Annotated in this window: 49 protein-coding genes and 2 pseudogenes (1 of these 51 cut by a window edge); 26 read left to right on the forward strand and 25 right to left on the reverse strand. The window is 73.4% G+C overall.

Going from position 1 to position 56,654, the window contains the following annotated elements; all coding sequences use genetic code 11:
- The first annotated feature begins 77 nt into the window (after nt 1-77).
- Entirely contained in the window at nt 78-965 is an 888-nt protein-coding gene (locus IE241_RS26190) for a DMT family transporter (protein ID WP_229899817.1), read from the forward strand.
- Between the two features lie 103 nt (nt 966-1,068).
- Nucleotides 1,069-1,590 (forward strand): NUDIX domain-containing protein, encoded by a 522-nt coding sequence (locus tag IE241_RS26195; protein WP_190024283.1) that lies wholly within the window; start codon nt 1,069-1,071, stop codon nt 1,588-1,590.
- A 645-nt stretch (nt 1,591-2,235) separates the two neighbouring features.
- Here IE241_RS26195 and IE241_RS26200 read toward each other — a convergent pair.
- The gene (locus IE241_RS26200; RefSeq protein ID WP_190024284.1) at nt 2,236-3,162 is read right to left on the reverse strand and encodes an NADP-dependent oxidoreductase; all 927 of its coding nucleotides are present in this window, start codon (nt 3,160-3,162) and stop codon (nt 2,236-2,238) included.
- A gap of 20 nt (nt 3,163-3,182) precedes the next feature.
- Nucleotides 3,183-4,676, reverse strand: coding sequence for an MFS transporter (locus tag IE241_RS26205; RefSeq protein WP_190024285.1), 1,494 nt, complete (start codon nt 4,674-4,676; stop codon nt 3,183-3,185).
- Between the two features lie 160 nt (nt 4,677-4,836).
- Between IE241_RS26205 and IE241_RS26210 the strand changes: the two genes are divergently transcribed.
- From IE241_RS26210 to IE241_RS26230, 5 genes are all read left to right on the forward strand, one after another.
- Nucleotides 4,837-5,277, forward strand: a complete 441-nt coding sequence (locus tag IE241_RS26210; protein ID WP_190024286.1) for a MarR family winged helix-turn-helix transcriptional regulator — start codon at nt 4,837-4,839, stop codon at nt 5,275-5,277.
- A gap of 120 nt (nt 5,278-5,397) precedes the next feature.
- Nucleotides 5,398-6,345 carry an MBL fold metallo-hydrolase gene (locus IE241_RS26215; RefSeq protein WP_190024287.1) on the forward strand — a complete coding sequence of 316 codons (948 nt, stop codon included), beginning with the start codon at nt 5,398-5,400 and terminating at the stop codon, nt 6,343-6,345.
- 156 nt (nt 6,346-6,501) lie between these two features.
- Nucleotides 6,502-7,533 (forward strand): phosphotransferase family protein, encoded by a 1,032-nt coding sequence (locus IE241_RS26220; protein WP_190024288.1) that lies wholly within the window; start codon nt 6,502-6,504, stop codon nt 7,531-7,533.
- A gap of 5 nt (nt 7,534-7,538) precedes the next feature.
- Nucleotides 7,539-8,771, forward strand: coding sequence for an acyl-CoA dehydrogenase family protein (locus IE241_RS26225; protein WP_190024289.1), 1,233 nt, complete (start codon nt 7,539-7,541; stop codon nt 8,769-8,771).
- Nucleotides 8,772-8,872: 101 nt separating this feature from the next.
- Nucleotides 8,873-9,421, forward strand: a complete 549-nt coding sequence (locus tag IE241_RS26230; protein WP_190024290.1) for a DUF2165 domain-containing protein — start codon at nt 8,873-8,875, stop codon at nt 9,419-9,421.
- A 57-nt stretch (nt 9,422-9,478) separates the two neighbouring features.
- Here the strand turns inward: IE241_RS26230 and IE241_RS26235 are convergent, their stop codons facing one another.
- Both IE241_RS26235 and IE241_RS26240 read right to left on the reverse strand, forming a co-directional pair.
- The gene (locus IE241_RS26235; protein WP_190024291.1) at nt 9,479-10,573 is read right to left on the reverse strand and encodes a zinc-binding dehydrogenase; all 1,095 of its coding nucleotides are present in this window, start codon (nt 10,571-10,573) and stop codon (nt 9,479-9,481) included.
- 65 nt (nt 10,574-10,638) lie between these two features.
- Nucleotides 10,639-12,057, reverse strand: coding sequence for an aldehyde dehydrogenase family protein (locus IE241_RS26240; protein ID WP_190024292.1), 1,419 nt, complete (start codon nt 12,055-12,057; stop codon nt 10,639-10,641).
- Nucleotides 12,058-12,253: 196 nt separating this feature from the next.
- On the opposite strand from IE241_RS26240, the gene soxR reads away from it, so the two are divergent.
- A complete protein-coding gene (gene soxR, locus IE241_RS26245) occupies nt 12,254-12,709 on the forward strand; it encodes a redox-sensitive transcriptional activator SoxR (RefSeq protein WP_190024293.1) in 456 nt (151 codons plus the stop codon).
- A gap of 73 nt (nt 12,710-12,782) precedes the next feature.
- Here soxR and IE241_RS26250 read toward each other — a convergent pair whose 3' ends face one another.
- The 4 genes from IE241_RS26250 to IE241_RS26265 form a co-directional block, all read right to left on the reverse strand.
- Nucleotides 12,783-14,225, reverse strand: coding sequence for an amidase (locus tag IE241_RS26250; protein WP_190024361.1), 1,443 nt, complete (start codon nt 14,223-14,225; stop codon nt 12,783-12,785).
- Between the two features lie 202 nt (nt 14,226-14,427).
- Nucleotides 14,428-15,039: a hypothetical protein gene (locus tag IE241_RS26255; RefSeq protein WP_190024294.1), complete on the reverse strand. Its 612-nt coding sequence runs from the start codon at nt 15,037-15,039 to the stop codon at nt 14,428-14,430.
- A gap of 174 nt (nt 15,040-15,213) precedes the next feature.
- On the reverse strand, nt 15,214-16,518 hold the full coding sequence (locus IE241_RS26260; RefSeq protein WP_190024295.1) for a serine-threonine protein kinase: 1,305 nt from the start codon (nt 16,516-16,518) through the stop codon (nt 15,214-15,216).
- 138 nt (nt 16,519-16,656) lie between these two features.
- The gene (locus IE241_RS26265; protein WP_190024296.1) at nt 16,657-17,943 is read right to left on the reverse strand and encodes an exo-beta-N-acetylmuramidase NamZ family protein; all 1,287 of its coding nucleotides are present in this window, start codon (nt 17,941-17,943) and stop codon (nt 16,657-16,659) included.
- Nucleotides 17,944-18,080: 137 nt separating this feature from the next.
- Between IE241_RS26265 and IE241_RS26270 the strand changes: the two genes are divergently transcribed.
- From IE241_RS26270 to IE241_RS26290, 5 genes are all read left to right on the forward strand, one after another.
- Nucleotides 18,081-18,842 carry an SDR family oxidoreductase gene (locus IE241_RS26270; RefSeq protein ID WP_190024297.1) on the forward strand — a complete coding sequence of 254 codons (762 nt, stop codon included), beginning with the start codon at nt 18,081-18,083 and terminating at the stop codon, nt 18,840-18,842.
- 88 nt (nt 18,843-18,930) lie between these two features.
- Entirely contained in the window at nt 18,931-19,527 is a 597-nt protein-coding gene (locus IE241_RS26275) for a TetR/AcrR family transcriptional regulator (RefSeq protein WP_190024298.1), read from the forward strand.
- Nucleotides 19,528-19,632: 105 nt separating this feature from the next.
- Nucleotides 19,633-20,250 (forward strand): TetR/AcrR family transcriptional regulator, encoded by a 618-nt coding sequence (locus IE241_RS26280; protein ID WP_190024299.1) that lies wholly within the window; start codon nt 19,633-19,635, stop codon nt 20,248-20,250.
- A 124-nt stretch (nt 20,251-20,374) separates the two neighbouring features.
- A complete protein-coding gene (hmgA, locus tag IE241_RS26285) occupies nt 20,375-21,715 on the forward strand; it encodes a homogentisate 1,2-dioxygenase (protein WP_190024300.1) in 1,341 nt (446 codons plus the stop codon).
- A 22-nt stretch (nt 21,716-21,737) separates the two neighbouring features.
- Nucleotides 21,738-22,493 (forward strand): GntR family transcriptional regulator, encoded by a 756-nt coding sequence (locus IE241_RS26290; protein ID WP_190024301.1) that lies wholly within the window; start codon nt 21,738-21,740, stop codon nt 22,491-22,493.
- Nucleotides 22,494-22,689: 196 nt separating this feature from the next.
- On the opposite strand, the gene IE241_RS26295 is transcribed toward IE241_RS26290, so the two are convergent.
- The gene (locus IE241_RS26295; protein WP_058045109.1) at nt 22,690-22,953 is read right to left on the reverse strand and encodes a hypothetical protein; all 264 of its coding nucleotides are present in this window, start codon (nt 22,951-22,953) and stop codon (nt 22,690-22,692) included.
- 240 nt (nt 22,954-23,193) lie between these two features.
- Here IE241_RS26295 and IE241_RS26300 point away from each other — a divergent pair, with 240 nt between their 5' ends.
- Nucleotides 23,194-24,915 (forward strand): serine/threonine-protein kinase, encoded by a 1,722-nt coding sequence (locus IE241_RS26300; protein ID WP_229899819.1) that lies wholly within the window; start codon nt 23,194-23,196, stop codon nt 24,913-24,915.
- Here IE241_RS26300 and IE241_RS26305 read toward each other — a convergent pair.
- Nucleotides 24,904-25,707, reverse strand: a complete 804-nt coding sequence (locus tag IE241_RS26305) for an SGNH/GDSL hydrolase family protein (RefSeq protein ID WP_190024302.1) — start codon at nt 25,705-25,707, stop codon at nt 24,904-24,906. The genes IE241_RS26300 and IE241_RS26305 overlap by 12 nt on opposite strands.
- 288 nt (nt 25,708-25,995) lie before the next feature.
- Here IE241_RS26305 and IE241_RS26310 point away from each other — a divergent pair, with 288 nt between their 5' ends.
- From IE241_RS26310 to IE241_RS26335, 6 genes are all read left to right on the forward strand, one after another.
- Nucleotides 25,996-26,526 carry a DUF1616 domain-containing protein gene (locus tag IE241_RS26310; protein ID WP_229899821.1) on the forward strand — a complete coding sequence of 177 codons (531 nt, stop codon included), beginning with the start codon at nt 25,996-25,998 and terminating at the stop codon, nt 26,524-26,526.
- Between the two features lies 1 nt (nt 26,527).
- Nucleotides 26,528-27,622: a GNAT family N-acetyltransferase gene (locus IE241_RS26315; RefSeq protein WP_190024303.1), complete on the forward strand. Its 1,095-nt coding sequence runs from the start codon at nt 26,528-26,530 to the stop codon at nt 27,620-27,622.
- A gap of 409 nt (nt 27,623-28,031) precedes the next feature.
- Nucleotides 28,032-28,844 carry a glycosyltransferase family 2 protein gene (locus IE241_RS26320; RefSeq protein ID WP_190024304.1) on the forward strand — a complete coding sequence of 271 codons (813 nt, stop codon included), beginning with the start codon at nt 28,032-28,034 and terminating at the stop codon, nt 28,842-28,844.
- Between the two features lie 2 nt (nt 28,845-28,846).
- Nucleotides 28,847-29,917, forward strand: a complete 1,071-nt coding sequence (locus IE241_RS26325) for a glycosyltransferase family 2 protein (RefSeq protein WP_190024364.1) — start codon at nt 28,847-28,849, stop codon at nt 29,915-29,917.
- Nucleotides 29,914-30,714: a polysaccharide deacetylase family protein gene (locus IE241_RS26330; RefSeq protein ID WP_190024305.1), complete on the forward strand. Its 801-nt coding sequence runs from the start codon at nt 29,914-29,916 to the stop codon at nt 30,712-30,714. The genes IE241_RS26325 and IE241_RS26330 overlap by 4 nt, the downstream gene beginning before the upstream one ends.
- Entirely contained in the window at nt 30,707-34,528 is a 3,822-nt protein-coding gene (locus IE241_RS26335) for a lipopolysaccharide biosynthesis protein (RefSeq protein WP_190024306.1), read from the forward strand. Before IE241_RS26330 ends, IE241_RS26335 begins: the two co-directional genes overlap by 8 nt.
- Before the next feature lie 71 nt (nt 34,529-34,599).
- Here IE241_RS26335 and IE241_RS26340 read toward each other — a convergent pair whose 3' ends face one another.
- Nucleotides 34,600-35,994: a glycoside hydrolase family protein gene (locus tag IE241_RS26340; RefSeq protein ID WP_190024307.1), complete on the reverse strand. Its 1,395-nt coding sequence runs from the start codon at nt 35,992-35,994 to the stop codon at nt 34,600-34,602.
- 126 nt (nt 35,995-36,120) lie between these two features.
- Here IE241_RS26340 and IE241_RS26345 point away from each other — a divergent pair, with 126 nt between their 5' ends.
- Nucleotides 36,121-37,278: a DUF5925 domain-containing protein gene (locus IE241_RS26345; RefSeq protein WP_229899838.1), complete on the forward strand. Its 1,158-nt coding sequence runs from the start codon at nt 36,121-36,123 to the stop codon at nt 37,276-37,278.
- A 259-nt stretch (nt 37,279-37,537) separates the two neighbouring features.
- On the opposite strand, the gene IE241_RS26350 is transcribed toward IE241_RS26345, so the two are convergent.
- From IE241_RS26350 to IE241_RS26385, 8 genes are all read right to left on the reverse strand, one after another.
- Nucleotides 37,538-37,909 carry a GntR family transcriptional regulator gene (locus IE241_RS26350; RefSeq protein WP_190024308.1) on the reverse strand — a complete coding sequence of 124 codons (372 nt, stop codon included), beginning with the start codon at nt 37,907-37,909 and terminating at the stop codon, nt 37,538-37,540.
- Between the two features lie 27 nt (nt 37,910-37,936).
- Nucleotides 37,937-39,793, reverse strand: a complete 1,857-nt coding sequence (gene asnB, locus IE241_RS26355; protein ID WP_190024309.1) for an asparagine synthase (glutamine-hydrolyzing) — start codon at nt 39,791-39,793, stop codon at nt 37,937-37,939.
- Nucleotides 39,794-39,982: 189 nt separating this feature from the next.
- On the reverse strand, nt 39,983-41,212 hold the full coding sequence (locus IE241_RS26360; protein WP_190024310.1) for a type III PLP-dependent enzyme domain-containing protein: 1,230 nt from the start codon (nt 41,210-41,212) through the stop codon (nt 39,983-39,985).
- Nucleotides 41,209-43,044, reverse strand: a complete 1,836-nt coding sequence (locus IE241_RS26365) for an IucA/IucC family protein (RefSeq protein ID WP_190024311.1) — start codon at nt 43,042-43,044, stop codon at nt 41,209-41,211. The genes IE241_RS26360 and IE241_RS26365 overlap by 4 nt, the downstream gene beginning before the upstream one ends.
- Before the next feature lie 106 nt (nt 43,045-43,150).
- The gene (locus tag IE241_RS26370; RefSeq protein ID WP_190024312.1) at nt 43,151-44,986 is read right to left on the reverse strand and encodes an IucA/IucC family protein; all 1,836 of its coding nucleotides are present in this window, start codon (nt 44,984-44,986) and stop codon (nt 43,151-43,153) included.
- On the reverse strand, nt 44,983-46,212 hold the full coding sequence (locus tag IE241_RS26375; RefSeq protein ID WP_190024366.1) for an ATP-grasp domain-containing protein: 1,230 nt from the start codon (nt 46,210-46,212) through the stop codon (nt 44,983-44,985). The genes IE241_RS26370 and IE241_RS26375 overlap by 4 nt, the downstream gene beginning before the upstream one ends.
- A 140-nt stretch (nt 46,213-46,352) precedes the next feature.
- On the reverse strand, nt 46,353-48,008 hold the full coding sequence (locus tag IE241_RS26380; RefSeq protein ID WP_190024313.1) for a carboxyl transferase domain-containing protein: 1,656 nt from the start codon (nt 48,006-48,008) through the stop codon (nt 46,353-46,355).
- 4 nt (nt 48,009-48,012) lie between these two features.
- Nucleotides 48,013-48,474 (reverse strand): Lrp/AsnC family transcriptional regulator, encoded by a 462-nt coding sequence (locus IE241_RS26385; protein ID WP_190024314.1) that lies wholly within the window; start codon nt 48,472-48,474, stop codon nt 48,013-48,015.
- An 81-nt stretch (nt 48,475-48,555) separates the two neighbouring features.
- Here IE241_RS26385 and IE241_RS26390 point away from each other — a divergent pair, with 81 nt between their 5' ends.
- The 3 genes and pseudogenes from IE241_RS26390 (at nt 48,556) to IE241_RS26400 (ending at nt 50,595) form a co-directional block, all read left to right on the forward strand.
- Nucleotides 48,556-49,848, forward strand: a complete 1,293-nt coding sequence (locus tag IE241_RS26390) for an APC family permease (protein WP_190024315.1) — start codon at nt 48,556-48,558, stop codon at nt 49,846-49,848.
- Between the two features lie 22 nt (nt 49,849-49,870).
- Nucleotides 49,871-50,377 (forward strand): annotated as a pseudogene (locus tag IE241_RS26395) (DUF5753 domain-containing protein); the annotation flags it as partial.
- On the forward strand, nt 50,374-50,595 hold the full coding sequence (locus IE241_RS26400; RefSeq protein ID WP_190024317.1) for a DUF397 domain-containing protein: 222 nt from the start codon (nt 50,374-50,376) through the stop codon (nt 50,593-50,595). The pseudogene IE241_RS26395 and the gene IE241_RS26400, both read left to right, overlap by 4 nt.
- A 74-nt stretch (nt 50,596-50,669) precedes the next feature.
- Here the strand turns inward: IE241_RS26400 and IE241_RS26405 are convergent, their stop codons facing one another.
- The 5 genes from IE241_RS26405 to IE241_RS26425 form a co-directional block, all read right to left on the reverse strand.
- A complete protein-coding gene (locus IE241_RS26405; protein WP_373300762.1) occupies nt 50,670-50,990 on the reverse strand; it encodes a hypothetical protein in 321 nt (106 codons plus the stop codon).
- A 250-nt stretch (nt 50,991-51,240) separates the two neighbouring features.
- On the reverse strand, nt 51,241-51,465 hold the full coding sequence (locus IE241_RS26410; RefSeq protein ID WP_190024319.1) for a DUF397 domain-containing protein: 225 nt from the start codon (nt 51,463-51,465) through the stop codon (nt 51,241-51,243).
- Nucleotides 51,466-51,564: 99 nt separating this feature from the next.
- Complete coding sequence (locus IE241_RS26415; RefSeq protein ID WP_229899823.1) at nt 51,565-52,422, reverse strand: helix-turn-helix domain-containing protein; 858 nt, start codon at nt 52,420-52,422, stop codon at nt 51,565-51,567.
- Nucleotides 52,406-52,936: a DUF6879 family protein gene (locus IE241_RS26420; protein WP_373300763.1), complete on the reverse strand. Its 531-nt coding sequence runs from the start codon at nt 52,934-52,936 to the stop codon at nt 52,406-52,408. Before IE241_RS26420 ends, IE241_RS26415 begins: the two co-directional genes overlap by 17 nt.
- Nucleotides 52,923-53,135 (reverse strand): hypothetical protein, encoded by a 213-nt coding sequence (locus IE241_RS26425; protein ID WP_373300765.1) that lies wholly within the window; start codon nt 53,133-53,135, stop codon nt 52,923-52,925. Before IE241_RS26425 ends, IE241_RS26420 begins: the two co-directional genes overlap by 14 nt.
- A gap of 515 nt (nt 53,136-53,650) precedes the next feature.
- Here IE241_RS26425 and IE241_RS35100 point away from each other — a divergent pair.
- Nucleotides 53,651-53,959, forward strand: a pseudogene (locus IE241_RS35100) (MFS transporter); the annotation flags it as partial.
- Between the two features lie 116 nt (nt 53,960-54,075).
- On the opposite strand, the gene IE241_RS26430 reads toward IE241_RS35100, so the two are convergent.
- The gene (locus IE241_RS26430) at nt 54,076-55,092 is read right to left on the reverse strand and encodes a YhgE/Pip domain-containing protein (RefSeq protein ID WP_190024320.1); all 1,017 of its coding nucleotides are present in this window, start codon (nt 55,090-55,092) and stop codon (nt 54,076-54,078) included.
- Nucleotides 55,093-55,327: 235 nt separating this feature from the next.
- Here IE241_RS26430 and IE241_RS26435 point away from each other — a divergent pair, with 235 nt between their 5' ends.
- Nucleotides 55,328-56,654, forward strand: the start of a protein-coding gene (locus IE241_RS26435; protein WP_229899840.1) for a DNA polymerase III subunit alpha. 2,114 nt of this gene lie beyond the right edge of the window; only the first 1,327 of its 3,441 coding nucleotides appear in the window; the start codon lies at nt 55,328-55,330; its stop codon lies off the right edge, out of view.

Consider the following 56,654-nt stretch of genomic DNA (forward strand, 5'->3'; position numbering starts at 1 on the left):
GCCGTCACACCGCCCACAAGGCGGCTATCGTTTTTCTGTCAAGTCCCCGACGACCGAGTGGTCTTGAGGTGCGCGACGTGTTGGTCTTCGCCTTCGCCGTGAGCGCGGCCTGCTGCCTGGGCATCGGCTTCGTCCTCCAGCAGAACGCCGCGCAGCGGGCCCCGATGAGCGACTTCCTCTCCCTGCGGCTGCTGGTCGACCTCGTGCGGATGCCGCGCTGGCTGGCCGGCATCGGGATGATGGTGTGCGGCATGGGGCTCGGCGCGATCGCGCTGGGCCAGGGCGAGGTCTCGCTGGTCGAGCCCCTGCTCGCGACGAACCTGCTGTTCGCCATGGCCCTCTCCCGGTGGCAGACCCGCCAGCCCCTGGGCCGTACGGGCTGGGGCGGGCTGTGGCTGCTGGCCGGCGGTGTCGCGGCGTTCATCGTCGCGGGCCGGCCGCACGGCGGCGACACCGTCACCGATCCCCTGCGGCACTGGCTGATCATCGGGGTGATGGTGGGCGGCGCGCTCGCGATGGCGGCGGTCTCCAAGCGCGTACGGATGAGTGTCGAGGCGCCGCTCCTGGGGGTGGCCGCCGGGCTGCTCTACGGGGTCCAGGACGCCCTTACGCGCGTCAGCGGCGAACGGCTGTCCGAGGGCGGCTGGACGACGTTCTTCCTGAGCTGGCAACCGTACGGGGTGCTCGTCCTCGGCGTGACGGCGCTCGTGTTCGTCCAGAGCGCCTTCGAGACGGCGCCGCTGCGGCTGTCCCTGCCCGCGCTGACCGCCGCGCAGCCGCTGGCGGGGATCGCCTGCGGCGTGGGCTTCCTGGGCGACCGGCTGGACACCTCGCCCGGGGCGCTGGCCTGGGAGGCCGCCGGCCTGGTCGCCATCGTGATCGGCATCGTGCTGATCGGGCGGCACCCGGCGATGCCGTCGGGGAGCTCGGAGTTCGATCGCGTGCGCGACTTGCAGCCGCACTGACCGGTCGGCCCGGGGCGCGCCCTTCTCATGGGGGCGCTGCGTTCATGGGGGCGCCGCTTCCATGGGGGCGCTGCTTTCATGGAGGCGCTGCTTTCATGGGGGCATGAGCGATCAGACACCGCCGCCGGCGCCGGCGGACGAGCTGCTGGACATCGTCGACGAGCAGGACCGCGTGGTGGGGCAGGCCGCGCGCGGCGAGTCGTACGCCCTGGGGCTGCGCCACCGCTGCGTGTTCGTCCTCGCCCGGGACGCCCGGGGGCGGATCTTCGTCCACCGGCGCACGCCCGGAAAGCTGGTCTTCCCCTCGCGCTACGACATGTTCGTGGGCGGGGTCGTGGGGGCGGGCGAGTCGTACGACGAGGCGGCGCTGCGGGAGGCCGAGGAGGAACTGGGCGTCTCGGGCCTGCCGGCCCCGGCCCCGCTGTTCCGGTTCCTGTACGAGGGGCCGGGGGGCTCGTGGTGGTCGGCGGTGTACGAGGTCCGGTGCGAGCTTCCGGTGAGGCCACAGGTGTCGGAAGTGGCCTGGCACGCGTTCCTCTCCGAGGAGGAGCTGGAAGGGCGCCTCGGGGAGTGGGAGTGGGTACCGGACGGCTTGGAGGCGTACCGGCGCTTGCGGGATCGCTGACGCGGGTCGCCTGGCGGCGGGGCCCGTCCCTGACGTGGCCGGGACCACCCACCGCTCCGGCGGGGCGCCCCGCCCGCGGGGGTCGCTTGCCGCTGCGGCGGAGGCACGGTGCCCGGCAGTGCCGGTCGCCCCGAGCCGCCTCAGGAGCGGCACCGCCGGACCCGGACCACCGGCCGGGACGGCACCGCCGGACCCCGCCGCGGGGGTTGCTCGCCGCCGCGGCGGAAGCATGGCGCCCGGCAGGGCCAGACGCCCCGAGCCACGTCAGGAACGACACCGCCAGGCCCGGACCACCGGCCGGAGCGGCACCGACCCGCACCACCGGCCGGGACGGCACCGCCGGACCCCGCCGCGGGGGTTGCCCCCCGCCGCGGCGGGGGGCATGGTGCCCGGCAGTGCCGGACGCCCCGGGCCGCGTCAGGGGCGGCACCGCCAGGCCCGGACCACCGGCCGGTTCGGCACCGCCTAGCCCGGACCACCGGCCGGAGCGACACCGACCCGCACCACCGGCCGGGACGGCACCGCCGGACTGCGCCGCGGGGGTTGCTCGCCGCTGCGGCGGAGGCATGGTGAGCCGCGTCAGGAGCTGTGCCGCCCGGCCCGGGCGGCGCCGTCGGGTGCCTCTCCCTGGAGACGCCCCCGGGGCTAGTCCATCGTGACGATGATCTTGCCGCGGGTGTGGCCCGCCGCGCTCAGGCGCTGGGCGTCCGCCGTGCGTTCCAGGGGGAAGACTTCCGCCACCTCCACCGTGAGCGCGCCGCTCTCGGCCAGGTCCGACAGGGCCGTGAGGTCGGAGGCGTCGGGGCGGACGAAGACGTAGCGGCCGCCGTGGCCGAGGACGGCCGGGTCCGCGATGGAGGCGAGCCGGCCGCCGTGGGCGAGCAGCGCGGGCGAGGCCGTGAGGGCCTCCCCGCCCGCGAGGTCGAGGACGGCGTCGACGCCGTGCGGCGCGAGCGCCCGGACCCGCTCGGCGAGCCCCTCGCCGTAGGTGACGGGCTCCGCGCCGAGCGAGCGCAGGTAGTCGTGGTTGCGCTCGCTGGCGGTGCCGATGACGCGCGCGCCGAAGTGCCGCGCGATCTGGACGGCCATGCCGCCGACGCCGCCGGACGCCGCGTGGATCAGCACGGTCTCGCCCTCCCACACCCGCAGCGCCTTGACCAGCGCCTGGTAGGCGGTGAGCCCGGCCAGCGGCAGGCCGGCGGCCTGCTCGAAGGTGAGGTTCTTGGGCTTGCGCGCAAGGGTCCGCACGGGTGCGGCGACGTATTCGGCGAAGGTGCCGCGGGAGAGGAAGTCCTCGCGGACGTAGCCGATGACCTCGTCGCCCTCGGCGAATTCGGGGGCGTCGGCGCCGGGCCGGACCACGACGCCGGCCATGTCCCAGCCGGGGATGACGGGGAAGACCGCGTCGAGGGCGGGCTCGAGGTAGCCGGCCTGGGCCTTCCAGTCGACGGGGTTGACCGCGGCGGCCTTGACCTTGACCAGGACGGAGTCGGGGCCGGTCTTGGGGTCGGGCATCTCGCCGTACTCCAGGACCTCGGGCCCTCCGTAGCTGCGGTAGCTGATGGCCTTCATGGGTGGTGCTCCTAGCAGGGTCAGGCGGAGGCGGGTGCGGTCTCAGCGTCCGTCGCGGGGACGTGGCCCGCCACTTCGGTGCGCCGGGCGCGGATCGTGCGCAGGCCGAGCCCGGCGACGAGCGCGACCAGCATGAACGCCGTCCCGGCGATGACGAACGTCAGGGTGAACTGGCTCTCGGCGGGCAGCTTGGGCGCACCCGGCGGCAGGTGCTCAAGGCTCTTCGAGGCCAGCACCGTGGTGATCATGGCGCTGCCGATGGCGCTGCCGGTCGAGCGGGAGATGGAGTTGATGCCGTTGGCGATGCCGGTCTGGTGGTGCGGGACGCTCGCGACGATCACGGCGGGCATGGCGGCGTACCCGAAGCTGATGGCGGCGCCGACGAACATCCCGGCGGCGATCACGGAGAGCGTGTGCTCGTGGTCGAGCGCGATCCACACGAAGCCGGCGGTGCCGATGAGGGAGGCGAGCAGCAGGACCAGGCGGGGGCCCTTGTGGCGCACGAGCTGGCCGCCGATGGGCGCGGCGAGCAGCGAGACGATGGTGCTGGGCAGCAGGTATTCGACGGAGGCGCGCAGCACGCTGGCCGAGAAGCCGTATCCGGCGATCTTCTCCGGCATCTGGACGAGGTAGGAGACGCCGATGAAGAGGGCGAAGGAGCCGAAGCCGACGAGCAGGCCCGCGATGTTGGCGAAGAGCACGGGGCGGTGGGAGAACATCTTCATGTCGACCAGCGGCTCGCGCACCTTGCGCTCGACGAGGGTCCACGCCGCGGCCATCACGACGGCACCCGCGAAGCAGCCGATCGTACGGCCGGAGGACCAGCCCCACTCGTGACCCTGGGTGATGGGCAGCAGGAGCAGGACGAGGGTGGCGGCCAGGGTGAGTGCGCCGAGGACGTCGGTGCGGCCGCCGGTGGTCTCGCGGGTGGCGGGGACGAGGGTGACGACCGCGATCAGGGCGAGCGCGGCGAGGCCGGTGGCCAGCCAGAAGGCGCTGCGGTAGTCGGGGTTGTCACCGGAGGTGAGCAGGCCGGTGGCGACGAGCGCGAGGCCGCTGCCGAAGGCGAGGGTGCCGCTGACCATGGCCATCGCGCCGGGCAGCTTGGCGGGGCGCACCTCCTCGCGCAGGACGGAGAGGGCGAGCGGGAAGATCGCGGTGGCGGCGCCCTGGAGCACCCGGCCGACGATCAGCCACAGCAGGGAGTGGGTGACGGCGGCGAGGACGGACCCGGCGACCATGACGACCAGCACGCCGACCAGGGTCTTCTTCTTGCCGTGCTGATCGCCGAAGCGGCCGAGCAGCGGGGTGAAGACGGCGGCGGAGAGCAGGGTCGCGGTGGTGACCCAGCTGACGTTCGCGGAGGTGGTGTGCAGGTCGTTCTGGATGAGGCCGAGGATCGGCACGACCAGGGTCTGCATCATCGAGACGACCATGGCGGCGAGGCTCAGGGCGAAGACGATGACCGTCTCGTTGCGCTGCGTACCCCGCTCGGCGGGCGCTGGGGAGGACATGGGTGGGGGTGTTCCTTCGAGTGGCTCGGCGTTGCTTGGGGGCATTGCTTCAGGACATGGATGCTTGAGGCAATCAAGCAACTGCTCCACCGTAGGCCGAGATATTTAAGGTAGTCAAGTTAATGATTTACGTCATGAAGCTCTTGAGTACACTCGAACCATGACCGGCACCGCATTCCCGCCCCCGACCAAGGCCCAGCTCCTGGAGCTCGTCGCCGCGCTCGGCACCGCCCAGTGGCAGGACTTCGCCGCCGCCGCGGCCCGGCACGGCCTCACCTCCGTCCAGGCCAAGCTCCTCGCCCAGCTCAAGGGGCCCGTCCCGATGCGCGGCCTCGCCACCCTGCTGGTGTGCGACGCCTCCAACGTCACCGGCATCGTGGACCGCCTGGAGGCCCGCGGCCTGGTGCGCCGCGAGCCCGACCCGGGCGACCGGCGGGTGAAGAACGTCGTCGCCACCGACGAGGGCCGCGAGACCATCCGCCGGGTGCGCGCCGAGATGCAGGCCACCCACAGCGCGCTCGACACCCTCGACGAGGAGGAGCGCAACACCCTGTACGGGCTGCTGGAGCGGCTGCGCCCGGGCCTGGAGCACCGCGGCTGACGAGCCCGGACGCCGGCGGCCGGCGCCCTCCGCACCCCTCCCGCACCCCTCCCCCGGCGCCCGTATTCTGACGGGCAGTCCGATCCGCGCACCCCGCGCGGAGCCAAGGGGAGGTCATCCATGTCCAGCACGAGCCCGGTCGCGCCCGTCGGCGCCGCGGAGCCGGCCGAGCCCTACACCGTCGGCCTCGCCCCCGGGGTCACGGCGTTCGTCCAGCCCGACGGGGGCTGGTGCCTGAACAACGCGGGGATCGTGACCGGCGGCGGCCGGACGGCGCTGATCGACACCGCCGCGACCGAACGCCGCGCGCGGCTGCTGCGCGACGCCGTCACCGACGGCGGCGCGCCCCTGCCCTCGACCATCGTCAACACCCACCACCACGGCGACCACACCTACGGCAACTGCGTCTTCCCGGAGGCGACGGTCGTCGGCCACCGCGAGTGCCGCCGCGAGACCCTCGCCGCAGGCCTGCAGCTGCACGGCATCTGGCCGTGGGTCGAGTACGGCGACGTCCGGATCACCCCCGCCGAGGTCACCTACACCGACACCCTCTCGCTGCACGTGGGCGACACCGAGGTCGAGCTGATCCACCCGGGCCCCGCGCACACCACCGGCGACACCATCGCCTGGCTGCCGCAGCACCGCATCGTCTTCACCGGCGACCTCGTCTTCAACGGCGGCACCCCCTTCCTCCTGATGGGCTCCCTCGCGGGCTCGCTGCACTCCCTGGAGGTGCTGCGCGGCCTCGGCGCCGAGACCGTCGTGCCCGGCCACGGACCGGTCACCGACCCCGGCGCCTACGACGTCATCGAGCGCTACTTCCGCTGGCTGCAGGGGCTGGCCCGCACCGAGCACGCCGCCGGCCGCACCCCGCTGGAGGCCGCCCGCCGCGCCGACCTCGGCGAGTTCGCGCAGCTGCGCGAGAGCGAGCGCCTCGTGGCCAACCTGCACCGCGCCTACGCCGAACTGGAGGGCGACCGCCCCCTGGCCGCACCGCTCGACATGCCGGCCGTCATCGCCGACATGACGACGATGAACGGCGGACGCCCGATGTCCTGCCACGCGTAGGGAGTTGCCACGCGCAGGGGGTTGCCACACGCAGGGGGTTGCCACGCGCAGGAAGTCCGCGCCCGGCGCACCCTGGACGCCATACCGACTGGTCGGCATGATGATCCGGGACAGTCGCCCGGCGGCGGGTTCCCACGACGCGTGGAGGAGCACTCGATGAGCTCGACCGGCAGGAGCAACCCCCCGGGACTCGACCCGGAGCGGCTGCGCGCCCATCTGGAGCGGGAGCGGCCCGGGCTCATGAAGGGGCCGCTGGCGGCCGAGTTGATCGAAGGCGGCCGCTCCAACCTCACCTACTCCGTCACCGACGGCACCGGCCGCTGGGTGGTGCGGCGCCCGCCGCTCGGGCACGTGCTCGCCACCGCCCACGACATGCGGCGCGAACACCGGGTCATCAGCGCCCTGCAGCGGACGGCGGTGCCGGTGCCGGAGACGGTGCTGATGTGCGAGGACGAGAGCGTCCTCGGATCGCCCTTCTACGTCATGGAGTTCGTGGAGGGCACGCCGTACCGCACGGCCGCGCAGCTCGCCGCGATCGGGCCCGGGCGCACCCGGCAGGTCGTGCTCGGCCTCGCCGACACGCTCGTCCGCCTGCACGCCGTCGACCCGGAGGCGGCCGGGCTCGCGGACTTCGGGCGCCCGGACGGCTTCCTGGAGCGGCAGTTGCGGCGCTGGGGCAAGCAGCTGGAGGCCTCCCGCAACCGCGAGCTGCCCGGCATCGACGCGCTGCACTCCGCCCTGGCCGGGGCCCTGCCCACTTCCCCCGCGGCCACCGTCGTGCACGGCGACTTCCGGCTCGACAACGTCCTCGTGGGCGCCGACGACGAAGTGAAGGCCGTCCTCGACTGGGAGATGTCCACCCTCGGCGACCCGCTGACCGACCTGGGCCTGCTGGTGATGTACAGCGAGCAGGAGCCCGTCCCCGGCTCCCCCGTCAGCACCACGCGCGACGCACCCGGGCATCCCGACCCCGCCGAGATCGTCGAACGCTACGCGGCCGGCTCCGGCCGGGACGTCTCCGCGCTGCCCTGGTACACGGCCTTCGCCTACTTCAAGCTCGCCGTGATCCTGGAGGGCATCCACTACCGCTACACCCTCGGGCAGACCGTCGGCGCAGGCTTCGACCGCATCGGGCAGCTCGTCCCGCTCTTCATCGACAACGGACTCACCACCCTGCGGAAGGGCTGACGGGCATGGACTTCGCTTTCGACGCGCGCACCGAGGAACTGCGCGGGCGCCTGCTCGCGTTCATGGACGAGCACGTGCACCCGGCCGAGGCCGTCGCCGAGGAGCAGCGGGCCGCGCTCGCCGACCCGTGGACGGCGCCGCCGGTCGTCGCGGAACTCCAGGCGGAGGCGCGGCGGCGGGGGCTGTGGAACCTGTTTCTTGCAAACCAGCACGGCCTGCCTGACGGCGAGTACGGCGCCGGGCTGACCAACCTCCAGTACGCGCCGCTCGCCGAGATCACCGGCCGCAGCCCGCAGCTGGCCCCCACCGCCCTCAACTGCGCGGCCCCCGACACCGGGAACATGGAGCTGCTCGCCCAGTTCGGCACCGAGGAGCAGCGCAAGCGCTGGCTGGAACCGCTGCTCGAGGCCCGGATCCGGTCGGCGTTCGCGATGACCGAGCCGGAGGTCGCCTCCTCGGACGCCACGAACATCGAGACCCGCATCGTGCGCGACGGCGACGACTACGTCATCGACGGCCGCAAGTGGTACATCTCCGGTGCCATGAACCCCGCCTGCGAGATCTTCATCGTCATGGGGAAGACCGATCCGGACGGCGAAGATCCGCGGCGGCAGCAGTCGATGGTGCTGGTCCCCCGGGACACGCCGGGCCTGCAGGTCCGCCGCGCCATGCGGGTCTACGGCTACGAGGACCACTACCACGGCGGCCACGCCGAGGTCCTCTTCGACGGCGTACGGGTGCCCGCGGCGAACCTCGTCGGCGAGGAGGGCGGCGGTTTCGCCATCGCCCAGGCGCGCCTCGGCCCGGGCCGCATCCACCACTGCATGCGGCTGATCGGGATGGCCGAGCGGGCGATCGAGCTGATGTGCCGGCGCGCCCTGGACCGTACGGCCTTCGGCAAGCCGCTGGCCGCGCAGGGCGTCGTGCAGGAGTGGATCGCCGACTCGCGGGTGGCGGTGGAGCAGCTGCGGCTGCTGGTGCTCAAGACGGCGTGGCTGATGGACACCGTCGGCAACCGCGGCGCCCACACCGAGATCCAGGCCATCAAGATCGCCACCCCGCGGACGGTCGCCGGCATCATCGACCGGGCCGTCCAGCTGCACGGGGCGGGCGGCGTGGGCCAGGACTTCCCGCTGGCCGAGCTGTGGGCGGCGGCGCGGACGCTGCGCTTGGCGGACGGGCCGGACGAGGTGCATCAGCGGTCACTGGCGCGACGGGAGTTGCGGCGGTACCGCTAGCACGGAGGGCGGTTCCCCGCGTACCGGCCGCGCAGGCGGGCAGACATATATCCAGTGGGCAGACATATGTCTATACGCGCGGAGGAACCGGGGGGTATCGCATGGCTGCCAGGTGGAAGGGCCCGAGGGACTCCGTGGGGCTGGGAGGGCTGCCGTTCGCGGCGGCCGCCCTGACCGCCACCGTGGCGCTCTACATGGCGCTGGTGGCCTTCGGCAACATCACCGACTTCGGTACGAACCGGGAGTTCGTCCGCCACGTCCTGGCAATGGACACGACCTTCGAGGACGACGACCTGATGTGGCGGGCCGTCACGGACCGCACTCTGCAGGACATCGCCTACGTCGCGATCATCATCTGGGAGACGCTGGCCGCCGTGGTGCTGGTGGCCGCGACGGTCCTGTGGACGCGCGGCCTCACGAGGCGGGGCGCCGGCTACCGGCGCGCGCGGCGGGTGAGCACGCTGGGGCTGGTGATGGTTCTGCTGCTGTTCGGGGCGGGCTTCATCGGCATCGGCGGCGAGTGGTTCGCCATGTGGCAGTCCCAGAAGTGGAACGGCCTGGAGGCCGCCGGGCGGAACTTCCTGCTGGCCGGCTTCGTCCTCGTGCTGATCCAGCTGCCCTCGCCGCAGTGGCATTCTCCGGACGGCTGAGCGCAGCCGCCCGCCTACGCCTCCTCTGCGCTCCTCTACTCCGCCTCTACGCCCCCTCTACGCCTCCTCGGAGAACACCACCAGCGACCGCCCTCCCCGCCCCGCGAGCATCGCCTCGAAGGCGCCGGCGATGCCGTCCAGGCCGATCCGCGCCGTCACCAGGGCGGACAGATCGAAGCGGCCGGCGCGCACGTGCCCGGCGATGACGGGCAGGTCCTTCGCGGGATCGCTGTTGCCGTAGACGCAGCCCGAGAGCGTCCGCCCGAAGTAGAACAGCTCCAGCGCGGAGAACGTCACCTGCTGGTCCATGCCGCCGATGCCGACGACGGTGGTACGGCCGCCCTTGCGCGTCGACGACCAGGCCGTACGGATCGCATCGGCCCGCCCGGCGCACTCGATGGCGACGTCCGCGCCCTGGCCGCCGGTGAGCCCCCGGACGGCCTTGGCCGTCTCCGCGCTCGCGACGACGAACTCGGTGGCGCCGGCGGCCCGGGCCAGCTCCTCCTTCTCCGGGGAGACGTCCACGGCGACGATCGTGCCCGCTCCGGCGATCCGCGCGGACTGCAGGGTGGCCAGGCCGACCCCGCCCACGCCGTACACCGCGACCGACTCGCCCGCGCGCACCCGCGCGGAGTGGTGCACCGCGCCGTATCCGGTGAGCACCGCGCAACCCAGCAGGGCCGCCTCCACGGGCGGGATCCCCTCGGGGAGCGGGATGGCCGCGTCCGCCCGGACGACGGTCTCCTCGGCGAAGACGGCCGTGCCGAGGCCCGGGTAGAGCGCGCTGCCGTCGGCGGCGAGGCTCGCGTACGGGAGCGTGGCGGCGGCTGCGGAGCCCGCGCACAGCCAGGGCTCTCCGAGCCCGCAGAAGTGGCATCCGCCGCAGGAGGGGGCCCAGTTGAGGACGACCAGGTCGCCCGGCGCCACATGGGTCACCCCCTCGCCCACCGCGATGATGCGGCCCGCGCCCTCGTGACCGAGGACGGCGGGCACGGGCTGGCGCAGCGTCCCGTTGGAGAGCGAGAGGTCGGAGTGGCAGACCCCGGCCGCGGCGAGGCGGATCCGCACCTGGCCGGGTCCGGGCGCGGGCAGGTCGATCTCGGCTAGCTGCAGCGGTGCACCCACGGCGGGCAGTACGGCGGCGCGGACCATGCCATTCCTCTTTCTGCGGCGCGAGAGGGTCGGGGTTGCGGAACCGGTCGGAATCAGAATCGGAATCAGAACTGGAGCGACTTCGTCTGGAGGTACTCCCCCAGGCCGTGGACGCCCATCTCGCGGCCGACGCCCGACTCCTTGTAGCCGCCGAAGGGCGCCAGGATGTTGAACCGGCCGCCGTTGACCTCCACCTGTCCCGCCTCCAGGCGCCGCGCGAAGGCGGCGGCCCGCTCCTCGTCGGCGGCCCAGACCGCGGCGGCGAGCCCGTAGACGGTGCCGTTGGCGATCCGGAGGGCCTCCTCCTCGTCCTCGTACTTGATGAAGGAGAGGACCGGCCCGAAGATCTCCTCCCGGGCGATGGTCATCTCCGGGGTGACGTCGGCGAAGACCGTCGGGGCGACGTAGTAGCCCTTGTCCCGGCCCTCCGGGACGGCCGGGCCGCCCGCCACGAGGCGCGCGCCCTCCTCGATGCCCTTGTCGATGTAGCCGCGCACGCGCGCGTGCTGCTTGGCGTTGACGACGGGGCCGACCCGGACCGCGGGATCCGTGGGGTCGCCCGGCACGAACTCCGCGACCGCCGCCGCCGCGAGGGCGACGGCCTCCTCGTACTGGTCGGCGTGGACGAGCGTACGGGTGAGGGCGTTGCAGGACTGGCCGGTGTTGCGGCACACGTCGGCGACGTTGGCGGCGATCGCCTTCGCGAGGTCCGCCCCCGGCAGGATGACGTTGGCGGACTTGCCGCCCAGTTCGAGGGCGACGCGCTTGACGGCCGCACCGGCGATCGCGCCGATGCGCTTGCCCACGGCCGTCGAGCCGGTGAAGGAGACGAGGTCGACGCCGGGGTGCTCGGCGAGCGCCTGGCCGGCGACCGGGCCGAGCCCGGTGACGAGGTTGAAGACGCCCGCGGGGATCCCGGCCTCATGGACGCACGCGGCGAAGAGCCGGGCGGTCAGCGGCGTGTCCTCGGCGGGCTTGACGACGACCGTGCAGCCCGCGGCGAGCGCCGGGGCGACCTTGGCCACGATCTGGTGGAGCGGATAGTTCCAGGGCGTGATGGCGCCGACGACGCCCACCGGCTCGTGCAGCACCGTGGAGGTGCCGATCCGCTCCTCGAAGGGGTGGCTCGCGGCGATCTCGGCGTACGAGCCGGCGACGGCGATCGGCAGCCCCGTGTGCACCCGTGTGGCGAAGCCCGTGGGCGCGCCGAGCTCGGCCGTGACGGTCGCGACGATCTCCTCCTGCCGGGCGGCGAGCACGTCGCGCAGGGCGGCGAGGTACTCGCCGCGCCGCGCGGGCGGGGTGGCCGCCCAGCCGGGCAGCGCCGCACGGGCCGCGCGGACGGCCGCATCGACGTCCCGGGCGTCTCCGGCGGGGACGGTGGCGATGACCTGTTCGTCGGCCGGGTTCACGACCTCGATCGTGCCGCTCCCCGCGGCGGGCCGCCAGCTTCCGTCGATGTACATGCCGTCCTGCGCGCTCACTGGTCGTCTCCTCGCGGAAGCGGAATCAAAGGTCCCCACAGCTGGGGTCCTACAGCTGGGGTCCTACAGCTCGGGTCCCCCACAGCTGTGGTCCCAAGCTAACGCCGCGGGCGCAAGGCGTACCAGGGGGCGCCGTGGCCTGTGGTGTGGCCGTCGTCTCAATGCCGGGGCCCGCCGGTCACGTAAGGTCTGAGCTGTGCCGCAGATTTCGAACAAGGTCCAGGAACTCACCGTCGGTCAGCTGTCCGCGCGCAGCGGCGCGGCGGTCTCCGCTCTGCACTTCTACGAGACCAAGGGCCTGATCAGCAGCCGCCGCACGTCCGGCAACCAGCGGCGCTACGACCGTGACGCGCTGCGGCGCGTCGCCTTCATCCGGGCCGCGCAGCGCGTCGGCATCCCGCTCGCCACGATCCGTGTGGCGCTCTCCGAGCTGCCCGACGAGCGCACCCCGAACCACGAGGACTGGGCGCGGCTGTCGGAGACCTGGCGCGGCGAGCTGGAGCAGCGCATCACGCAGCTGGCCAGGCTGCGCGACCACCTGGACGACTGCATCGGCTGCGGCTGCCTGTCGCTGGAGAACTGCGCGCTGTCCAACCCGGACGACCTCAACGGCCTGCGGGGCGCGGGCTCGCGCCTGCTGGTCGAACGCTGAGGCCGCGGCCCCGGTCCACCGGGGCCGCGAAGCCGCACGCCGTCCGGCACGTCCCGCTCCGGCCCGCTCCGCCTCACCACACGGCGGGCCGCCGGCCGGCCCACGGGCGGGCCTCCTCCAGCTGCGCGGAGAGCGAGATGAGCGTGGCCTCGTCGCCGTAGCGGCCGCCGAGCATGACCCCGACGGGCAGGCCCTCGGGCGTCCAGTGCAGCGGAACGCTCACGGCGGGCTGCCCGGTCGCGTTGTACAGCGGGGTGAAGGGCGTGAAGCCGACGAGGGAGGCGAACTCCCCCTCCGGGTCGTCGTCGTTGCGCAGGGCGCCCACGGGCAGCGGCAGCTGGGCGAGGGTGGGTGACAGGAGCACGTCGTAGCCGGTGCCGGGCGCCTGGAGGGCCTCGGCGACGAGCCGGCCGATGGCGCGCATCCGGTACAGGGCGGCTGCGAACTGCGTCCCGGTGACACGGGCGCCGCGCTCGCGCAGGTGCCGGGTGAGGGGCATCAAGTGCTCCTCACGGCCCGGCGGTACGGGCGCGAGCGTCGACAGCACCTCCCACACGGTGATGAAGGCCCGGCCGAGGGCCTCGTCGGCGGGGAGCGTCAACTCCTCGACCTCGTGCCCGAGTTCCCGCAGCAGGCCGGCCGTCTCCTCCGCGGCCCGCCGGCACTCGGGGTGCACCTCGACACCCGGGATCGGGGCCTCCGTGATGTGGGCGATGCGCAGCCGGCCCGGGGCGCGCCGGGCGTGGCCGGTGAAGGTCTCGCCGGGCGGGAGCGCGGGCGCCGCGTAGGGGTCGCCGGGCATCGGCCCCGCGAGGACGTCGAGGAGCGCGGCCGCGTCCGCGACGGTACGGGCCAGGGGCCCGGAGCTGCCCAGGCCGGTCACGTCGTACAGGACCGGGCCGGAACTCACGCGGCCGCGGCTGGGCTTGATGCCGAACAGGCCGCACGCGGAAGCCGGGATGCGGATGGAGCCGCCGCCGTCGCTCGCGTGCGCCAGCGGCGCGAGCCCCGCGGCGACCGCTGCGGCCGCCCCGCCGCTCGACCCGCCGGCCGACCGGCCGAGGTCCCACGGGGTGCGGGCGGGCGGCGCCACGGCGTTCTCGGTGTGGGCGGGCAGGCCGAACTCGGGGGTGTTGGTCTTGCCCAGCAGGACCGTGCCCGCCTCGCGCAGCTTGGTCACCACGTGGTCGTCCACGGGCGCGACGTGCTCGGCCATCGCCGCCGAGCCCATGGTCCAGCGCACGCCGGCGACCTGATTGAGGTCCTTGACCGGCACGGGCACACCGTGCAGCGGCGGCAGTGTGCGGCCTTCGCGCCGGGCGGCCGAGGCCGCGCTCTCGGCGTCGGCCGCCTGCTTGCGCGCGGTATCGGGGGTGACGGTGACGAAGGCCCCGACGGTGGCGTCGAGCCGTCCGATGCGCTCCAGGTAGTGCTCGGTCAGCTCGACGGGCGACACGCGCCCCGTCCGCACCGCCTCCCCCTGCTCCAACGCGGTCAGGTCGTGCAACTGCGCCATGCCGTCCGCCTTCTCCTCGAACCGGTGAGCCGTGCGCTGCATCCTCGCACCACCGGCCGACGGCGGACACCCTGTTCCCGGCCTCTCGGCTCTGCCTGTGCGCTTGCCGGTCCGTTTCCTGCGGACCTGTTCCTCGCGGCCCTCGCGGTCCTCGCTGTCCCCGCGGCCCTCGCGCTCTTTGCGGTCTTTGCGGCGCCCCGCCTCACACCGCCGCGTACCGGTCCTCCAGCACCCGGCGGCGCGCCGCGGCCAGCGCCCCCGCGGTGAGTACGGGAGCCGGCACCACGATGCCGCAGTCCGCGCAGACGGGGCCCTGCGCGGGGCAGCGGTCCAGGTCGGGGCGCCATTCGAGGCGGTCCTGCGAGCAGACGGGGCAGACGTCCCCGGGCTCGGACTCCATGGCGGTGATCACCCGGCGCAGCACGTCGGACAGGCGTGCGGCCGGGTAGGCCGTGGGGCTGACGCAGGGCACGATGTCGCAGCCGCCCCAGGTGTGGCGGTGCCAGGCGTCGACGGCGGCGGGCTGCCGGATGCCGTCGTGCTTCTCGCGCTTGCGGCGGTCGGCGAACCCGGCCTCGTAGGCGAGCCAGACCGCGCGGGCCTCTTCCAGCTCCGTCAGCGCCACGACCAGCCGGGCCGGGTCGGGGGCCCGGTCGGCGGGGTCCATCCCGGCCAGGTCGCACAGGTGGTGCCAGGTCGCCCGGTGGCCGTACGGGGCGAAGCGCTCAAGGCACTTGCGCAGGGAGGTCCGCCGCAAGGCGATGGTGTTCCGTGGATTGCGCACCTCTCGTGCGAGTGCTCTGAAACCTGCCACTGCATCCCACCTCCGACAGCGCGGACTCGGATCGACATGGAAGGGACGTAACTCATCGCCATTCGGATCCATCGGCCGCAGTGCGCAGCCGACTCCGCTCTGCTACCCCGAAGTCGCGCGGGGATGTGGGAACGCGCGAAGGTGGCGGATCCTCACTGTCCGCTCACCTTTCGTTCACGGATGCAGGAGCCGGCCGGCCAGCAGGATGACGCGGGCGAGCTCCTCGTGGCAGATGTCGCTGTGCGCGCCGGACGGAGGGCCGCCGCGCGCGACCACGGAGGAGGCGTCCACGCTCACGCATCCCTCGCCGGGCAGCGCACCGCGCAGGACCTCGTCCAGGCCGAGCCGCGCGCAGGGGTCCACCGCCTGGATGCCGTCGTGGCCGATCGCGCCCCACCGGGGGTCGTCGGAGCCGAGCAGGCCGTCGTCCTGGCGGGAGACGAGGGACGCGAGCGGGTAGAGGACGCCCAGGGCCGAGTCGTGGCTGGAGTAACAGGACACCAGCGGGCCGCGGACGCGCCGGTGGAGCCCGTCGAGCGCCCCGCCCTGGCCGGTGTCGAACGGCAGGCGCGAGGAGAACGCGTAGTGGGAGAAGGCGCCCTGGAGCAGGGTCACGCCGGCCAGGCAGCCGCTGTCGTCGGGCAGGCCGCGCAGCGCGAACGACACCAGGCGCGCGCCGAAGCTGTGCCCCGCCAGGTGCACGCGCAGGGCGGGGGCGGAGGCGGACAGCAGGGCGAGCGCGGGCCCGAGGCCCTTCTCTCCGACCGTGCCCGCGCGTTTCTTCATCGTGTAGTACGACATCTGCCGCAGTACTTCGAGGGCGCCTCCCCACAGCCGCTTCAGGCCGCCGCCGAGGAAGGCGGGCGGCAGGGCGCCCATGTGCCCCAGGGCGGAGGCGAAGGCCTCGCACACCTCCTGGGCGTCACCGGTCAGCAGATAGGGCTCGGCATCCCCGTCCTCCGGCTCGTGCGGGACCGCTGCGGCTCCCTGCACCGGGGCGGGGGCGAGGCCGCGCACGAGGGAGACGAACTCCTCCAGGCGCGCGGGGTCGTCGGGCTGTCCGGCGGCCAGCTGCGCGAGCCGGTCCATCACGGCCTGCTCGCACGGCAGGGTCCTGACGAGGGCCTCGCGCGTGGCGGCGTCGAGTGCGGGCGGGGCGGGGACGTCGTCGGGGGCGCCCGCCGCCGTCGCCGACGGGAAGTCGGGAATGGGCTCCCCCGGGAAGCGCATGGACGGCCAGATCACGCCCGCGTAGCCCACGCGGGCGCCGGGCGCGCCGGCGAGCAGGCCCGGGAAGGGCTCGAAGAAGCGGGAGTAGAGGCGCGTGGCCGTCGGCCTGTCGTTGTTCCAGCCGTGCGCGAAGACCACCAGATCGGTCAGGCCCGCGTCGGTGGCCCCGCGTATCAGGGCGTCGCGCTCGCCCGCGTCGACGTCCCCGTCGGCGTCGAACGTGAGCTCCCAGTAAGGATCCACACTCATGCCGGACATGGCATTCCCCCTTGAGCGGTCCGGTACTGGCGCATCGTCCCGCCGTCAAGGGGACGTGTCCAGACTCCTGTCACGCCGTTCACGCTTCCGTGTCCGGGCCCCGTGCGCCCCTGGTCCGCACGCGGCGGTTCAGCCGTACAGGAGGTGCTCCTCGCGCGTCGCGCGGAAGGCCTCCAGGCCGGGCTGCCAGGCCTCCACGATGTCGTCGGCCGAGGCCCCCGCGTCGGTCATCGTGCGCACGGCCGCCGTCCCCGCGAGGCGGTCGATCCAAAGGTCCGGGCGCCAGGCGAAGCCCGGCCAGATACGTCTGGCGGTGACGAGCAGGGCGACGCCCGTGCGCACCGGGTCGTACGCCCGCCGGTCGTGCACGTGCAGCTGCACCCCGCCGATGGTGCGGCCCTGGAACTTGGAGAACACCGGCACCGCGTACGCCTCGCGGAAGCGCACGCCCGGCAGGTCCAGCGCGTTCAGGGCCGCGGCCCAGCGGTGGTCGACGCCCTCGGCGCCGACGATCTCGAACGGGCGGGTCGTGCCGCGCCCTTCGGAGAGGCTGGTGCCCTCCAGCAGGCAGGTGCCCGCGTAGGCGAGGGCGGTGTCGGGCGTGGGCATGTTGGGGCTCGGCGGCACCCACGGCAGCCCGGTGCCGTCGAAGAAGTGCGTGCGCCGCCAGCCGCTCATCGGCACGGTCTCCAGCCGTGCGGCGCGCCCGGCGGCCCTCGGCACGCCGTCCGCGTTGAACAGCAGGGCGAGCTCGGCCACGGTCATGCCGTGGGCCTGCGCGAGCGGTTCGCGGCCGACGCCCGAGGCCAGGGAGCGCTCCAGGACCGGTCCGTACGCGCCGCGGCCCGTCAGGGGGTTGGGCCGGTCCAGGACGACGATGCGCAGGCCGGCGAGCGCCGCGGCGATCAGGCACTCGTAGAGCGTCCAGACGTACGTGTAGAAGCGTGCGCCCACGTCCTGGACGTCGAAGACGACGGTGTCCACGCCGGCGCGGCCGAACAGGGCGGCGAGCTCCCGGCCGCGCAGGCCGTAGACGTCGTGCACCGGCAGGCCGGTGGCCGGGTCGGTGCCCGTGCTCTCCGAGCCGCCGGCCTGTGCCGTGCCGCGGAAGCCGTGCTCGGGGCCGAACACGGCGCGCAGGTCCACCCGCCGGTCCGCGTGCATCACGTCCACGATGTGGCGGAGGTCGGCGGTGACGCCGGTGGCGTTGGTGACGACGCCGGTGCGGGCCCCGGCGAGCAGGGCGTAGCCGCTCTCCGCCAGCCGGTCGAAGCCGGTGCGGACGCGGGCCGCCGCCGCGGCCCCGGCCGGGCTCGCGGCGGGGCAGGAGAGCGCTCCGGCGGCCGCCGTGCCCAGCACCTGGCGTCGCGTCACATTCCTTGTGTACGGGGGGCGTCCCCCGGAAGAGTGCCGCATGGGACGCACGCTAACGCTCCGGCGGCCCGGTCGGCACAATGTCGGAGGGCGTGCCTCCGGGCGCGTCACGGCCTCTTCCCCCGGCACATACCGACTGGTTAGTCTGCGCCGAGCAACCGAGCCGAGGGAGACCGAGCGTGAGCATCGTGCGGGACGCGGGAGTCGTCGTCACGGGAGCGGGAGGCGGCATCGGCGCCGCGCTCGCCCGCCGGTTCGCGGCCGAGGGCGCACGGGTGGCGGTCAACGACCTCGACGCCGCCAAGGCGGAGGCGGTCGCGGCGGAGATCGGCGCCATAGCGGTCCCCGGCGACGCCTCCGACGTCGTGGAAGCGGCCCGCGAGGCGCTCGGCGGCCGCGTCGACGTCTACTGCGCCAACGCCGGTGTGGCCCCCTCGGGCGGCCCCGAGGCCGAGGAGGAGCTCTGGGAGACGGCCTGGGACGTCAACGTCATGGCCCACGTGCGGGCGGCGCGCAAGCTGCTGCCCGAGTGGCTCGACCGCGGCAGCGGCCGGTTCGTGGCCACGGTCTCCGCGGCCGGGCTGCTCACGATGCTCGGCTCGGCCCCGTACAGCGTCTCCAAGCACGCCGCCCTCGCCTTCGCCGAATGGCTCTCCCTCACCTACCGCCACTGCGGCATCGAGGTCCACGCCATCTGCCCGCAGGGCGTGCGGACGGACATGCTGCGGGGCACGGGCCCGGCCGGGGACCTGGTGCTCGTGCCCACGGCGATCGAGCCCGCGCAGGTCGCCGACGCGCTCTTCGAGGGGATGGCCGCGGGCCGCTTCCTGATCCTGCCGCACCCCGAGGTCGCCGACTACTACGCGGCCCGCGCCACCGACCCCGACCGCTGGCTCCGCGGCATGAACCACCTCCAGCGCAAGCTCGAAGAGGAAGGGTGAGCGTCGCACGCGCGGCCGCCGGGCCGCAGACGAACACGATGCCCGCACCTCTGCGCCGCGCGGGCGGAGAAGCGAACGGGGAAATGCAGTGAGCGTCGCGGGCGCGGCACCCGAGGGCGAACCCGTGCCGCAGCGGCTGCTCGCGGCCGCCACCCGGCTCTTCGCCGACCAGGGCTACGACCGCACGTCCGTCCAGGAGATCGTGGTGGCCGCGGGCGTCACCAAGGGTGCCCTCTACCACTACTTCGGCTCGAAGGACGACCTGCTGCACGAGGTGTACGCGCGCGTGCTGCGCCTGCAGCAGGAGCGGCTGGACTGCTTCGCGCGCTCGGACGCCCCCGTCGAGAAGCGGCTGCGGGAGGCGGCGGCCGACGTGGTGGTCACCACCATCGAGAACCTCGACGACACGAAGATCTTCTTCCGGTCGATGCACCACCTCGGCCCCGAGAAGCTCGCGCAGGTGCGGGCGGAGCGGCGCCGGTACCACGAGCGCTTCCGGGCCCTGGTGGAGGAGGGCCAGCGCTCCGGCGTCTTCACCTCGGCCACCCCGGCGGACCTGGTCGTGGACTACCACTTCGGCTCCGTCCACCATCTGGGCGCCTGGTACCACGCGCAGGGCAGGCTGAGCGCCCGGCAGGTCGCCGGCCACCTCGCGGACCTGCTGATGCGCGCGCTGCGGCCGTAGCGCACCGGCCCCCGCCACACCTCCCTAAGCGCTTGCTCACCTCGGGGTATGGTGTTCGTTCCGCGGGCGCAGGGCCCGCGGCGGGCCGGGAGAGCGGGGCGTGGGATGGGTGCGGAGGGGCAGCAGGGCGGGCAGTGGGCCGATGTCACGCCCGATGCCGCGCGGCGGCTGGTGACCGCCGCCGTCGAGGCCTTCGCCGAGCGCGGCTACCACGCCACCACCACCCGCGACATCGCCGGCCGCGCGGGCATGAGCCCCGCCGCGCTCTACATCCACTACAAGACGAAGGAAGAGCTGCTCTACCGCATCAGCAGCGTCGGCCACCGGCTCGCCCTCGACATCCTGCGCCGGGCGCGGGACTCCGCCGGCAGCCCCGCCGACCGCCTCTCCGAGGCCGTGCGGTCCTTCGTCCGCTGGCACGCCGAGCACCACACCACCGCGCGGGTCGTGCAGTACGAGCTGGGGGCGCTGGGCGAGGAGCACTACGCCGAGGTCGTCGCCCTGCGCCGGGACACCGACGCCGCGGTCCGCGCCATCGTCGAGGACGGGGTGGCCTCGGGCGACTTCGGCACCCCGGACGTGCCGGGGACGACACTGGCGGTGCTGTCGCTGTGCATCGACGTCGCCCGGTGGTTCAACGCCGAGGGCAAGCGCACGCCGGACGAGGTGGGCGAGCTGTACGCGGACCTGGCGCTGCGCATGGTGGGGTACGCGGGGAAGTGAGCGCCCGGCCGGGAACCCGGCGTCGAAACCCGGTGCTCCGTACACGCCTCCCCTGATCCATTGACGCGCCCCGCCGGGAATCCTACGGTCTCCCATAGGAATCCATCGGCGCTGGGAGCACGCGATGAGCGGTACGGGCAACGAGCAGGCGCGGAAGGCCGCCGAGGGGCTCGCCTACTCGGCCGGTTTCGGCAATGAGCACAGCAGCGAGGCCGTCCCGGGCGCGCTGCCCGTAGGGCGCAACTCGCCGCAGCGGGCCCCGCTCGGGCTGTACGCGGAACAGCTGAGCGGCACGGCCTTCACCGAGCCCCGGCACACCAACCGCCGGTCGTGGCTCTACCGCATCCGGCCCTCCGCCGCGCACCCGCCCTTCACCCGCACCGGCAACGGGCACCTGGCCAGCGCGCCGTTCGCCGACGCCGTGCCCGACCCCAACCGGCTGCGCTGGGACCCGCTGCCCGAGCCGGCCGAGGGCACGGACTTCCTGGCCGGCCTGTGGACCCTGGGCGGCAACGGCGACGTCACCCAGCGCGCGGGCATGGCCGTCCACCTCTACGCCGCGAACGCCTCGATGGACCGGGTGTTCGGCGACGCCGACGGCGAGCTGCTCATCGTGCCCGAGCGCGGCGGGCTCCTGCTGCACACGGAGTTCGGCCTGCTGCACGCCGGGCCCGGGCACGTGGCCCTGATCCCGCGCGGGGTGCGCTTCCGGGTGGAGCTGCTGGACGCCACCGCCCGCGGCTACGTCTGCGAGAACTACGGACAGCCCTTCACGCTCCCCGACCTGGGCCCGATCGGCGCGAACGGGCTGGCGAACGCACGCGACTTCCTCGCCCCGGTCGCCGCGTACGAGGATGTCGAGGGCCCCGTCGAGGTCGTCGGCAAGTTCTGCGGCAACCTCTGGAAGGCGACGTACGACCACTCGCCGCTGGACGTGGTCGCCTGGCACGGCAACCTCGTCCCGTACGTCTACGACCTGCGCCGCTTCAACGTCCTCGGCTCCATCAGCTACGACCACCCGGACCCGTCGATCTTCACGGTGCTCACGTCCCCGTCGGACACCCCGGGCCTGGCCGGCGTCGACTTCGTCGTCTTCGCGCCGCGCTGGCTGGTGGGCGAGGACACCTTCCGGCCGCCGTACTTCCACCGGAACGTGATGAGCGAGTACATGGGCCTGATCGAGGGCGCCTACGACGCGAAGTCCGCCGGGAAGGGCGGCTTCGTCCCGGGCGGCGGCTCGCTGCACAACATGATGTCGGCGCACGGCCCGGACCGGGACACCTTCGACAAGGCGAGCGCGGCCGACCTCAAGCCGCAGAAGGTGGACGACGGACTGGCCTTCATGTTCGAGACGCGCTGGCCGGTGACCGCGACGGAGCAGGCCCGGACCGCCGGCCATCTCCAGACGCGCTACGACGACGTGTGGCAGGGTCTGGAGCGTCATTTCCGCCAGCCCCGCCCATGACGCCGTACGAGCCGGAGAGCCCGTGACCACCTTCGCCCCCGACTCCCTCGCACTCAACCGCAAGCTGCCGCTGTGGTATCAGGTGTCGCAGTCGCTGCGCGCCTCGATACTCGGGCGCTGCCCGAGCGACCCGCTGCGCCTGCCCACCGAGGACGCCCTCGCCGAGCACTACGGCGTGAGCGTGCTGACCATGCGGCAGGCGCTGAAGGAGCTGGAGGAGGAGGGGCTGATCAGCCGGCACCGGCGGCGCGGCACCTTCATCGAGCCGAGCGCCCGCCGGGTCTCCCCCGTGCGGCTGCTCGGCTCGGTGGACGCCATCGTGGCGCAGCAGTCCGGCGAGCGGACCACCGTGCTGGGGCACGGGCCGGCGGCGGTCCCGGCGGAGCTGGCCGAGCACTTCCCCGGCCTGGAGGAGGCGGTGGTCTTCCGGCGGCTGCGCTGCGACGGGGAGTCGGGCGAGCCGACGAACTGGGCGGAGAACCTCGTCCGCCCGGAGCTCGCCGAGCGCATCGACCTGGCGGACCTGGCGCGCTGGCCGATGACGAAGGTGCTGCGGGACGCCGTGGGCGTGCGGATCAGCCGGATCACCGACACCGTCGAGGCCCGGCTGGCCGATCCGGAGACGGCACGGCTGCTGCAGGTGCCGCTGCTGAGCCCGATCCTGCACTACACGGGCGTGACGTACGACGCCTCGGGCCGGGCGGTGGACGTGGCCCGGATCCGCTACCGGGGCGACCGCTTCTCCTTCAGCGTCACGCTGGAGGCGGAGGCGGACTGACGCGCCCCGGACCGAAGCCGCCGGGAGCCGCCGGGCGGCTCACACCCTGCCGCGGCACGGCCTGAGGGCACACCGGAGAGGAGTGCCGGGACGCGCCACGGCGCCGTCCGGCCGCGCCCCGGGGAGAGGGTGGAGGGCCGACGGCGTCGCGCCGGTCGGTGGAACGGCGGTGGGGCGCTGCGCTCGGGGCCGGGGTTCAGTCGTGGTTGCCGAACAGGGAGCGACGCAGGCGTCTCAGCGGCGCCAAGAGGGAGACCTTCGCGGTCCGGCTCTGCTTGGTGCGCGCGTGATCACGCGTGGTCAGCTCGCGCATCAGCAGGGTCGCCCCCTCGACTTCGCGCTGGGGCACGGCAGGCCCGCCCAGCACCGCGAGATGGCGGTCGAGGCGCGCGCTGGACGCGCCGCTGTTGCAGCTGATGGCAGGCACACGTGGCCTGCCGCGCATTGCTATCTGATCCATTGAGACTCCCCACCCGAACGAGGCACCCGGCTCAGGCAGGGTAACCCTACCGCCCCATTCCGTCACCCGCGCATCGGCGGGGCGGATTCACCACTCCGTCAAGGGCGTTGACGGGGCTGGCGTGAACCTGCCGTCACTGTCGGCGAGTTAGCGGGTCAAGGATATGCAGAAGAGGGGGCAATCACGCTCCGTTGCGGTAGATTCACCCCGAATCGCTCTCTTGGTGGAGGGGGCCCGTCGATGAGCGGGACGTTCGGGGGCGGTCCGGAGGGCGCAGCGGTGCCGCCGGGCCGGATGGTGGCGGGCCGGTACCGGCTGCTGGAGCGGTTGGGCCAGGGCGGCATGGGCGTGGTGTGGCGCGCGCGGGACGAGGTGCTCGACCGCGAGGTGGCCGTCAAGGAGGTCAGGGCCCCTTCCGGCCTGCTGGAACACGAGATCCGGCAGCTGTACGTGCGCCTGGAGCGCGAGGCCCGGGCCGCGGCGCGCATCTCGCATCCCCATGTCGTCACCGTCTACGACGTGGCCGCCGAGGACGGGCGGCCGTGGGTCGTGATGGAGCTGGTGCGCGGCCTGTCCCTGGCCGATGTGCTGGAGGCTGAGGGTCCGCTGGCCCCGGCGCGCGCGGCGCACATCGGCGCCGGTGTGCTCTCCGCGCTCCGGGGAGCGCACGCGGCGGGCGTGCTGCACCGGGACGTGAAACCAGGCAATGTCCTCCTCGCCAACGACGGGCGTGTCGTGCTCACCGACTTCGGCATCGCGACGGTCGAGGGGAACTCGGCGCTGACGCGGACCGGGGAGCTGGTGGGCTCGCCGGAGTTCCTGGCCCCCGAGCGCGCGCTGGGGCATCCGCCGGGACCGGGGTCGGACCTCTGGTCCCTCGGGGTGACGCTGTACGCGGCGGTGGAGGGCGTCTCCCCCTTCCGCCAGGACACCCCGCTCTCCACCATGCGGGCCGTGGTCGACCAGCAGCTCCCGGCGCCCGTCCGGGCGGGGGCGCTCGCGCCCGTCCTGGAAGGGCTGCTGCGCAAGGATCCCGCCCTGCGGCTCGGCGCCGAGGAGGCCGAGGGGATGCTGCGGGTGGTGGCGCAGGGCGGCACGCTCTCCGCCCCGGGCGCTCCGCCCACCGCCGAGGCCCCGACGGTCCCGGCGCACCCGCGGCGCGATCCGCCCGCCGGCCCGGCGGCGTTCTCCGGGGAGCACGGCGCCGGCGGCGGCTTCGGCCCGCCGCCCGGTGCCGGACCGTACGGGCCCGCGGAACCTCCGGGAGGGATCGGCACCACCGGCGACGACCGGCGCCGCCGCCCGGGGCTGGTGTTCGCGGTGGCCGCCGTCGTACTCGCCCTGCTGGCGGGCGGACTGGCCTGGGCCTTCAGCAGAGGCGAGGGCGACAACAGCGGTTCGTCGTCGTCCGGCGCGGGCCCGTCCGCGCCGGACAAGCCGGACAAGAACGCGGGGTCGCGCTCGCAGTCGGCGGACGGCTCCGGGAAGGCCTCGGACGCCGGCGGCGACCCCCCCTACGGACTGCGGGTCTCCGTCGAGGCGGTGCGCGACTCCTACACCGGCCCCTGCCCGCCGAAGAGCGCGGGCCCCTCGTTCCGGGTGACCTTCACCGCCGACCGCTCCCCCGTCCGGCTCTCCTACCGCGCGGTCACCGACAGCGGCCAGGTCGGCCCCTGGCAGACGTCCGACATCACGGAAGGCAAGAGCCTCAGCCTGACGTTCGTCGAGACCGATCACGACACGGGCCGGGACCGGCTCGCGGTCGAGGTCAGGAGCCCGCAGAAGATCACCTCCAATCGCGTGCCGTTCACCGTCACCTGTCAGGAGCAGTCGTCCGGCCGCCCGCCGTCCGGCCGCCCCTCGGGCAGGCCGTCGTCGCCGGGGCCGTCCCGGCCGCCGGGCCCGCCGCCCTCCGCAGCGACGGGCCCGACGTACGGGGGCGGGTACGGGTCAGGCGGCTGAGCTGAAGACCGGCAGGTAGCCGCCGGAGTGACCGGCCGCGGTCGGGTGGTAGGAGCTGTCCATGGGCAGGGTCACGCTGTTGAGCCAGGGGCTGCCGGAGCACAGCTCGTGGCCCGCGAAGCCGGCGGCGGCGTCCCCGAAGGTGAAGCCGTGATCGGCGACCCGCTTGGCGATGACGGAGTTGAGCAGGTCGGCGGCGTCGTTGATGGCCTTCCTCTTGGTCTCGCTGAGCCCGGCGCAGGTCGCGCCGAGTTTGTAGAAGCGGGGATACCCCAGGACGACGACATGAGCGGAAGGCGCTCTTCCTCTAATGGCGGTATAGACCTTGTCGAGTTCACCGGGGAGGGTGTTCTGGACAAATGTGCGGGCCTGATTGATCCGGTTGATACATGCGCTGTCGGAGTTGAGCACGCACGTGACCATGGTGTCGCTGAAGCCGGCGTCGTTCCCGCCGATGCTGAGCGAGACGAGCCCGGTCGAGCCGTTCAGCGGGCCGAGCTGCTTGCCGAGAACATCACCCGTTCGGGCCCCTGCGCAGGCGTTGAAGGAGAAGCTCGCGGGGGCGTGCGCGGCGGCCCAGAGCGCGGGGTAGGCCTTGGAACTGCGCTTGCAGTCCCCGCTGTTCGTGTAGTAGCTCCCGGCTCCGAGACCGGATGCATAGGAGTCACCGAGCGCCACATAGCCGGAAGTTGCGGCCTTCGGCGCTGCCTGTGCGGCGCCGGCTCCGGTGAGGGCCAGAGTGGCGGCGAGGGTGATCGCGGAGAGGGCACCCGCGAGGCGGGACAGTTTCATGGAACCTCCTTTACCAGGGTTTCTGCCGTACCCGTGGTAGCAGCAGCCCGTGATTATCGGAAGTGTCCATGTCAAAGATGTGAGCTAATGAACGCTCAACCACCGACACCGGGGGACATTCTGACGGTCCGACATATTCGTGCGGTATTCACCTGACCGAAAGGCTCCGGTTCCGCGCCGATCGGCTAACCGGAGCCCGTTTGCACGGCCTTCACATCTTGACGTCGCTCCGCCGATTGCGCGACATTGAAGCCTCGGCATCCGGCGCTTCGGGGGGCAAAGTCGCCAATGCAGAGCTTCACAGATCCCACCGGTCTCACCGGCCCGTCCGGCTCACCCGGCCCGTCAGTCCCGTCCGGCTCGTCCGGACCATCCGGCCCGTCCAGTCCGGCCTCGACCGCCGACCAGCCCGCATCACCGGCCGCGCCCGACCGGCCCGGCGGTGCGCGCACGCCGGCCGGGGACTCCCTGCCCGTGGTGGCCGGGGCCGCCACGGCGATCGCGGGCGTCGGCGCCGTGCTGGCGCTCGCGGACATCGGCTCACCCCTGCGTGCGCCGTTCACGCTCTTCTTCCTGATCGTCGCGCCGGCCTGCGCCGTGGGGGCGGCGCTGCGCGGCCTCGATCCGCTCAGCCGCTCGGTGGTGGCGGCCGGCGGAGCCGTCGCCGTCGACATGCTGGTCGCCCAGGCCATGCTCGCGCTCCACACCTGGACGGTGCGGGGTGGCGTCGCCGCGGTCGCGGCCGTCAGCCTTCTCCTGTTCCTGCTGGCACACGTGCGGCGCCACCGGTGCCACACGGCGAAAAGTCGGGCTTCCTGAGGTGAACATCAGCGTGTACCGGCCCGGTGAGCTCACCGCGGCCGACCGGGCGGCCTGGTCTGCCCTGCAGGAGGCGGCGGTCGAGGACGGCTCGCCGCAGCTTGCGAATCCTTTCCTCGCACCCGAGTTCGCCCTCGCGGTCGGCCGGTGCCGGGCCGGGGCGCGGATCGCGGTGGTGCGCGAGGACGGCGAGCCCGTGGGCTTCTTCCCGTACCAGCGCTCCGCCCTCGGGGTGGGTCGCGCGATCGGCCTGGGCATCTCGGACGCCCAGGGGCTGGTCCACCGGCCGGGCTTCCAGTGGGACGCGCGCGAGCTGCTGCACGCGTGCGGGCTGTCGGTCTGGGAGTTCGACCACCTGGTGGAGGGGCAGAAGCCGTTCGAGGTGGGCGCCTCCGGGTCCTACCGGTCGCCCGTGGTGGATGTCGAGCAGGGTTTCGATCCGTATCTGGCGGTGCTGCGCAAGCAGTCGCCGAAGTTCACCCGCACCACGCTCGCCAAGGAGCGCAGGCTCGGCCGCGACATCGGCGAGCTGCGGTACGTGCACGACGAGCGCGATCCCGATGTGCTGCGGACCCTGATCGCCTGGAAGTCCGCGCAGTACCGAAGAACGGGGCGCAGCGACCGGTTCGCGCGCCCCTGGATCGCGCGTCTGGTCGAGCAGCTCTTCCACACCAGGACCGAGTCCTTCGCGGGGCTGCTGTCGGTGCTCTACGCCGGGGGCCGGCCGGTCGCGGCGCACTTCGGGCTGCGCTCGCGGCGGGTGCTCGCCTGCTGGTTCCCCTCGTACGACCCGGCCTTCGCGAAGTTCTCGCCGGGCCTGGTGCTGCACCTGCGGATGGCGGAGGGGGCGGCCGCCGCGGGGATGGCCTACCTCGACCTGGGACGGGGTGAGAAGGCGTACAAGAACTCACTGAAGACGCGTGAACTCAGCGTCTCCGAAGGCTGGGTGACGAGGCGTCACCCCGTGGCGCTGGGGCACCGCGCCCGGCGTGCGCCGGTGCGGGCCCTGCGCAACACCGTGCTGGCCCGGCCCGAACTCTTCGAGCCTGCCGACCGGTTGCTCAAGCGCGTGGGACGGCTGCGTCAGGGCGACTGAGGGCGCACTGCGTCGCACGCGCGCCGCCAACGGCGCAAAGCGTCAACACGATGCAGGATTTGGGCGCAAAAAACACCCAAAGGAGGAGTCACCGCACCAGCTCTTGCCATACAGTCTCAACCATCAATACCGTCGTACATCCACCCGCATCGGCCCATCATGCAAAGCGGCTCAGGGGAGGGCAAGCGTCGCGATGGTGCCCGGGGCGGGGCGCGGTGGGGGGTGCCGCGTCCGGCTGATCAGAGTCGCCGTTCGCGTATAACCGCGCGGCGAGCAACCGTTGCCAGCTCATCCGGCCCATGCGGCGATGAACGTCGTCAGGGCGGGGTGAGTACCCCCTTTTCGAACCGGATACGCCACCGGACCGCTCGGGGCGGGCGGTCCACCGGACGAGAGGGACATCCGAGTCATGAGTTCTTTTCTGCGCCCGGCGGCTGATCAGGAGGCCCTGGTCGCCGCCCATTACCGCCCGGTGACGTCGCATCTCGCGATAGCTCCACCCGTGAGCGTCGTCATCCCCGCCATGAACGAGGCGGAGAACCTCCCGTACGTCTTCAAGACCCTGCCGGAGTGGGTCCACGAAGTGGTCCTCGTCGACGGCAATTCCACCGACGACACCATCGAGGTGGCGCGGCAGCTGTGGCCGGACGTGAAGGTGGTCCGGCAGCTCGGCAAGGGCAAGGGCGACGCCCTCATCACCGGCTTCGCCGCCTGCACGGGCGAGATCATCGTGATGGTCGACGCCGACGGCTCCGCCGACGGCAACGAGATCGTCAGCTATGTGTCCGCGCTCGTCGGCGGCGCGGACTTCGCCAAGGGCTCGCGCTTCGCCAACGGCGGCGGCACGGACGACATGACGCCCATCCGCAAGCTCGGCAACCGCGTGCTCTGCTCGATCGTCAACCACAAGTTCGGCGCCCGCTACACCGACCTGTGCTACGGCTACAACGCCTTCTGGAAGCACTGCCTGGACGAGATCGCCCTCGACTGCGCCGGCTTCGAGGTCGAGACCCTGATGAACATCAGAGTCGTCAAGGCGGGCCTGCGCGTCCAGGAGATTCCCAGCCATGAGTTCGTCCGCATCCACGGCACCAGCAATCTGCGGGCCGTGCGGGACGGGCTGCGCGTACTGAAAGTGATCCTGCAGGAGCGCGGCACCCGGCGGCGGCGCCCGCAGCGGCTCGCCATCGCGCCCGCGGCCAACCGTGGGGAAGTGTCTTGACGATCACCACTTCCCCGGCCGGCACGGCGGAAGGCGCCGGCGCGGCCACCGGCCCCTCGGTCTCGGTGGTCATCTGTGTGTACACCGAGGACCGCTGGGACGACATCGTCGCCGCGGTGGCCTCGGTCCGCGAGCAGTCCCGGCCGGCGCTGGAGACACTGGTGGTCGTGGACCACAATCCGGCCCTGCTGCGGCGGCTCGCCAAGCATGTCGGGGACGACGGCTGTGCCGGGGACGGGGTGCGGGTGCTCGCCAATGCGGGCCCCCGCGGCCTGTCCGCGGGCCGCAACACCGGCATCGCGGAATCGTCCGGCGAGGTCATCGCCTTCCTCGACGACGACGCCGTCGCCGAGCGGGACTGGCTGCGGCACTTCGCGGAGGGCTATGCCGACCCCCGGGTGATGGCCGTGGGCGGCCGCACCCAGCCGGTGTGGGAGTCCCGGCGGCGGCCCGCCTGGTTCCCCGAGGAGTTCGACTGGGCCGTCGGCTGCACCTACCGCGGCCTGCCGCCCGGCAAGGTGCCCGTCCGCAACGTCCTCGGGGGCAACGCCTCCTTCCGCCGGTCGGCCTTCGAGCTGGCCGGCGGGTTCGCCTGCGGCATCGGCCGCGACGGCGACCGGCTGCCGCTCGGCTGCGAGGAGACCGAGCTGTGCATCCGGCTGACGCGGGCCATGCCCGAGGCGGTGCTGCTGATCGACGACCGCTCGGTCATCCACCACCGGGTGCCCGCGGCTCGCGAGCGCTTCGGCTATCTGTGGACCCGCTCGTACGCCGAGGGTCTGTCCAAGGCCCTGGTGACACGGAGCGTGGGGGCGCAGGCCGGGCTGGCGTCGGAGCGCCGGTACACCACGCGGGTGCTGCCCGCCGGGATCGCCCGGGGAGTGCGCGACGCCCTGCTGGGCAGGCCCGGCGGGGCCGGGCGGGCCGGGGCGATCGTGGCCGGGGTGGCGGCCGCGGCCGGGGGCTATGCGGTGGGCACCTTCCGGGCGCGCCGCGGCGGCAGCCGGTTCGCGGTGGCGGCGACCCAGGAGCCGGCCGGGCCGAGACCTCCGGCAGAGGAGGCCGGCGCATGAGCACCTCCCGGGTCCCGATACTGATGTATCACGCAGTGGCGCACGCTCCCGCGCGCGCCACCTACGGTCTGTCGGTCTCGCCGCATGCGTTCGCGCGGCAGATGCGGCTCCTGGCCGACCGCGGGTTCCACCCGCTGACGACCGAGGAGCTGGCCACGGCGTGGCGCTCCGGTTCCGGGCTGCCCCGGAAGCCGGTGCTGATCACGTTCGACGACGGCTACGAGGGCGTGCACCGGCACGCCCTGCCCACGCTGGTGGAGCACCGCTTCCGTTCCACGCTGTTCGCTTCCACGGGCTGGCTGCGCGGTGCGCATGAGACCGGAGGCGCTCTCGATCTGATGCTGAGCTGGGGCCAGGTGAAGGAGCTGGCCGCCTCGGGGATGGAGATCGGCGGGCACAGCCATACCCACCCGCAGCTGGATCAACTACCCGACGATCAGCTGTGGTTCGAGGTGCTGAAGTGCCGCGAGGTACTGGCCACGGAGCTGGGGCGGGCGCCGGTCTCCTTCGCCTACCCGTACGGCTATTCCAGCCGCAGGGTCCGCCGCATCGTGCGGGCGGCGGGCTTCGGCATCTCCCTGGCGGTGGGCAACGGCCTGGCCGCCCGCCCCCAGGGGCCCTACGCCCTGGAGCGGGTGACAGTGCGGCGCTCGACGGGTATGGCCGAGTTCGAGCGGCTCGTGGAGGGCCGGGGTGTGGGGCGGCTCTTCGCCCGGGACCGGACGCTCACCAAGGGCTATGCCCTCTACCGCAGAACCCGTCAGGTCGTCAGGAAGGCAAGCGAAACCCGTGTCTGACACGTCCACCCGAACCGAGGAGCGGGAGACGGAGGGGCCGGCCGGCCGCAGGCTGCGGCTGCCGGGGCGGGGCGGCGGAAGCCCGCTGTTCCGCAACGCCTTCGCGCTGATGCTCAACACGGGCATCAGCGCCGTCCTCGGGCTCGGGTACTGGCTGATCGCCGCCCGTTACTACACGGAGGAGGCGGTCGGCCAGGGCTCGGCGGCCATCGCCGCGATGAAGCTCCTCGCGGGGCTCACCGCGGTGACCCTGACCGGGGGGCTGGCGCGGTTCATCCCGGTCGCCGGGCGGACGACGGGCAAGCTCGTCTTCCGGACGTACGCGGGCAGCTCGCTGCTCGTCGCGCTCGCGGCGTGCGTCTTCCTGCTCACCCTGGGCTCGTGGGGGCCGTCGTACGGCTTTTTGAACGGCTCCCTCAACGGCCTGGGCTTCGTCGCCGCCGTCATCGCCTGGTCGGTGCTCACCCTGCAGGACGGCGTGCTCACCGGCCTGCGCCGGGCGCTGTGGGTGCCCGTGGGCAATACGGTCTTCTCGGCCGTGAAGCTGGCCCTGCTGGTGGCCCTGGCGATGACGCTGCCCACCTCCGGCGTGTTCGTGTCGTGGGTGGTCTCGATCGCCGTGTCGGTGCTGCCGCTGGGCTGGCTGGTCTTCCGCCGTCTGGTGCCCCAGCACGTGGCCGCGACGGAGGCGGCCGCGCGGCCCGCCTCGTACCGGGAGATGGGCCGTTTCCTCGCCGGGGACTACACGGGTTCGCTGTTCTCCCTGGCCGTGGTCTACCTGGTGCCGGTGATCATCGCCTCCCAGGTCAGCTCCGAGGACAACGCGTACTTCTACATCACCACCACCATCGGCGGCACGGTCAACCTGCTCGCCATCAACATGGGCGCGTCGCTGACGGTGGAGGGCTCGCACGACCCGGCGCGGCTGGCGGAGAACTGCCGCGCGGCGCTGCGCCGGATGGCCACGATCATGGTGCCGGTCTGTCTGCTGCTGTTCCTCCTCGCGCCGTACATCCTGCGCGTCTTCGGCCCCGGCTACGCCGCGGCGGCCACGCCGCTGCTGCGCTGGTTCGCGGTGGGCGCGGCGCTGCGCGTGGTGATGGAGGTCTATTTCGCGGTGCTGCGGGCGCAGAGCCGGACGGCCGGGCTGGCCTATCTCCAGGGGCTGCTGTGCGTGCTGGTGCTGGGGCTGACGCTGCTGCTCCTGCCGCGCATGGGGCTCACGGGTGCGGGGGTGGCCGAGATCTCCAGCCTGGCGGTCATCGTCTCCATCTCCGCGGTCAGGCTCCACCGCATACTGCGCGCCGCCCGGCCCGAGCCCACGGCCTACGCCCCCGATGTGGCCCCGGACGGCGATCTGGCCGACCTGGCGGCCCGCGGCGACCGGCGCGACGCCCCGCGCACCGAGCCCCACGGGCTCCGGCGCACGGCGCGGCACGGCATCACCCGCGGCTTAGGAGGTGAGGGCGAGCAGGAGCCCGGAGAGAGAGACAGCGGTGCCTACGGCACCCGCTGGGCACTGCGCGCCGCGCTCGACGCGGACACGATGCCGCTGGGCGTGCGGCTGGACTTCGACCACTTGGAGAGGCGCCCTGATCTCCGGCACACCCCGGAGGCAGTCGTCGTGTCCCACTCCGTCTCCCCGGCCGCGTCCCAGGCGGCCGCCAAGCAGCCCGTCGCGGCGCCCGCGCGGGAGAAGGTCCCGCAGGAGAAGGCCCCCCAGGCAAAGGCGGCGCAGGGGAAGGCCTCACTGGAGAAAGGCTCGTCGGAGAAGGCCCCGCTGGAGAAGACCTCCTCTCCCCCGGGCCCGGCGCCGTGGTGGCGCGGTCCCGAGGCGGCGGTCTGGCTGCTGCTGGCAGCCGCCCTCGCGCTGTACTGGCTGCCCCTGGTGGGGGCCGGCGAAGCGACCCTGGACCGCATGGGCGGGCTCGGCCTGATCTCCGTGCTGCCCGTGGCGACGCTGGCGGGCGTGGCGCTGCTGGTCGTCTCCTTCGTGGCCGCGCTGTGGCTGGACGGGCAGCGGCGCCGGCTGCTCACGGCGGTGCTGCTGCTGACGGTGGTCTCCCTGCACGCCCTGCCGGCGGTGCTGGAGGCGCAGCCGCGCTTCGCGACGGCCTGGCAGCACCTGGGCTTCCTGGACTTCATCGACCGCACGGGCGTGGCGGCGCCGGACCTGGACGCCCGCTGGAGCTGGCCCGGCTTCTTCGCCCTCATGGCGTTCGCCGCGAAGACAGCCGGCGTGGGCGACCTCACCGAGGTGCTGCGCTGGTGGCCGACGGCGATCCAGCTGCTGTGCCTGGCGCCGCTCGCGCTGCTGCTGCGGGCCGTGCGCGCGGGGTGGCGGGCGAAGTGGACGGCGGCCTGGCTGTTCGTGCTGTGCGGCTGGGTGGGGCAGGACTACTTCTCGCCCCAGGCGCTCAACTACTTCTTCTATCTGCTGTTCGCCGCGGTGCTGCTGGTGTGGTTCCGCTGGCCCCGGCAGCTGCGCGGCACGCTGCTCCCGGGCGAGACGGAGCCTCAGCCGGCCGGCCGGAGGGCGCAGGGCGCGCTGCTGGCCGTGGTCATCGCGCTGTTCGCGGCGTCGGTCGTCAGCCACCAGCTGACGCCGTTCGTGATGCTCGGGGTGCTGACCGCGCTGGTGGTCACCCGCCGCTCCACGCTGCGCGGGCTGCCGCTGCTGTGCGGTGTGATGCTGGTGGTGTGGGTGGGCTTTCTGGCCGAGCCCTACTGGTCGGGCCATTTCGACGAGTTGTTCGGCGGCCTGGGCTCCCTCGGCGGCAATGTCTCCTCGTCGGTCTCGGGCCGGATCGAGGGCGGCAGCCCCGTCCACAAGCTGGTGCTCTACATCCGGGTGCTGCTCGCGGGCGGGGTGCTGGCCTTCGCCGCGATCGGCTGGTGGCGCCGCCGCCGGGCCGGGATCGGCGATGTGGCGCTGCTGGTGCTGACCGGGGTGCCCTTCCTGGCCTTCGGCATGCAGTCCTACGGCGGCGAGGTGGCCCTGCGGGTCTTCCTCTTCGCGCTGCCGGGCGCGTGCGTCCTGGCGGCGCTCGCGCTCTTCCCGCACGCCGCGGAGCGCCCCGGCCGCACGGTCCTCGCGCCGGTGGCCGCGCTGCTGGCGGGCCTGGTCCTGGTCTTCGGCTTCCTGGTGGCCCGCTGGGGCAACGAGTCCTTCGAGCGGGTGCGCCCCGGCGAGGTCGCCGCGATGGACTTCGTGTACGCGCACGACAAGCCGACCGTACGGCTGCTGTGGATGAGCAGCGACCCCTCGAAGAACGTCACCCCCGCCATGCCGTGGGGTGCGAAGGACATGGAGCGGGTGCACTACGACGCGACGCTCGCTCCGCGCGATCCGGCCCGCGTGGACGAGCTGGTCACCGCGCTCCGTAAGGCCGGGCCCCAGGCGTATCTGATGGTCAACCGCGGCCAGTCGGTATATCTCGAACTCGACGCAGGCTATGCGGCGGACTGGGACGGCCGGATGCGGCGCACGCTCGACGGCCGCCCGGAGCTGCGCCGCGTGTTCACGAACGACGACGCCGTGCTGTACGCGCTGAAGGACAAGCCCGCCGGTGAGGCCCCGCAGCCCCGGCCGGGCCCGGCGGGTCCCCGGGTGACGTGGACGCCGGTGTCGGTCGTCGGCGGGCTGGCGGCGGTGGCGCTGCTGGTGCTGCTGGCGGCGCGCGAGATGCTGCGGGTCACGGCCCGGCCGGGGGTGCGTCAGCTGCGCTGGCTGCAGGGGTCGTACTGGTTCGCGCTGCCGCTGCTGCTGGTCCTGCTGGCGTCGCTGGTGTACCGGTTCGCGACGATGTCGTGAACGACGTGGATGACGTGGATGACATGGGCGGGATGCCGTAGCCGGATTCCCGGGCGGGATTCGCCGGGTGGTCAGCCGGTCCAGCGGATCTCGTTGGGCGCCAGGTCCAGGGAGGTGCCGTCCACCTCCACGGTCAGCCGGCGGTCCTGCATGTTGACCACGAGGGTGGTGCCCCCCGCGGCGAGGGCGGACACCGCGTCGCGGTTCCCCCCCGTGACCTCCGGGGTGCGCAGGCCCGCGCCGGGCGGGAAGGCCTTGGCGAAGCGGGACAGCAGGTCCAGCATGGGCAGCCCGCCCCCGCCGCCCTTCAGTTCGGTGCTGCGCCACAGGCAGCCGGGGCAGTCCTCCCCTGTCTCCTCCGGGTTCCAGTAGAAGGCCGTGGAGGCCCCCGACCGGGCGAGGTGGATCATGGCCGTGGCGTGGACGGCGGTGCGGTGCGCCTCGGTCCAGGACTTGCGGTCGTCGTTGGCGTCGGCGGGCTCCACGTACCACTCGGACCACCACACCGGCAGATCGACGGTCCTGCGCAGCCACGTGGTCACGTCGGCGAACTTCCGGGTCGCGGCGAACTCGTCCGGGAAGAGCTTGCTGCCCTCGCGGGTGTAGCTGGCGCCGTCGACGACGAGGAAGTCGGCGCCCTTCTTGTGGGCGTTCCAGTACTTGAGGGCGTCGAGGGCCCGCTGGTCGACCGAGCCCCAGGGTCCGCGCAGGGACGAGGCGTTGGAGGAGGAGCCGGGCGGGTTGCTGTCCATGCTGATGTACGGGCCGCCCACGAGATTGGCTCTGTTGTGCTTCTTCAGCTCCGCGTAGACCAGGTTGTACAGCTCGGTGTAGCCCTCGTAGTTCCAGCGGTTGCGGCCCTCGTCGTAGAAGCCCTTGAACTCGTTCCAGACGATGAAATGACGAATGTCCGGATAGCGCTTGGCGATGACGCCTGCGAGTGCGGCGAAGTCCTTGTAGTGGGCGCGGTCGGGCGCCTTCTCCAGGGACTTCAGCGACCAGTCGGTGCGCTCTCCGCCGCCCTTCATCCAGTCGGGCGCGCAGCACAGGGTGAGCACGGGGGTCGTGCCGGTCTTGCGCATGAAGGCGACGCGGCGGTCGAGATCGGCGAAGTTGTAGGTGCCGGGCCTGGGTTCGGGGTTGTCGACGCCCCAGCCCATGATGTGCTGGTTCTGCGGCATGCGGGAGCCGGCGAGCAGGCCGGCCGTGGTCCGCCGGGCGGCGTCGTCGCCGCGGTCGGCGCTGTACTGGGTGTGGGTGAAGCCCCAGCCGAGATCGAGGGCGGCCCTGTCCCCGTTCGCGCCGTCCGGCGCACCGTCCCCTCCCGTCTGCCGGCCGGTCGCCCACAGGGCGAGCAGCAGGGCCAGCGCGACCACGCCGGCCGCGAGCAGCGCGGCCAACCGCCACCGCCCGGCTCGCCGCCACCCGGCCCGCCAAAACGTCCGACTCACACCACGTCGTCCCATCACGGGCAAGCGTATCCGCGGCCGAAACGATGTGCGGCGCCTTCCGGGCGAACATGGACGGGTGTCGCGGATCCGGTCGTGAAGCAGGGGAAAACCTGTGTGCGCAAGGGCCGCCGGTGCCGGATCATGGGCGGCATGTGTGCCGACCGCCGATCCAGCCCCAGGAGGCAGGCCCTGCCCACCGACCCGGTCTTCACTCCGACCGAGAAATCGCTGCCCATCCGCCTCAACGTGGACGACAGCGACTCGCCGTCCGACGTCATCGACGCCCTCTTCCTGGGCCGCTTCGCCACCGGCGAGCAGCCGTACGCGCACAGCCACTCCGTCGACCGCGTCAAGTCCGGGGCCACACTCCTGCCGCCCGGGGCCCACGTGGTGCGCTCCGCCCGCGACGACGACCGCAGCGCGACCCTGGCCGAGGGCGACGGCTGGACGCTGCTGATCTCCCGCTGGAACCGGGGTGCGGACGTCTCCGTCACGGCCACCACCGACGAGCTGGCCAAGAAGGTGCTCGGCCAGGCCGTGGAGGGCGCGGAGGACGAGCCCGAACCCCAGCCCGAACACGTGACCATGGGCTTCTGGTACGTCTCGCCGCGGCGCGGCCCGCACCGGACGACCCGTCAGATCTCCGCCGGCACATGGGAGGAGGTCCGGCCCAACTACACCGCGCGCGTCGCGGACGCCATGGACCGGCTGATGAAGATCACCCCGGATGACATCGCGGGGCGGCTGCTCCTCCTGCACGGCCCGCCCGGCACCGGGAAGACCTCCGCGCTGCGCACGCTCGCGCGGTCCTGGCGCGACTGGTGCCAGGTGGACTGCGTGCTGGACCCCGAGCGGCTGTTCAACGACGTCGGCTATCTGATGGACATCGCCATCGGCGAGGACGACGGCGGCTCCAAGGGCCGCTGGCGGCTGCTGCTCCTGGAGGACTGCGACGAGCTGATCCGCGGCGAGGCCAAGCACACGGCGGGCCAGGCGCTGTCGCGGCTGCTGAACCTCACGGACGGGCTGCTCGGGCAGGGCCGCAACGTCCTCGTCGGCGTCACCACGAACGAGGACCTGGAGCGGCTGCACCCCGCCGTGGTGCGGCCGGGCCGCTGCCTGGCCCGTATCGAGGTGGGCCCGCTCAGCCGCGCGGAGGCCGTGGGCTGGCTGGGCACGGACCAGGGGGTGGGACGCGAGGGCGCGACGCTCGCAGAACTCTTCGCCCTGCGGCGGGGCAGCGGGCCTGCGTCGGTGCCGCCGCAGCACGACGGAGCGGATGCGGGGTTGTATCTGTGACGCCCCCGCCTTGACGTGCCTCATGGCCTCCGGCCGGGGACGGTACGGCACCGCCGGTCTGCCGCACGGTGGCTGAGCACCGTTGCGGCGGGGGATCCCGTCGGCCCTCGCGGAGGTGGTACGCCGGGGCGGCAAACGGGTTCCGAGCGCCACGGCCCGGCAGAGCGGCGGTCGCCACAGTCTGCCGGAGCCGGCACGCCTGCCTTCCGCCGCAGCGGCGAAATGCCACGACGGCGCAGCCCGGCGGTGCCCGGCCGGACTAGCCGTACACCGCCCGCAGGGCGTCATCCACCGCCGCGTGGGCGGCGTCGGCGTCCAGGCCCAGCCGGTGCGCGCGCTCGGCGAAGGCCCGGGCCGCCGCCGCGGCCTCCCGCGCCGCCGTATCGCCGAGCGCAGCGACGAACGTGCCGTGGCGCCCCCGCGTCTCGATGACCCCGTCGGCCTCCAGTGCGCGGTAGGCCTTGGCGGCGGTGTTCGCGGCGAGGCCCAGTTCTTCGGCGAGGCCGCGCACGGTCGGGAGCTTGTAGCCGGTGGGGAGCTCGCCGGAGCGGGCGAGTCCGGCGATCCGGGCGCGGATCTGCTCGTAGGGCGGCTCGGCCGCGTCCGGGTCGACAGTGATCTTCAGGGCCACGCTCGGACTCTACCGCTTCTCCCTCAGCTACAGCTCCAGCGCGGTGTCGTGCATGCGCAGCCAGGTGTCCAGGTTGAGGACGAGCTCGGTGGCGGAGCGGAAGGACTCGCCCGCGTCGTCGGCGAGGGAGTCGGCGACGGCCGCGGTGTCGAGCAGGGGGCGTACGGGCGCGTCCTTGTCGGCGAGGACGCGGGAGAGCTCGGCGCGCAGGGCGGCGGCGTAGCGGGGGTCCTGGATGCTGGGGTAGGGGCTCTTGACGCGGTCGGCGACGATGCCGGGCAGGAGGTCGCGGGTGGCGGCGCGCAGCAGGGACTTCTCACGGCCGTCGAAGGTCTTCATGGCCCAGGGGGTGTTGAAGACGTACTCGACGAGGCGGTGGTCGCAGAAGGGGACGCGGACCTCCAGGCCGACGGCCATGCTGGCCCGGTCCTTGCGGTCGAGGAGGAGCTGGACGAAGCGGGTCAGGTGCAGGTAGCCGATCTCCCGCATGCGCCGCTCCAGGCCGCTCTCGCCGGGCAGGCGGGGCACTTCGGCGAGGGCTTCGCGGTAGCGGGCGTCCTGGTGGCCGGCGAGGTCGAGCTTGGCGAGGAGGCCGCGGTCGAGGAGGGCGGCGCGGCCTCCGCTGTGCTCGCCGGCGAAGCGGTCGGCGGCTCCGGCGGCGACCCACGGGAAGGTGTCGGCGTGTACGTGGTCGGGGTTGTGGAACCACGCGTAGCCGCCGAAGACCTCGTCGGCGGACTCGCCGGACAGGGCGACCGTGGACTGCTCGCGGATGGCCTTGAAGAGCAGGTAGAGGGAGACGTCGCCGTCGCCGAAGCCGCTGATGGGCATGTCGCGGGCGGTGAGGACGGCGTCGCGGTTGGCCTTGGCCATCAGGTCGGCGGTGTCGAGGACGATGTCGGAGTGGTGGGAGGAGACGTGGGCGGCGAGCGCGTGGGCGTAGGGGCCGTCGGGGGTGGGCCGCAGGGGGTCGGGGCGGAAGTTCTCGGTGTGCCCGGTGAAATCGACCGAGAAGGACCGGACGGGGCCGGCTCCCGCGCCGGCGAGGCCCTTGGCGGCGAGGGCGGTGATGGCGGAGGAGTCGAGGCCGCCGGAGAGCAGGGTGCACAGGGGGACGTCGGCGATGAGCTGGCGGCCGACGATGTCGTCGAGCAGGTCGCGCACGTGGCGGACGGTGGTGCCGAGGTCGTCGGTGTGCTCGCGGGCCTCCAGGGCCCAGTAGCGGCGCAGGGTCAGGCCGCTGCGGCGTATGCGGGCGGTGTGGCCGGGGGGCAGTTCGTACATGCCCTTGTAGAGGGCGTGGCCGGGGGTCTTGGTGAAGGCGACGAGTTCGGCGAGGCCTTCGGCGTCCACGGCCGCGCGTACGGCGGGGTGGGCGAGGATGGCCTTGGGCTCGGAGCCGAAGAGGACCCCGTGGGGCGTGGGGTGGTAGTAGAGCGGCTTGATGCCCATGCGGTCGCGGACGAGGAGGAGTTCCTCGGTGCGCGGGTCCCACAGGGCGAAGGCGTACATGCCGTTGAGGCGCTCGGTGAAGTCCTCGCCCCATTCGAGGTAGGCGTGCAGGACGACCTCGGTGTCGCTGCTGGTGCGGAAGGCGTGGCCGCGCGTCTCCAGCTCGGCGCGCAGCTCGCGGTAGTTGTAGACCTCGCCGCTGTAGGTGGTGACGAGCACGGTGCGGCCGTCGCGTTCGACGCGCATGGGCTGGGCGCCGCCTTCGATGTCGATGACGGCGAGGCGGCGGTGGCCGAGGGCGGCGTGGGTGTCGAACCAGGTGCCGCCGGCGTCGGGCCCGCGGCAGGCCATGGTCTGCGTCATCGCTTCGAGCGTGCCGCGCGCCGTGGTGAGGTCCCGGTCGTAGGAGATCCATCCGGTGATCCCGCACATCGTTGCGTTCTCCCCTTTCGTCGGACCGGCCCGGGTGTCCGGGCGCGGCTGATCCCCCGTGGGGTGCGGGCCCCGCCTCGGGGGCGGCGGGGACCGCAGGGATCACGGTACGCCCACATAGATGCATTCACCATCCATGTAGGAGTAAAACGCTGGGAAACCAGTTGGAACCGGCCAACTCCCATGCGCTCACGGCAGGAAGTGGAACGACGGCGCCGGGTGCATCAGGAACTCGTGGTGCGAGATGTTCCAGGCGTACGCGCCCGCCATCGCGAAGGCGATCCGGTCCCCCGCCCGCAGCTCGGCGACCGGCACCGCCCGCGCGAGGACGTCCCGCGGGGTGCACAACTGCCCGCTGAGAGTGACGGGTTCGTCCAGCGCGGCCGGGCGCGGCCAGGGGCGCTCCCAGGTGTCCACGGACAGCACCGTGAAGGGGTGGTCGTGCCCCTTGGCCGCGGGGGTGCGCATGTGGTGGGTGCCGCCGCGGACGACCGCGAACGCCTCGCCGTGGCTGTGCCGGACGTCGATGACCTCGGTGACGTACCAGCCGCAGTGGGCGGCCAGTGCGCGGCCGGGCTCGATGCGCAGCCGGTAGCCCGGGTGCGCGGCGGCGAGAGCGGCGAGGCCCGCGCCGTAGGCGGCCCAGTCGAAGCGGGCGTGCGGACGGGCGTAGTCGACGGCCATGCCGCCGCCCACGTTCACCTCGTCCAGCCCGAGGCCGTGCCGGGCGTCCAGCTCGCGGGCCCAGGCCGTGACGCGGGCGGCGACGGCGAGCAGGGCGGGCGCGGGGAGTCCGCTGGCCAGGTGCGCGTGGATGCCGCGCAGCCGCAGCCGGGTGCCGCGCAGCAGGGGCAGGCACGCTTCGGCGCGGCGCGGGTCGAGGCCGAAGGGGCTGGGGCGGCCGCCCATGGCGAGGGCCGCGCCGGCCAGATCGCCGTGACCATCGCCCGGGCCTGCGCCTGTGCCTGTGCCTGTGCCTGTGCCCACAGGGAGGTTGACGCGCAGCAGGACGTCCACCGGCGCCTCGCCGGGGAGGGCGGCGGCGAGGGCGGCGAGCAGGCGCAGTTCGCTCTCGCTCTCCACATGGATGCGCTCGGCGCCCAGGTCGAGGGCGAGCCGCAGTTCCGCCTCGGTCTTGCCGGGCCCGCCGAAGGCGAGCGGCAGCTCGGGGACGGCCTTGCGGACGTGGGCCAGTTCGCCGCCGGAGGAGACCTCGTAGCCGCTGACGTACGGGGCGAGGGCCCGCAGGAGCTCGGGGGCGGGGTTGGCCTTGGCCGCGTAGTACAGCTCGGTCTCCGGCGGCAGGGCCGCGCGCACTTCGGCGGCGTGCCCGGCCAGCGCCGTGAGGTCGTAGACGTAGGCGGGCAGCTCTGTACCGGGCAGGCCTGCGGCGTGCCCGGCGACGCGGGGAAGGATCACGGTGCGGTGCTCCAGGTGGTCTCGGCGCGGGCGGCCGGGGTGGGGAGGTTCGCTGCGGTGAGGGCGGTCGTGGGAAGGCCGGTCGCGGGAAGAGCGGCCGGGGGGAAGGCGGCCGGGGTGAGGGCGGACAGCAGGTCCGGCACCAGGGGCGAGGGGATGCGTACGTAGCCGGCGCCCCGGTCGGCCTTGCGCTCCCAGCGGGTGAGCAGGTTGGCCTTGGCGGGCAGCGGCCCCCCGGCGACGAGTGCGCGCAGCAGCGGCGGGTTGCCGTGGGCGGCGGCGCGGTCGGCGAGGATGCGGCGGACCGCGGACCACAGCTCGGGCTCCAGGCGGGGGTGGCGGTCGGCGAGCGCGGCGAGCACCTCGGCGAGGTGGTTGACGACCAGGCAGTACACGACGCGGTCCCAGCCGCGCCCGGGGTCGTACGCCAGGGACCGGGCGACGTCCGCGGGGAGCGCCGCGAGGGCGGCGGCGTGGTGCCCGGGCAGCAGCTTGGTGCCCTCCAGGTCGCGGAAGAGGACCTGCCGGGGCATGCCGTCGGCGCCGACACCGAGGACGACGTTCTGCAGGTGGGGTTCGAGGACGACGCCGTGGTCGAAGTACGCCGCGAGCACCGGCGGGACGAGCAGCGCGAGATAGGCGTCCCACCAGGCGAGGGCCTCCGCGGGGCCGGTGCCGTGCAGGAGCCTGCCGAGGTGGGCGCCGCCGGTGGGGTACTCGTCGGCGACGGCGGCTGCCAGCAGCCCGGTGACGCCGGGGGCGAGGCGGGCGCCGAGCCCTTCGCGGACGATGACGCCGAAGCCCTCGGCGAGTTCGCGGCTGCCGAGGCCGAGGGTGCGGTAGGCGGGCTCGCGCAGCAGGCCGGCGCCCGGGAAGCGGGCCGCGAGGCCGGCGGCGACGGGCTCCAGCAGGCGGGTGAGGGCGACGGCGCCGGCGAGCTCGTACTCGGCGTTCTTGCGCAGGCAGTTGGTGATGCGGACGTTCAGGCTGAACTTGAGGAAGTCCCGGCCGTCGTAGAGCGTGCGCACGGACGCGGTCGGCTCGAAGGGCTCGCCGCCGGGGCCGAGGTCGAGGACGTCGCCGCGGGCGACGGCGGCGCGCAGCACGGGGTGGTCGCGCAGCATCGCGTACTGCCAGGGGTGGGCGGGCAGCAGCAGGTGGCCGTCGGGGACGGGCCGCTGCCGGTCGAGGGCGGCGAGGCCCCCGTCGGACGCGGTCTCCTGGCGTACGTGCTCCCGCCGCACGGCCAGGTGGTGCAGCGGGAAGCGGGCGCGGGCCTCGGGGGCGTAGCGGCCCCAGTCCTCCGCGGAGCCGGTGCGGGCCTTGGGCGTGGGGTGGAAGCGGTGGCCGAACAGGAGCGACTGCTCGGAGTCCATGTACGCGTCGGTACCGGCCGTGTCAGGGCCCGCCGCATCGGCACCCGCCGCGCCGCGCGGGGCGCGCAGGGCGCCGAGGGCCGCGGTGACGCCGGCGTGGCTCGCGGCCACCTGGCCGAGGAACTCCTCGTTACGGACCCCGGTGCGCAACTCCAGCTCGCGGTGGATGTGCTCGGCGAGGCCCTGCCACGTCAGTTCGGCCCAGATCCCGTCGCGCCGGCCGCGGACGGGACCGGTGAAGCGGTGCGCGCCGATCAGGGAGGCGCGCCGCAGCCCGACGCGGAGCAGGACGCCGCAGCGGGGCAGGCGCAGCAACAGGTGGCCGTCGGTGACGGCGGTCTGGTGCTCGGGCCCGGAGACCTCGCGGAGCAGGCAGTTCAGCAGGGTGTGGGCGACGACGTGGTCGGCGCCGGCCACGCCGGGGACGGCGTCGGCGTCGGCAGATGCGGAGGACATGCAGCGGCTCCAGCGGGTGCGGACGTGCGGAGGAGGGCGGGGGTCCGGAGGAGGGCGGGGGCGGCGGCCGCGCGAGCGGGGCGGCGGCGGCGGTCCGGGACCGCCGTCACCCGGCGCCCCGGAGGTAGTTGGGCCCCTGAACGTAGTGCTTGTTGATGTCGGCCGCGCCGGAGCGCTCCTTGGTGAGCAGGGTGCCGGCGGTGACCATGGCCTTGACCGGCAGCCGGTCGGCGTCGAGGACGCGGGCGCGCAGGACGGCGGCGGCGCCGGGGGCGCTGCGGGCGGCGCGCTCGACGGCCTCGGCGAGGCGGTCGCGCAGGCGGGCGAGGAGGCCGTCGAGGGGGGCGCGGCCGAGCCGGGCGAGTTCGAAGAGGGGGGCCGCGGCGCACAGGTGGACGGTGATGGTGGCGAAGACGTCGGCGACCGGGCCGTCGCCCGCGACGAGGATGCGCCGGTCGTCGAAGCCGAGCAGGTCGGCGGCCTCGCCGCCGAGCCGGGCGGCGAGGCGCACGCTGTGCACGCGCGGCCCGTCGTTGTCCTTCAGCAGCAGCCGCATCCGGGTCCGCCCGCCGGGGGCGTCGAGGACGAGCGAGGTGTTCTGCTGGTGGGATTCGAGCGCGATGCCGTACGTGAAGAGGGTGGTGTGCCAGTCCAGGAGGAGGGTGAGGTAGGCGTCGAGGAGGGCGGCGAGGGAGCCCCCGTAGTAGCGGTCGGCGAGTTCGTCGGCGACGAGGGCGCCGCCGGGGGCGCGGGCGAGGAGGGCGGCGACGGGCAGCACGTGCGCGTCCTGCAGCCCGGCCGGGTGGCGGCGGGCGAGGACGGCGAGGAGCTCGTGGTCGGACTGCAGGTGGGTGCGTTCGTCGGCGAGGAGGACCTGCCCGGCGAAGCGCGGCTCGTGGGCGGTGATCTCTTCGAGGAGGCGCTGGCCCACCTCGCCGTCGAGGAGGGTGCCGGGCTTGATGGTGCGGCGGTTGCGCAGGCCCAGGGTGGCGGTGGCGAGGGGCAGTTTGAGGTGGACGGCGGGGTCGTCCGCGACGGCGACGGTGCGGGTGGAGAGCGTGGGCAGCACCTCCAGCCAGGGCTTCTCGGCGATGCGGGCGGAGCCGTTCAGGCCGGCCGAGCGCAAGGCCGCGTCGAGGGGGCCGGCCGCGACGAGGGGGTGGACGGGCAGCGCGAGGTGGGTCGCGTCGATGCCGCGCAGGCCGAGCGCGGCGGGGGTGGGCCACCAGTGCGGCAGCCCGGCCCGGTCGCCGCGCACGGCGCCGTGCGGGAGGGCGAGCCAGCGCAGGGCGAAGAAGGGGTGGAACTCGGGAGCGTACGCGCGCAGTTCGTCCTCGCTGAGACCGGCCCGGGAGCGGCCGGTGGGGTAGACGGGGTGGTCGCGGTAGGCGGCGAGGGTGTCGTAGGCGAGGGAGCCGCGCAGGCCCGTCCAGCCGGCGGTGCGGCGGCCGTACGCACCGGCCAGCTGCGCGGTGACGCCGTCGCGCACGCGGTCGTGCAGGCGCGCGGCGGCCAGGGCGTCCTCGCACTCGGCGAGGAAGGAGTCGTAGCCGGGCCGGTCTTCGGGGGGTGCGGCGGCGCGCAGCCGGGTGAGGACGGGGCGCAGGCCGGTGAGGATGCCGCCGGCCGTCTCGACGAGCGGTTCGCGGGCCTGGATCTCGCACTGGAAGCCCTCGGGGCCGACGGGCAGCAGGAGGGTCTCGCCGGCGGTGCGCAGGTGGAGCCAGTCGCCGTCGGGGCGGTGTTCGGTGAGGGCGTGGCGGCGCAGGCCGTAGGCGTCCTCGCGGAGGAGGGCGCTGAGGACGCGGCGCAGGAGGTCGTCCTCCACGACGTCCGTGAGGGCCGGGGCAGCCGGGATGTCCGTGGCGGCTGTGGCGGCTGTGATGGCCGTGGCGGCTGTCGCGGCTGCCGCGGCCGTAGCGCCCGTGCTGGTCAGGCTCATGACAGGATCTCCCAGCGCTCTGCGGCCAGGAAGGCCTCGACCGCCTGGTCGATCCGGCCCTGGTCGGTTCCGGTCGCCCTGATGACGCCGAGGTAATCGCGGTTGGTGCGGCGGAGCGGGTGCGTCTCGCCGGTGCCGCGCAGCGGGCGGTAGACCAGCCGTACGCCGTCGCGCTCGGTCTCGCTCGCCGGGGGCGCCTTTTCGAGCGTGCCCCCGCGGTCCGTGCAGACGTACTCCACGCGCGCCCGGCCGTCCGTCCGTGCACCGAGGTCCGCGGGCAGCGGCTCGCCGAGGTGGGTGCGCAGGATGTGCTCGAAGAGGGGGATGCCGAGAACGTCGGCGAGGGCCAGGTCGCACTGGTCACCGATGGCGCGGTAGTTGACCTCGATGAGGCGGGCGCGGCCGCCCTGCACGACGTACTCGGTGTGGCAGGCGCCGAAGCCGACGCCGAGGGCGCGCAGCTGGGTGACGACCTGCCGCGTGTGCGGCTGCGGGAGCGCGGGCAGCAGGGTGAGGCGCTCCTCCACGAAGTGCGGGGGCGGGGAGAGTTCGGTGCGGAAGGCGCCGAGGGTGTGCAGCGTGCGGCCGTCGCCGAGGGTCTCCAGGGTGTGCAGCTCGCCCTCCAGGTACTCCTCGACGACCAGGGAGGCGCCGGGTCTGCGGCGGCGGATGTCGTGGCAGCGGCGGACGAGGTCCGCCGCGTCCTCGGCGAGCACAACGTCCTCGCCGGCCACGCCCTCGCGCGGCTTGACGACGCAGGGGAAGGGCAGCCCCCGGGCGGCGAGGGCCTCCGGCTCGTCGTCGGGCCCGAGTTCGGCGGAGTACACGGCGTCGGCGCCGGCCGCGGCGAGGCGGCGGCGCAGCAGGGCCTTGTTCTTGGTGTCGAGGGCGGCGCGCCAGTCCTTGCCGGGCAGGCCGAAGTAGCCTGCGGCCAGGGCGGCCTGGGGCTGGAGGTGGTCGCTGTTGGTGAAGACCGCGTCGGGGGGCGCGGTCCGCCCGAGCGCGGAGATCCGGCCGATGACCTCGCGGAAGTCTTTGACGTCACAGCCGACGAGGGTCAGTCCGGGCAGCTTGCCGCCGTCGGCCACGCTCTGCTCGTAGGCGCGGCGGTGGGCGGCCGGCTGGTCGGTGAGGAGGGTGACGTCCAGCCCGAGGCGGGCGGCCGCGGGCAGGAACCCGTGGGTGACGGAGTCGGTCGGGTTGAGGGCGAGGAGATGAAGCCGCACGGGGGTGCGCCTTTCGGCAGGCTGCGGGGCGGGCTCGTTCACGAGAGAGACCCTAAGTTAGGTAAGGCTTACCTTGTCAATTCCCGCCGGATCGCACACCCGCAATTGCCCTCAATGCCCATTTCACGAGCCTTCGAGCGTCAACTACCCAGCCCGATCCGCCGATAGCGCGCACGCCGGTCGGCCAGACGTTCGCCCTGCTCACGCGCGCCGAGGGCGGCCATCTCGGCACCGAGGAGGGCTCCCAGGCGCGGCAGGAAACCGTCGGTCCCGCCCACCGTTCCGGCTTCCGGCCCGGCTTCCGGCCCGGCCTTCGCCCCGGCCTCCGGCTCCTCGACCACGAGATCCACGATCCCGTGCGCCAGGAGGTCCGCGGAGCGCACGCCCTGCCGGGCGGCGATCTCGTCGGCGCGGTCCGTCGTGCGGTACAGGATCGCCGAGGCGCCCTCCGGCGGCAGCGGCGACAGCCACGCGTGCCGGGCCGCGACGACCCGGTCCGCGGGGAGCAGCGCGAGCGCGGCGCCGCCCGCGCCCTGGCCGAGCAGCAGGCACAGCGTCGGCGCCGGCAGGGTCACCAGATCGGCCAGGCAGCGCGCGATCTCCCCGGCCAGGCCGCCCTCCTCGGCCTCCCGGGACAGCGCCGCGCCCGCCGTGTCGACCACGGTGAGCAGCGGCAGGCCCAGCTCGGCGGCGATCCGCATCCCGCGCCGGGCCGCCCGCAGACCGGCCGGCCCGAGCGCCTGCCCGAGCGCCTGCCCGGCGGTACGGCTGCCGCGGTCGTGACGGCTGCCGCGGTCGTGGCCGAGTACCACGCAGGGCGTGCCGCCGACGCGGGCGAGCGCGAGGAGCAGCCCCGGGTCGCGCTCCCCCGCGCCCGTACCGCTGAGGAGGGTGACATCGCCGGCCGCGGCGTCCAGCAGCTCGCGTACGCCGGGCCGTTCGGGATCCCGGGAGCGGCGAATCGATTCGGCGGCGGAGGGGACGGGACCGGCGGCAGCGATGCCGGGAATGCCAGGGATGCCACCGGTGGCGGACGCCCCCGGACCGGGCCGTCCCGGCGGGCGCCCGCCGCGCCCGTCCCGCTCACCGGCCCCGCCGCCGCACAGCACCGCCAGCGCCCGGGCCACGGTCCCCGGTAGCTGCCCGGCCGTCAGTACGGCGTCCACCAGCCCGTTGGCCAGCAGGTTCTCCGCGAGCTGGACGCCCGGCGGGAACTCCTCGCCGTAGAGGGCCTCGTGGACGCGCGGGCCCAGGAAGCCGATGAGAGCGCCCGGTTCGGCGGAGGTGAGGTGGCCGAGGGAGCCCCACGAGGCGAGGACGCCGCCCGTCGTGGGGTGCCGGAGGTGGACGAGGTAGGGCAGGCCCGCCGCCTTGTGGTCGGTGATCGCGGCCGCGACCTTGACCATCTGCAGGAAGGCCACCGTGCCCTCCTGCATCCGGGTGCCGCCCGACGCCGGCGCCGCGAGCAGCGGCAGCCGCTCGGCCGTGGCCCGCTCCACGGCCCTGACCAGCCGCTCCCCCGCCGCGACGCCGATCGACCCGGCCAGGAAGCGGAACTCGCAGGCCACCACGGCCACTCGGCGGCCGCGGACCCGGCCTTCGCCGGTGACGACCGACTCGTCGAGGCCGGTGCGCTCACGTGCGGCGATGAGGTCGGCGCGGTAGGCGGGGTCGTCCGTCGTGATGCCGACGGGCTCGTCCCAGCAGTGCCAGCTGCCGGGGTCCACCACGGCGCCGATGAGGTCGAGGGCAGGGGTGCGGGGGCTGCTCGCGTCCGCAGGGCTGCTTGCGTCCATGCCGTCACCCTGCCACGAGCGGCCCCACCACGTCCTTGGTCACGTGCTGGTAGATCACGGAACTGCGGAAGTCCACGACCTCGCGGCGCCCGGAGAAGCGATCCATGAGGAGGCTGTGCAGCCCGTCGACCTCGGGCACGGCGACGTGGACGAGGAAGTCGTCCCCGCCCGCGACGACGTACACGTTGAGCACCTCGGGCAGCCCGATGAGATACGCCTTGAAGCCCTCGATGACCTCCCGGCTCATCGGCCGGATCCGTACCGAGAGCAACGCCTGCACCGGCCGCCCCAGCGCCCTCAGGTCGACCGTGGCGCGGTACCCGGTGATCACTCCGCGCTGACGCAGCGCCCGCACCCGCTCCAGGCAGGTGGAGGGGGCGATTCCGAGGGTGCGGGCGAGATCGCGGTTGGTCTGCCGTGCATCACGCTGCAGTTCCCTGACGATCGCCGAATCTATGTCGTCCATGGGGCCACATCATGCCGCACGCACCGAATTTCGTTCGGCGGCTGCGCTTTCTCGCTACTGGTCCGGCTAACTTCACCCCCCGTGACCGTACGAACCACCCACGCTCCCGCTCCTTCCCGGCCGTCCGTTCGGCGGCTGGACATCGGCAGCGGTACCGCCCTGTGCGCCGGCGCCGTCCTCGGCCCCGGCGTCCTGGCCCTGCCCGCCCTCGCCGCCGACGCGGCCGGCCCGGCCTCGATCCTGGCCTGGCTGGTCCTGCTCGTGACGAGCGTGCCGGTGGCGCTCTCGTTCGCCGCGCTGGGCGCCCGGTTCCCGGACGGCGGCGGCGTGGCGACCTTCGTGCACCGGGCCGCCGGGCCGCGGGCCGCGGCGGCGGTCGGCTGGTGGTTCTACGGGGCCGTGCCGATCGGCGTGGTGGCGGCCGCCCTCATCGGCGGTCAGTACGTGGCCGGCGCGCTGGGCTGGGGGCAGGCGGCGGCCGCGGCGGTCGGGGCCGTGGTCATCGCGGCGTCGTTCGCGGCCAACTGCGTCGGCCTGCACCTGTCCGGGCGGGTGCAGCTGCTGCTCGTCGCCCTGCTGGCGGCGGTGCTGCTGGGCGCCGCGGTCGCGGCGGCGCCGCACATGACGTCCGCGCACTTCACCCCGTTCATGCCGCACGGCTGGGGCTCGGTGGGCTCGGCGGCGGGGGTGCTGTTCTTCGCCTTCGCGGGCTGGGAGGCGGCCAGCCACCTGTCGGGCGAGTTCGCGAACCCGGCCCGCGACCTGCCGAGGGTGACGGTGTACACCCTGGCGGCCGTCTCCGTCCTCTATCTCGGCCTCGCCGTGACGACGATCGGAGCCCTCGGCCCGGCCGCCGCCGGCACGGAGACCCCGCTGACCGACCTGCTCGCCCGGAGCGCGGGCACGGCCGCCCGGCCGATCGCCGCGGTGGCGGCCCTGTTCCTGACCTTCGGCGCGGTCAACACCTACCTCGCGGGCGCCTCCCGGCTGGGCGCCGCCCTCGGCCGCGACGGCGCCGCCCCGCGGTGGCTGGCCCGCGGGGGCGGCACGGGCGAGGTTCCGCGGCGCAGCCTGGCGGCGCTGGCGGTGGCCTGCGCCGCCGTCGGCACGGTCGCCTGCCTGGGCGCGACGGACCTGGACGGCCTGATGCGCGCGACGTCGACGTGCCTGGCCTCGGTCACCCTGGCGGGCCTCCTCTCGGCGCTGGCCCTCCTCCCCCGCGGAACGTGGCTGTGGTACGCGGCGATCGCCAGCTCCCTGCTCACGGCGGGCGTGCTGGCCTTCTCGGGGAGGCTGCTGGTGATACCGGCGGCGCTGGCGATGCTGTCGTGGGCCTTCACGACGCTCGCGGGCCGCGGGCGGCCCCGCGCATAGCGGGGCCACCCACCGTCGCTCACTTCCCCCAACGACGCTGCAGACGCCCGGCTATGCCCGCGCGGTGATCGGCGCACTTCAGCCGGACCTGTCCCCGGAATCGATCGACGCCCTGGTGAGCGTCCGGTTGGCCCGGCAGAACGCCGTACTCCGCCGCAGCGATCCGCTCAACCTGTGGGTGGTCCTCGATGAAGCATCACTGCGTCGAGTAATTGGCGGCGCACCAGCCATGACACAGCAGCTGCGCCGCCTGCTGGCAACCTCCGAAGAACCTCACCTCACCCTCCAAGTGCTTCCGTTCACTGCAGGGGCGCACGCCGGATTGACGGGACCGTTCGTGATCCTTCAGTTCCCCCTCCGGAGCGATCTCGACGTCGTGTACACCGAGTCGCACACGAGTAGCATCCAGCTGGAACGGAAGTCCGACCTCGTGACCTACAGTCGGCTGTTCGAGCACATTTGCGCGGCAGCGCTCGATGCGACATCGTCGCGCGACCTCATTGCGCGCGTTGTAAAGGATCTCGAGTGAGGCACCAGGACCGGCACAACACGGCTTCCGGCAACACCTCGTGGCGTAAGAGCAGTTACAGCGGTCACCAGGGTGACTGCATACAGATAGCGGACGACGCCACCGGCATCGTCTCCGTCCGCGACAGCAAGAACCCCCAGGGCCCCGCTCTGGCCCTCCCGGCCGGGGCGTGGGCCGCTTTCGTGTCCCATGTGAAAGGGACAGACCTGCCAGGCTGAGTCCCGCTCCATGGCGGCTTGGACCAGCATGCGCGTGAGGAGACCGATCCCTCGGGTCACTTATCCGCCGCGCACTACCGCCGAGCCGGATGATTTCCGTCCGGGCACGGCTGATCCGGGACCGCACGGTTCGGAGAGCATGTCACCAGGGCGAGCGACAGGAACACCGGCCGTTCCAGATAGAAGCCGTGGGAGACGTCTCCGCCCCAGCCCAGGCGTTCGGCGGCAGCAGCCACGAGAACGGCCAGCCGCGTAGCGTCCCTGTCGGCCTTCGAGGCGAACCGGGGTGTGTGTTCCACCAGACGGTCGCCGAGCCACGCCGCCGCCTCCTTGGGGGCGTCCCAGGTTCCGCGTACGAGCCCGGCCGGCTTCATGAGCCAGTGAGCCGTCTGCATCGGCGGAACTCCCGTCACCCGCCACTCCGACACGGCTTCCCGGTACCGCTGGACGACATCGGGAGGGCTTGTGGAGGCGGGCTCGACGGATGACGGAGGGCGCCGGAAGCTCTCCTTGTCGTGCACAGATTTGTCACCGGCCCAGAAATACCCGTGGAAGTGCAAGGGCTCTACCGTTCAGCGTCAGCACAGTCGGAGGCGGCCCCCGCCCTCCCCGGAGGGCAGAGGCCGCCGGTCGGTGAGCGGCCGGTCAGGCCGAGAGGCCGAAGCGAGCCGGGTTGATGCCCGCGGCGTCGAGTTCGGCGGCGGTGAACCTCAGCGGGGCCACGTCGGGCCTCTTACTGTCGCCGAGGGCGTAAGCGTCCTCACCGATGCGGGCGAGGGTCACACACGATTCACCGTCCGGGTGGGTGTTGCCCCCGCACGCCTTCGCGAATCGGGTGCCTTCGAGCGGCAGAAAGTACAGGTCAGTCATGGAGAACCTTCCTGATGGTCGGGGCGGACACCACGTCGGGCGTTTCCGATGTCCGCGTTCTTCGACCATGTTTCTACGTCCTGCGACTCACGAGAACCCCTAGTCACGTAGACGCATGAAGTCCTCGGCGGCCTCCTTGAGAAATGCTGTCGCATCCGCTCCCGTGAGGGCACATCCGAGAAACAGCTCGAACAGTTCCACGTGATGAGAGATGTCTCGGGGATCGCGCAATACGACCTCGCCCGAGAACAGTTCGACGGTGACAAGCCGTTCGTCATAGATCACAAAGATGTTCATGGGCGTGCCCGGGACCTGGGCCGCCTGGGGAATGACCGCAAGCTCCACGTTCGGCTTCCGGGACACCTCGGCCATGTGCGCGCACTGTGCCGCCATGACCTCACGGTCTGCCCTGCGCCACCTCACCGCCTGCTCCGTGAGCAGGAACGTGAAGGTACGCGACTGATCGTCCAGGACGGCCTGGCGGTCCATACGGGCCTGAACAGCTCTGGCCACATCCCTGGCGGGGTCGCTGTTCACCGTCTTCGAGAGTGTCTGCTCTGCGTATTGCCGGACATGCAACAGCCCCGTAGGGATAGCGGGAAGAAAGTGCCGCATCACCCGGGACGTTGATTCCAGCGCCTTCAGTTCGGCCTGTTTCCGGTACAGGCCGACGCGGGCGTAGGCGCGCCAGGAGGCGTAGTCGACATTCGCCCTGCGCGCCAGCCTCAGCAGTTCGTCCGCGACTTCCGCGGGCACATCGAGAGCCGTAAGGATTCGCTGGACATCGATGACGGTCGGCAACGCCCGGCCGGTCTCTATTCGGCTGATCTTCGTCTGGCTCATATTGCAGCGCACGGCAAGGCGTTCACCGCTCAGACCGGCCGCCTCGCGGAGGCCCCGTAGCGCCTCCGCGAGGTCCCTTCGCTCTCTTGCTTGGCGTTCAGGCTCGATAGTCACGGAATGGAACTGAATTTTCCAGGGCGAGGTCACGCCATGCGAGGTACTGACCGATGTCGGGTGACCGGATCAGCTCCCGGTTGATCTGGGTCCCGTCCGGCCGGTAGTTGAGGTGGACCACGGCCGTCTCGTCGAACAGCCAGAAATCCTGCTCGGGCAGGCCAGGATTGGGCCTAGCCGTCAGATCCACGATCCGATAGTCCTCCCCGGCCTCGACGTTGCCAGGGATGCACCACTCGAACAGGTACCGGCTGTAGTCCGTGAGCGGTCTACGGACGACCTTGGCCCGCGCCATGCCGCGGCCCGCCGCAGCATGGTCCCGGATGGTTTGATGCCAGGGCCCGTTGAAGCCCTCCGGCATGGGCTCATGAGCGAGGAAGCTGCGGACCGTTTCGGCTTCCGCAGGCATGGTGTAGACCTGATGCACTTCCAGGCGGAACGCAGAGTGCTTGAAGTCCCGGAAGTACGACTGCCACTCCTCCCCGTCCAAGAGCACAGGTTCATAGCCATCCACGGGCACGGGCAGCCTCCCTCAGAACGTCTTCAGGGATCATGACGACCGACTCGCCCTCGGGCGTCAGATGCTCCACGTCATACCCCTGCACCGCGAGCATGCCCGACCGGTCCGTGGCGAACACAGTCGGACAGTCGCCGTTGCCGCATTTGTCGTCGCCGCTACTGCACGGGCCCCCGGCAATCATGGTCAGCTTCACGTGATCCCCTCCGGTTGCAGTCGTCAGCAAGCTACGAACGACGGCTCTCCTGGGCAAGACGAATCAGCGGGCCAGTCACGTACTCGCATAAACTCCCCGGCGGCCTGCACAGGGCACTGGCCCGGCAGCCCCGGCAGCCCGTCCGCACGGACCCCCGCTCCGGTTCGTCCACGGCCGCGCCGGAGCCACGCAAGACCGGCGCGCCGCGCCCGGCGCCGGGCACACGCCGGGCGCTCCGTCAAGGCGGGGCGCGTGGGGATCTCATTGAGAGCACAGCCGATCTTGTTCAGCCGTGTCAATCATGATCCCCCGTGACACATTCCACAGGCCCCCCTGCTCAACACCGGTTACGCTGCCTTGAGTTCGACGCGCCAACCGCCCGGAGTTCATCGCGGCATCAAGTCCGCAGACGACGCGGGGAACGTTCCCACCGGCCGCTCGGAAGACCGCCGTTTTCGCGGCAAGACGCCGGGGATCGCTACGCGGAGCCCACATCGGGGGACTGTGGCTCCACCATCCCCAACCGAACGACCCCGGGAAGCCCCGCACCGCGAGCCCGCGGCGGACGGCGGACGGCGGACGGCGGACGGCGGACGGCGGACGACAGTGCCGCACCGCCCGGCCGCCGTGCCGTCGCCGTCGCCCTGATGACGGCGACGGCACTGACGGCCCTGGACAGCACGGTGGTGGCCACGGCCGTTCCGCAGATCGTCGCCGACCTCGGCGGATTCTCGTACTTCTCCTGGCTCTTCTCCGGCTACCTGCTCGCCGGAACGGTGTCCTTGCCGGTCTACGGCAAGCCTGGGTCTACGTCGGTGCGGCGGCGGCTGCGGCCCTCGGCGTGGCCGCGCTCTCCCTGGCCCCGCGCCGCCTTCTCCTGCTCGGCTGAGTCCCCCTGCTCGGCTGAACTACCCTGCTGCCCGGCTGAGCCCTGCCCCGCTTACGCGTCCCCCTCGCGCCCCCGCCTCCGCATCCCCGCGCACACCATCGTCACGACCGTCCCCGCCACCGCCCACGCCGACAGGACCAGCAGCGGGCCCGTCAGGCCGTTGCCGTGGAAGTAGGCGAGGGAGCGGGCGGACCAGGTGCCGGCGCCTGGGGGGAGGGCCGGTCCGATGGCGTTCCAGAAAGGGGGCAGCAGGGGATACGGGTAGGCGCCGCCTGCGCTCGGGTTGCCGAGGACGACCACGATCGCGATGGCCAGGCCGATGCCGACGATTCCCGCGAGGCCCTGGAGGGCGAGCGTCGTCGCCCCGACGGCGAAGACCACCAGGGCCCCCAGGCCCCACAGCCCGAGGATGCCGCCGGGCAGCGCATCCAGGACCGGGCCCGCGATGACGGCTCCGAACAGGCCGGCGGCGGCCGCGTAGAGGGCGAGGGCGCCGAGCCGGATGACGGCCCGGTGAGGGTTGGCGGGCCGGGCGCCCGCGCTGATGGCGAGGATCGCGGCGCACAGGTAGCCGCCCACGCACCAGCCGACCACCAGGTAGAACGAGGTCAGGCCGCGGGCGTCGCCGGCCGCGGAGGGCGCGACGTCCTTGGTCCGCACCTTGCGGCCCTCCACCGCCTCGGCACGGGTGAGCACCGCTTCGGTGGCCTGGGCGAGGGAGGCGCCCGCGCCGCCGGCGACGAGGAGCGTGTCGGTGGTGCCGCGCGGGTCGACGACGAGCGCGGCGTCGAGGTCGCGTTCGCGGATCTTCGCGACGGCCGCCGCTTCGCCGCCGTCCACCGCACGCGGGTCCAGCGGGCCGCCCGGCAGTCCGCCCAGCCGCTGCACCAGCTGCCCGGTGATCTGCTGCGGGGCGACGACGCCGAGGGCGACGTCCTTGGGCCGGGGGCTGTGGAAGGCGCCGACGTAGGAGGCGATGAAGGCGAGCTGGAGCACCAGGGCGCCGATCACCAGGACCGCGGCCCGGCCGGTCACCGCGCTCCGCAGTTCCTGGACGAAGGAGGGCATGTCCCGAGCCTGCGGGGTGCGGGGCGCCTGTGCAGGCGGCGCGGGCCGTACGGGTGATCGGGAGCACTCGCCGTACGACCGCCGCACGACGCGTTCGTACGAATGTTCGAGAGTGTGGTTTATGGTGGATAGAGAGGGGGCGGTTTTCGGCCAGGGGGTGACAGCGGCAGCAGGAGGTGTGGGATCCGTGGGATCTACGGGGTTCACGCATCTGCACACCGCGTCGGGCTTCTCGATGCGGTACGGCGCCGCACACCCCGAGCAGCTGGCCGAGCGCGCCGCCGAGCGCGGCATGGAAGCCGTCGCCCTCACCGACCGCGACACCCTCGCCGGAGCGGTTCGGTTCGCCAGGGCGAGCGCCAAGGCCGGGGTGCGCCCGGTGTTCGGCGTGAACCTGGCCGTGCGGGAAGAGCCGCAGCAGCCGTCCGCACGGCAGCGCACCCCCGTACGCGGCGGCGCCTTCGTCGACGAGTCCGCGCCCCGCGCGGTCTTCCTCGCCCGGGACGGCGCGCACGGCTGGGCCGCCCTGTGCGGGCTGGTCTCCGCGGCCCATGCGACGCACGCAGGTGCCGCCGCGCATGCCGCCCGCCCCGAGCTCTCCCTCGGCGACCTCGCGGCCGCCGCCCCCGGCGTCCGCACCCCCCTCCACGTCCTCCTGGGCCCCGGCTCCGGGCCCGGCCGCGCGCTCGCCGCGGGCCGCCCCGACCGGGCCGCCCGGCTGCTCGCACCCTGGCGCGAAATGTTCGGTGACGCCCTGCGCCTGGAGACCGTGTGGCACGGCCGCACCGGCACCGGCCCCGGCTCCCTGCGGCTCGCCGCCCGCACCCTCGGCTTCGCCGCGGAGCAGGGCGTCCCCGCCGTCCTCAGCAACGCCGTGCGCTACGCCGACCCCGGGCAGGGCCCCGTCGCCGACGTCCTGGACGCGGCCCGCCGGCTGGTCCCGATCGACCCCCGCAGGCCCGGGGCCCTCGACAGCGGCGAGCGCTGGCTCAAGGGACCCGGCAACATGGCCGCCCTCGCCGAGCGGATCGCCGAGGCCGCGGGCCTCCGCCGGGACGCGGCCCGCCGGCTGCTCGCCACGACCGAGGAGACCGCCGCCGCGTGCCTGGTCGACCCCGAGGACGACCTGGGGCTCGGCAAGGTCCACTTCCCCGAGGCGCACCTGGTCGGCGCCGGGCGCCGCACCGCCGACCGTGTGCTGCGCTCCCGCTGCACGGCGGGCATGGTGCTGCGCGGATACGACCGGAAGCCCCGCTACCGGCGGCGGCTGGAGGATGAGCTGGCGATCATCGCCGGACGCAACCTCGCCTCGTACTTCCTCACCGTCGCCCGGGTCGTGGACGACACCCGCGCCCTCGGCATCCGGGTCGCCGCCCGCGGCTCCGGCGCGGGCTCCCTGGTCAACCACCTGCTCGGCATCGCGCACGCCGACCCGGTCGAGCACGGCCTGCTGATGGAGCGCTTCCTGTCCGCCCACCGCAAGGCGCTGCCCGACATCGACATCGACGTGGAGTCCGCACGCCGCCTGGACGTCTACCGCGCGATCTTCGACCGCTTCGGCG

The sequence above is a fragment of the Streptomyces hiroshimensis genome (assembly GCF_014650335.1).
Lineage (GTDB): Bacteria > Actinomycetota > Actinomycetes > Streptomycetales > Streptomycetaceae > Streptomyces > Streptomyces hiroshimensis.

Excerpts from the sequence above, each read along its gene's own strand:
- IE241_RS26410 (WP_190024319.1), bottom strand. The coding sequence starts at position 51,465 with ATGACTGACCTGTACTTTCTGCCGCTCGAAGGCACCCGATTCGCGAAG.
- IE241_RS26295 (WP_058045109.1), bottom strand. The coding sequence starts at position 22,953 with ATGGATCAGATAGCAATGCGCGGCAGGCCACGTGTGCCTGCCATCAGC.
- hmgA (WP_190024300.1), top strand. The coding sequence starts at position 20,375 with ATGAGCGGTACGGGCAACGAGCAGGCGCGGAAGGCCGCCGAGGGGCTC.
- IE241_RS26405 (WP_373300762.1), bottom strand. The coding sequence starts at position 50,990 with ATGCAGACGGCTCACTGGCTCATGAAGCCGGCCGGGCTCGTACGCGGA.
- IE241_RS26200 (WP_190024284.1), bottom strand. The coding sequence starts at position 3,162 with ATGAAGGCCATCAGCTACCGCAGCTACGGAGGGCCCGAGGTCCTGGAG.
- IE241_RS26305 (WP_190024302.1), bottom strand. The coding sequence starts at position 25,707 with ATGAAACTGTCCCGCCTCGCGGGTGCCCTCTCCGCGATCACCCTCGCC.
- IE241_RS26280 (WP_190024299.1), top strand. The coding sequence starts at position 19,633 with ATGGGTGCGGAGGGGCAGCAGGGCGGGCAGTGGGCCGATGTCACGCCC.
- IE241_RS26430 (WP_190024320.1), bottom strand. The coding sequence starts at position 55,092 with ATGCCCTCCTTCGTCCAGGAACTGCGGAGCGCGGTGACCGGCCGGGCC.
- IE241_RS26340 (WP_190024307.1), bottom strand. The coding sequence starts at position 35,994 with ATGGGACGACGTGGTGTGAGTCGGACGTTTTGGCGGGCCGGGTGGCGG.
- IE241_RS26215 (WP_190024287.1), top strand. The coding sequence starts at position 5,398 with ATGTCCAGCACGAGCCCGGTCGCGCCCGTCGGCGCCGCGGAGCCGGCC.
- IE241_RS26210 (WP_190024286.1), top strand. The coding sequence starts at position 4,837 with ATGACCGGCACCGCATTCCCGCCCCCGACCAAGGCCCAGCTCCTGGAG.
- IE241_RS26230 (WP_190024290.1), top strand. The coding sequence starts at position 8,873 with ATGGCTGCCAGGTGGAAGGGCCCGAGGGACTCCGTGGGGCTGGGAGGG.
- IE241_RS26385 (WP_190024314.1), bottom strand. The coding sequence starts at position 48,474 with ATGGACGACATAGATTCGGCGATCGTCAGGGAACTGCAGCGTGATGCA.
- IE241_RS26345 (WP_229899838.1), top strand. The coding sequence starts at position 36,121 with ATGGGCGGCATGTGTGCCGACCGCCGATCCAGCCCCAGGAGGCAGGCC.
- IE241_RS26300 (WP_229899819.1), top strand. The coding sequence starts at position 23,194 with ATGAGCGGGACGTTCGGGGGCGGTCCGGAGGGCGCAGCGGTGCCGCCG.
- IE241_RS26310 (WP_229899821.1), top strand. The coding sequence starts at position 25,996 with ATGCAGAGCTTCACAGATCCCACCGGTCTCACCGGCCCGTCCGGCTCA.
- IE241_RS26205 (WP_190024285.1), bottom strand. The coding sequence starts at position 4,676 with ATGTCCTCCCCAGCGCCCGCCGAGCGGGGTACGCAGCGCAACGAGACG.
- IE241_RS26235 (WP_190024291.1), bottom strand. The coding sequence starts at position 10,573 with ATGGTCCGCGCCGCCGTACTGCCCGCCGTGGGTGCACCGCTGCAGCTA.
- IE241_RS26220 (WP_190024288.1), top strand. The coding sequence starts at position 6,502 with ATGAGCTCGACCGGCAGGAGCAACCCCCCGGGACTCGACCCGGAGCGG.
- IE241_RS26265 (WP_190024296.1), bottom strand. The coding sequence starts at position 17,943 with ATGCGGCACTCTTCCGGGGGACGCCCCCCGTACACAAGGAATGTGACG.
- asnB (WP_190024309.1), bottom strand. The coding sequence starts at position 39,793 with ATGTGCGGGATCACCGGATGGATCTCCTACGACCGGGACCTCACCACG.
- IE241_RS26195 (WP_190024283.1), top strand. The coding sequence starts at position 1,069 with ATGAGCGATCAGACACCGCCGCCGGCGCCGGCGGACGAGCTGCTGGAC.
- IE241_RS26330 (WP_190024305.1), top strand. The coding sequence starts at position 29,914 with ATGAGCACCTCCCGGGTCCCGATACTGATGTATCACGCAGTGGCGCAC.
- IE241_RS26320 (WP_190024304.1), top strand. The coding sequence starts at position 28,032 with ATGAGTTCTTTTCTGCGCCCGGCGGCTGATCAGGAGGCCCTGGTCGCC.
- IE241_RS26260 (WP_190024295.1), bottom strand. The coding sequence starts at position 16,518 with ATGAGTGTGGATCCTTACTGGGAGCTCACGTTCGACGCCGACGGGGAC.
- IE241_RS26250 (WP_190024361.1), bottom strand. The coding sequence starts at position 14,225 with ATGGCGCAGTTGCACGACCTGACCGCGTTGGAGCAGGGGGAGGCGGTG.
- IE241_RS26365 (WP_190024311.1), bottom strand. The coding sequence starts at position 43,044 with ATGTCCTCCGCATCTGCCGACGCCGACGCCGTCCCCGGCGTGGCCGGC.
- IE241_RS26380 (WP_190024313.1), bottom strand. The coding sequence starts at position 48,008 with ATGGACGCAAGCAGCCCTGCGGACGCGAGCAGCCCCCGCACCCCTGCC.
- IE241_RS26370 (WP_190024312.1), bottom strand. The coding sequence starts at position 44,986 with ATGAGCCTGACCAGCACGGGCGCTACGGCCGCGGCAGCCGCGACAGCC.
- IE241_RS26225 (WP_190024289.1), top strand. The coding sequence starts at position 7,539 with ATGGACTTCGCTTTCGACGCGCGCACCGAGGAACTGCGCGGGCGCCTG.